The organism is Bariatricus sp. SGI.161, from assembly GCF_050313695.1.
Taxonomy (GTDB): domain Bacteria; phylum Bacillota; class Clostridia; order Lachnospirales; family Lachnospiraceae; genus JAFBIX01.
Window position 1 is genome coordinate 1 of sequence record NZ_JBNPLX010000013.1, and the last position, 57,671, is coordinate 57,671.

At 41.1% G+C, this 57,671-nt stretch carries 48 protein-coding genes (1 of these 48 running past the window's edge); 38 read left to right on the forward strand and 10 right to left on the reverse strand.

The annotated features are described in order from the left end of the window. The first annotated feature begins 104 nt into the window (after nt 1-104). The 5 genes from ACQRBH_RS09145 (at nt 105) to ACQRBH_RS09165 (ending at nt 4,248) form a co-directional block, all read left to right on the forward strand. Entirely contained in the window at nt 105-950 is an 846-nt protein-coding gene (locus ACQRBH_RS09145; RefSeq protein ID WP_427761436.1) for a MerR family transcriptional regulator, read from the forward strand. Between the two features lie 51 nt (nt 951-1,001). Beyond that, nucleotides 1,002-1,502 (forward strand): hypothetical protein, encoded by a 501-nt coding sequence (locus ACQRBH_RS09150; RefSeq protein WP_427742874.1) that lies wholly within the window; start codon nt 1,002-1,004, stop codon nt 1,500-1,502. Nucleotides 1,503-1,571: 69 nt separating this feature from the next. Next, a complete protein-coding gene (locus ACQRBH_RS09155) occupies nt 1,572-1,880 on the forward strand; it encodes a hypothetical protein (protein WP_427742872.1) in 309 nt (102 codons plus the stop codon). 228 nt (nt 1,881-2,108) lie between these two features. Next, nucleotides 2,109-3,089, forward strand: coding sequence for a pyridoxal-phosphate dependent enzyme (locus ACQRBH_RS09160; RefSeq protein ID WP_427742871.1), 981 nt, complete (start codon nt 2,109-2,111; stop codon nt 3,087-3,089). 268 nt (nt 3,090-3,357) lie between these two features. Further along, nucleotides 3,358-4,248 carry a hypothetical protein gene (locus ACQRBH_RS09165; protein ID WP_427761437.1) on the forward strand — a complete coding sequence of 297 codons (891 nt, stop codon included), beginning with the start codon at nt 3,358-3,360 and terminating at the stop codon, nt 4,246-4,248. A gap of 48 nt (nt 4,249-4,296) precedes the next feature. On the opposite strand, the gene ACQRBH_RS09170 is transcribed toward ACQRBH_RS09165, so the two are convergent. Next, the gene (locus tag ACQRBH_RS09170; protein ID WP_427761438.1) at nt 4,297-4,968 is read right to left on the reverse strand and encodes a YkgJ family cysteine cluster protein; all 672 of its coding nucleotides are present in this window, start codon (nt 4,966-4,968) and stop codon (nt 4,297-4,299) included. 90 nt (nt 4,969-5,058) lie between these two features. Between ACQRBH_RS09170 and ACQRBH_RS09175 the strand changes: the two genes are divergently transcribed. The 3 genes from ACQRBH_RS09175 to glf are packed head-to-tail and all read left to right on the forward strand — an operon-like array spanning nt 5,059 to nt 10,589. Next, a complete protein-coding gene (locus ACQRBH_RS09175) occupies nt 5,059-6,219 on the forward strand; it encodes an exonuclease SbcCD subunit D (RefSeq protein ID WP_427742868.1) in 1,161 nt (386 codons plus the stop codon). Continuing rightward, on the forward strand, nt 6,216-9,401 hold the full coding sequence (locus ACQRBH_RS09180; protein ID WP_427761439.1) for an AAA family ATPase: 3,186 nt from the start codon (nt 6,216-6,218) through the stop codon (nt 9,399-9,401). Before ACQRBH_RS09175 ends, ACQRBH_RS09180 begins: the two co-directional genes overlap by 4 nt. Before the next feature lie 54 nt (nt 9,402-9,455). Continuing rightward, complete coding sequence (gene glf, locus ACQRBH_RS09185; protein ID WP_235231733.1) at nt 9,456-10,589, forward strand: UDP-galactopyranose mutase; 1,134 nt, start codon at nt 9,456-9,458, stop codon at nt 10,587-10,589. A 102-nt stretch (nt 10,590-10,691) separates the two neighbouring features. Here glf and ACQRBH_RS09190 read toward each other — a convergent pair whose 3' ends face one another. Beyond that, nucleotides 10,692-12,299, reverse strand: coding sequence for a CTP synthase (locus ACQRBH_RS09190; protein ID WP_427761440.1), 1,608 nt, complete (start codon nt 12,297-12,299; stop codon nt 10,692-10,694). 65 nt (nt 12,300-12,364) lie between these two features. Further along, on the reverse strand, nt 12,365-13,858 hold the full coding sequence (locus tag ACQRBH_RS09195) for a DUF1846 domain-containing protein (RefSeq protein ID WP_427761441.1): 1,494 nt from the start codon (nt 13,856-13,858) through the stop codon (nt 12,365-12,367). Between the two features lie 201 nt (nt 13,859-14,059). On the opposite strand from ACQRBH_RS09195, the gene ftsH reads away from it, so the two are divergent. The 4 genes from ftsH to ACQRBH_RS09215 all read left to right on the forward strand — a co-directional run bounded on the left by ftsH (nt 14,060) and on the right by ACQRBH_RS09215 (nt 19,884). Next, nucleotides 14,060-16,018: an ATP-dependent zinc metalloprotease FtsH gene (gene ftsH, locus ACQRBH_RS09200; RefSeq protein ID WP_427761442.1), complete on the forward strand. Its 1,959-nt coding sequence runs from the start codon at nt 14,060-14,062 to the stop codon at nt 16,016-16,018. A 112-nt stretch (nt 16,019-16,130) separates the two neighbouring features. Beyond that, nucleotides 16,131-17,990 carry an excinuclease ABC subunit UvrC gene (uvrC, locus tag ACQRBH_RS09205; RefSeq protein WP_427761443.1) on the forward strand — a complete coding sequence of 620 codons (1,860 nt, stop codon included), beginning with the start codon at nt 16,131-16,133 and terminating at the stop codon, nt 17,988-17,990. Nucleotides 17,991-18,011: 21 nt separating this feature from the next. Further along, nucleotides 18,012-18,938, forward strand: coding sequence for an HPr(Ser) kinase/phosphatase (hprK, locus tag ACQRBH_RS09210; RefSeq protein WP_235231726.1), 927 nt, complete (start codon nt 18,012-18,014; stop codon nt 18,936-18,938). Nucleotides 18,939-18,951: 13 nt separating this feature from the next. Continuing rightward, a complete protein-coding gene (locus tag ACQRBH_RS09215) occupies nt 18,952-19,884 on the forward strand; it encodes an ROK family glucokinase (RefSeq protein ID WP_347376464.1) in 933 nt (310 codons plus the stop codon). Nucleotides 19,885-19,972: 88 nt separating this feature from the next. On the opposite strand, the gene ACQRBH_RS09220 is transcribed toward ACQRBH_RS09215, so the two are convergent. Next, nucleotides 19,973-22,492 (reverse strand): transglycosylase domain-containing protein, encoded by a 2,520-nt coding sequence (locus tag ACQRBH_RS09220; protein WP_427761444.1) that lies wholly within the window; start codon nt 22,490-22,492, stop codon nt 19,973-19,975. Nucleotides 22,493-22,645: 153 nt separating this feature from the next. Between ACQRBH_RS09220 and ACQRBH_RS09225 the strand changes: the two genes are divergently transcribed. Beyond that, entirely contained in the window at nt 22,646-23,311 is a 666-nt protein-coding gene (locus ACQRBH_RS09225; RefSeq protein WP_427742840.1) for a YigZ family protein, read from the forward strand. 286 nt (nt 23,312-23,597) lie between these two features. Here the strand turns inward: ACQRBH_RS09225 and hpf are convergent, their stop codons facing one another. The 4 genes from hpf to typA form a co-directional block, all read right to left on the reverse strand. Further along, complete coding sequence (gene hpf, locus ACQRBH_RS09230) at nt 23,598-24,134, reverse strand: ribosome hibernation-promoting factor, HPF/YfiA family (protein WP_235231721.1); 537 nt, start codon at nt 24,132-24,134, stop codon at nt 23,598-23,600. A 101-nt stretch (nt 24,135-24,235) separates the two neighbouring features. Further along, on the reverse strand, nt 24,236-24,847 hold the full coding sequence (locus ACQRBH_RS09235) for a transporter (protein ID WP_235231719.1): 612 nt from the start codon (nt 24,845-24,847) through the stop codon (nt 24,236-24,238). Beyond that, a complete protein-coding gene (locus ACQRBH_RS09240; RefSeq protein WP_427761445.1) occupies nt 24,832-25,737 on the reverse strand; it encodes a phosphatase PAP2 family protein in 906 nt (301 codons plus the stop codon). Before ACQRBH_RS09240 ends, ACQRBH_RS09235 begins: the two co-directional genes overlap by 16 nt. Next, entirely contained in the window at nt 25,737-27,560 is a 1,824-nt protein-coding gene (typA, locus tag ACQRBH_RS09245; RefSeq protein WP_427761446.1) for a translational GTPase TypA, read from the reverse strand. The genes ACQRBH_RS09240 and typA overlap by 1 nt, the downstream gene beginning before the upstream one ends. 197 nt (nt 27,561-27,757) lie before the next feature. On the opposite strand from typA, the gene ACQRBH_RS09250 reads away from it, so the two are divergent. From ACQRBH_RS09250 to ACQRBH_RS09300, 11 genes are all read left to right on the forward strand, one after another. After that, a complete protein-coding gene (locus ACQRBH_RS09250) occupies nt 27,758-28,387 on the forward strand; it encodes a single-stranded DNA-binding protein (RefSeq protein ID WP_235231715.1) in 630 nt (209 codons plus the stop codon). 84 nt (nt 28,388-28,471) lie between these two features. Continuing rightward, nucleotides 28,472-29,362 (forward strand): 4-hydroxy-tetrahydrodipicolinate synthase, encoded by an 891-nt coding sequence (gene dapA / locus ACQRBH_RS09255; protein WP_427761447.1) that lies wholly within the window; start codon nt 28,472-28,474, stop codon nt 29,360-29,362. Between the two features lie 16 nt (nt 29,363-29,378). Continuing rightward, entirely contained in the window at nt 29,379-30,137 is a 759-nt protein-coding gene (gene dapB / locus ACQRBH_RS09260) for a 4-hydroxy-tetrahydrodipicolinate reductase (RefSeq protein WP_427761448.1), read from the forward strand. A 92-nt stretch (nt 30,138-30,229) separates the two neighbouring features. Beyond that, a complete protein-coding gene (locus ACQRBH_RS09265; RefSeq protein ID WP_427761449.1) occupies nt 30,230-32,182 on the forward strand; it encodes a fructose-1,6-bisphosphatase in 1,953 nt (650 codons plus the stop codon). Between the two features lie 111 nt (nt 32,183-32,293). Then, on the forward strand, nt 32,294-32,632 hold the full coding sequence (locus ACQRBH_RS09270; protein WP_235231710.1) for a hypothetical protein: 339 nt from the start codon (nt 32,294-32,296) through the stop codon (nt 32,630-32,632). Between the two features lie 138 nt (nt 32,633-32,770). Continuing rightward, nucleotides 32,771-33,583, forward strand: a complete 813-nt coding sequence (gene hisA, locus ACQRBH_RS09275; RefSeq protein WP_427742833.1) for a phosphoribosylformimino-5-aminoimidazole carboxamide ribotide isomerase — start codon at nt 32,771-32,773, stop codon at nt 33,581-33,583. A 101-nt stretch (nt 33,584-33,684) separates the two neighbouring features. Beyond that, nucleotides 33,685-36,252 (forward strand): preprotein translocase subunit SecA, encoded by a 2,568-nt coding sequence (gene secA, locus ACQRBH_RS09280; protein WP_427761450.1) that lies wholly within the window; start codon nt 33,685-33,687, stop codon nt 36,250-36,252. Nucleotides 36,253-36,266: 14 nt separating this feature from the next. Beyond that, nucleotides 36,267-37,371, forward strand: a protein-coding gene (gene prfB, locus ACQRBH_RS09285; RefSeq protein ID WP_420370566.1) for a peptide chain release factor 2 whose coding sequence is annotated in 2 segments (ribosomal slippage) — nt 36,267-36,329 and nt 36,331-37,371 — 1,104 coding nt in all. Because the reading frame shifts where the segments join, the coding sequence is not laid out codon by codon here. 15 nt (nt 37,372-37,386) lie between these two features. Beyond that, nucleotides 37,387-38,610 carry a homoserine dehydrogenase gene (locus tag ACQRBH_RS09290; protein WP_235231705.1) on the forward strand — a complete coding sequence of 408 codons (1,224 nt, stop codon included), beginning with the start codon at nt 37,387-37,389 and terminating at the stop codon, nt 38,608-38,610. 22 nt (nt 38,611-38,632) lie between these two features. Then, nucleotides 38,633-39,844, forward strand: coding sequence for a cofactor-independent phosphoglycerate mutase (locus tag ACQRBH_RS09295; protein WP_235231704.1), 1,212 nt, complete (start codon nt 38,633-38,635; stop codon nt 39,842-39,844). After that, entirely contained in the window at nt 39,838-41,046 is a 1,209-nt protein-coding gene (locus tag ACQRBH_RS09300; RefSeq protein ID WP_235231703.1) for an aspartate kinase, read from the forward strand. The genes ACQRBH_RS09295 and ACQRBH_RS09300 overlap by 7 nt, the downstream gene beginning before the upstream one ends. Here ACQRBH_RS09300 and ACQRBH_RS09305 read toward each other — a convergent pair. Together ACQRBH_RS09305 and ACQRBH_RS09310 are read right to left on the reverse strand one after the other, a co-directional pair. Then, complete coding sequence (locus ACQRBH_RS09305) at nt 41,043-41,447, reverse strand: helix-turn-helix domain-containing protein (RefSeq protein WP_235231701.1); 405 nt, start codon at nt 41,445-41,447, stop codon at nt 41,043-41,045. The genes ACQRBH_RS09300 and ACQRBH_RS09305 overlap by 4 nt on opposite strands. 110 nt (nt 41,448-41,557) lie before the next feature. Continuing rightward, on the reverse strand, nt 41,558-42,001 hold the full coding sequence (locus tag ACQRBH_RS09310; RefSeq protein ID WP_427761451.1) for a CYTH domain-containing protein: 444 nt from the start codon (nt 41,999-42,001) through the stop codon (nt 41,558-41,560). 109 nt (nt 42,002-42,110) lie between these two features. Between ACQRBH_RS09310 and ACQRBH_RS09315 the strand changes: the two genes are divergently transcribed. From ACQRBH_RS09315 to ACQRBH_RS09380, 14 genes are all read left to right on the forward strand, one after another. Beyond that, nucleotides 42,111-42,659 carry a DJ-1 family glyoxalase III gene (locus tag ACQRBH_RS09315; RefSeq protein ID WP_427742827.1) on the forward strand — a complete coding sequence of 183 codons (549 nt, stop codon included), beginning with the start codon at nt 42,111-42,113 and terminating at the stop codon, nt 42,657-42,659. An 11-nt stretch (nt 42,660-42,670) separates the two neighbouring features. After that, complete coding sequence (locus ACQRBH_RS09320; RefSeq protein ID WP_427742826.1) at nt 42,671-43,360, forward strand: hypothetical protein; 690 nt, start codon at nt 42,671-42,673, stop codon at nt 43,358-43,360. A gap of 121 nt (nt 43,361-43,481) precedes the next feature. Then, the gene (gene tig / locus ACQRBH_RS09325) at nt 43,482-44,768 is read left to right on the forward strand and encodes a trigger factor (RefSeq protein ID WP_235231696.1); all 1,287 of its coding nucleotides are present in this window, start codon (nt 43,482-43,484) and stop codon (nt 44,766-44,768) included. A 28-nt stretch (nt 44,769-44,796) separates the two neighbouring features. Beyond that, the gene (clpP, locus tag ACQRBH_RS09330; protein ID WP_235231695.1) at nt 44,797-45,378 is read left to right on the forward strand and encodes an ATP-dependent Clp endopeptidase proteolytic subunit ClpP; all 582 of its coding nucleotides are present in this window, start codon (nt 44,797-44,799) and stop codon (nt 45,376-45,378) included. Nucleotides 45,379-45,411: 33 nt separating this feature from the next. After that, nucleotides 45,412-46,671, forward strand: a complete 1,260-nt coding sequence (clpX, locus tag ACQRBH_RS09335; protein ID WP_427761452.1) for an ATP-dependent Clp protease ATP-binding subunit ClpX — start codon at nt 45,412-45,414, stop codon at nt 46,669-46,671. Nucleotides 46,672-46,750: 79 nt separating this feature from the next. Next, nucleotides 46,751-49,117, forward strand: a complete 2,367-nt coding sequence (gene lon, locus ACQRBH_RS09340) for an endopeptidase La (protein ID WP_427761453.1) — start codon at nt 46,751-46,753, stop codon at nt 49,115-49,117. Nucleotides 49,118-49,128: 11 nt separating this feature from the next. Further along, nucleotides 49,129-49,746, forward strand: coding sequence for a ribosome biogenesis GTP-binding protein YihA/YsxC (yihA, locus tag ACQRBH_RS09345; RefSeq protein WP_427761454.1), 618 nt, complete (start codon nt 49,129-49,131; stop codon nt 49,744-49,746). Then, nucleotides 49,736-50,878, forward strand: coding sequence for a sporulation integral membrane protein YtvI (gene ytvI / locus ACQRBH_RS09350; protein ID WP_427761455.1), 1,143 nt, complete (start codon nt 49,736-49,738; stop codon nt 50,876-50,878). Before yihA ends, ytvI begins: the two co-directional genes overlap by 11 nt. A gap of 38 nt (nt 50,879-50,916) precedes the next feature. After that, nucleotides 50,917-52,458 carry a nitrite/sulfite reductase gene (locus ACQRBH_RS09355; protein WP_427761456.1) on the forward strand — a complete coding sequence of 514 codons (1,542 nt, stop codon included), beginning with the start codon at nt 50,917-50,919 and terminating at the stop codon, nt 52,456-52,458. 113 nt (nt 52,459-52,571) lie between these two features. Beyond that, nucleotides 52,572-52,892, forward strand: coding sequence for a TetR-like C-terminal domain-containing protein (locus ACQRBH_RS09360; RefSeq protein WP_427761457.1), 321 nt, complete (start codon nt 52,572-52,574; stop codon nt 52,890-52,892). 125 nt (nt 52,893-53,017) lie between these two features. Then, nucleotides 53,018-54,142, forward strand: coding sequence for an MMPL family transporter (locus ACQRBH_RS09365; protein ID WP_427761458.1), 1,125 nt, complete (start codon nt 53,018-53,020; stop codon nt 54,140-54,142). 59 nt (nt 54,143-54,201) lie between these two features. Then, a complete protein-coding gene (locus ACQRBH_RS09370; RefSeq protein WP_427761459.1) occupies nt 54,202-54,609 on the forward strand; it encodes an MMPL family transporter in 408 nt (135 codons plus the stop codon). Nucleotides 54,610-54,615: 6 nt separating this feature from the next. Next, on the forward strand, nt 54,616-56,685 hold the full coding sequence (locus tag ACQRBH_RS09375) for a hypothetical protein (protein WP_427761460.1): 2,070 nt from the start codon (nt 54,616-54,618) through the stop codon (nt 56,683-56,685). Between the two features lie 83 nt (nt 56,686-56,768). Beyond that, nucleotides 56,769-57,671: the 5' portion of an acyltransferase family protein gene (locus tag ACQRBH_RS09380; protein WP_427761461.1), read on the forward strand. The gene runs 153 nt beyond the window's last position; only the first 903 of its 1,056 coding nucleotides appear in the window; the start codon lies at nt 56,769-56,771; its stop codon lies off the right edge, out of view.

Consider the following 57,671-nt stretch of genomic DNA (forward strand, 5'->3'; position numbering starts at 1 on the left):
CGAAAATGGGTGTAGGATTATTAGGAATATGATAAGATAAAAACAGAAAACATCTTGACTCTCCAGTAACGTAACGGTTTACGATGAATAGGAAAGGAGGAAGTATGAAAACAGTAAAAGAGGTGTCGGAGCTGACAGGAATCAGTATAAGAACATTACGGTATTATGATGAAATTAATTTACTTAAGCCTGCAAAATTAACAGAAGCAGGATATCGTTTGTATGACGAGAAATCGCTGAAGGAATTACGACAGATTATGTTTTTCAGAGAATTAGAAGTTCCATTATCAGAGATAAAAGCAATTATGGGAAATCCTGATGCTGATAAGCGAAAAATTCTCGAAATGCAAAAATGGATGTTAGAAATGAAGCGTAACCGTCTGAACGGAATAATTGAATTAATTTCTGACGTATTGAAAGGAGAGGAGAAGATGAGCTTTGAAGCATTTAATCATGACGATATTCAAAAAATAGTTCATCATTCATTAGAGGTTATGAGTGAAGAAGATAAAAAGATGATAGTAGAGAAGTATGGAGATATTGATCAGTTCGTACAGACTGTAACAGAAAACTTCAAAGACGAAAAGGTCTGTGAGCAGTTGATTAAAATATATGGAAGTAAAGAAAAAGCGATAGAGGCGAGTCTGCAGTCAACAGGAGATAAAGAGGAATTTACTGAGAAGCAAAATGAAATAGATATGACTTACAGACAATTTGCCCATGCAATGGAAAATTCAGATAACGATATGGCAATGGAAGCGGTAAAAAGATTGGCAGAAAATTATAAAAGTCTTTTTAAAGTAGATAATGCGAGAGCCTTATTGTTGGAAGTTGCAAACGATTACCGAAACAATTCTCAAATGGAAGAAGCCACAGACAAGCAATATGGGAAAGGAATTACAAAGTATATCGGTTCAGCAATTTATCAGTATTATGGCATAAAGGATTAGTGTAAAACAGGATTAGATGATATAATGAGTCTTGATCAGAGGTGATTTAAAATGAGTTATTCTATAGGCGGAGCAGATGGACCGACATCTGTATTTATAGCAGGACAGACGGGAGAAAACTGGATAAATATCTTTGGATTTATCGTTATCATATTAATGTTACTTCCGAATCTTATCTATGCATTTTATTATCGGGGACAGGAAAATAAAGTAGTTAATAAGGGAATGAATCTGATGGAACAGATTGGAAGATATGCATCCATGTTTCTTATGGTGTTTCATATCGGAATTGCGGAATTCGGATTTTGTTCTGTGAATGCTTTTTTGATGTATGGAGTAGGAAATGTAATTTTGCTGATTGCATACTGGGTTGCATGGATGCTGTATTTTATCGAGCCGAAATTGTGGAAGAGTATGGCGCTGGCGATTATTCCCATCGGAATATTTCTGCTAAGCGGCATCGCATTGAGGCATTTCCTTTTAATCATAAGTGGTGTGATATTTGGAATAAGTCACATTTATATTACTTTTAAGAATGCGAGAGATATATGAGAAAAAGTGAAAATAATTTAAGAATGTATTGTAAAAGCTTTTTGTGATACCTGCAGAGATTATCACATCATGGCAGTTCCCAATATCTATCTTACAGAAAATGGTGAGTCTTATGATGCAAGTATATTGATTGATCAGGAAGGTACCATTCTTGGAATCCAGAAAATGGTTCATATTGCTCAGGCAGAAAGGTTCTATGAACAGGATTATTATGCGGCATCTGATACAGGCTTTCAGGTATCTGCAGAAGGCAAGACGATAGTAAAGGCAGATGATACCGAGAAGATACTATATGCAGATATTGATTTGAAAGAATCTGCGATGATACGACAGGCAAAACCATATGTTTCACTCAGGAGAACGGAACTGTATCTGTAAGGTTAATTAATTTCATATTGTAAATATAATTTCTTTACAATGCTAGCAGAATAATATTTTACGGAGGAATTAGATGTGACAAATGAAAAGATTCAATATATGTACTGTATTCAATGTGGAGCAGAGTTACCTGTTGGAGAGTATCCGTTAGGATGTCCCGACTGTTTGAATAAAGGGCATCCGTCTAGTTTGACATTCAAATATAAAGAAAATCTGAAAATACTTCCGATGAAAAAAGGAATGAAAAGGTACATTTCTATGCTTCCGGTTGATGATTTTATCTCTCTGGGGGAAGGTGCAACTCCAGTTGTGGAGATACCACGTCTTGCAGAAGAAATAGGAATTAGAAATCTTTATGTGAAATGTGAGTTTCAGAATCCGACAGGTTCTCATAAGGATAGAATGAATCCTTTGATTGTAACGAGAGCAAAAGAAATGGGGTATTCTAAAATTGTGGCAGCTTCAAGTGGTAACGAAGGAATCTCTCTTGCATGTTATGCTGCGGCAAATGAAATATCATGTAGTATTGTTGTAACGGATGCCATTGCTTCACACTGGAAAAAAGCGATAGAAACGACTGGTGCGGAACTAATTATTGCGAAAGATTCAATGAGTCGGTGGAAATTAATCAGAGAAGAGATGGAGACTGAAAATTGGTTTAGTGCAACTAATGTAAATGTTCCTCCAGTAGGCAGTTGCTGTTTTGGTGTGCAAGGATATAAAACGATATCTTATGAGATATTTGAGGAAATGAAGGATGATATTCCAGAGTATATTTTGATACCTACATCGCGCGGAGATTTGTTGTGGGGAATATATGAGGGATTTCAAGATTTGATTGATGCAGAAAAGATAAAAGAAATGCCACGGTTAGTTGCGGTAGAACCATTTCCTCGTTTAGAAAAAGTTAGGAGTTTGGATGAATGCATTAAACAATTCGAAGGTAATAGCCAAAATACACCATCAATTGGAGGCAATACGGTAACAGTACAATCATATTTGGCATTAAAAAATAGTAATGGATATGCAATCTCTGTTCCAGCGTCTTATGTAGGAATATCGGTGTCTGAGTTGGCGAGAAACGGATTGTATTTAGAAACATCTTCTGCATTGTCTGTTGCGGGGTTAAAAAAACTTGTAAAGGAGAAAAAAATAACAGAAAACTCAAAGGCTTTGCTGATCGCTACTTCGTATGGTTTTAAAAATTGATACACTAAAGAGTAGTGTATAGATGTAATTTTTACTGTCGAAAATAAAATAGTATGAGTTGTTGTATTTCAAAATTCATTATGCTAGAATACACACAGAGCATTTTATTTCTATCAGTCTAAGCGAAACGCGTCTGAAATTCATCTCAATCATCAGAAAATCTTAGAAATCTCAATGCTTGATCACCCACATAACAGCAGAGGATTTCCAGGATGGACCAGGATGCATTGGAAAAGCCTCTGCAAGAATAGAAAAAGGAGGCCTTTTTATGGAACAGACAGGAACAGTTACTTCAAACCGCATCTACAAAGCCCGTATCTTTGAGATGATATTCAGTGACAAAAAAGAATTGCTTGCCTTGTATAATGCAGTCAACAAAACAGATTATGATATCCCTGAATTGTTGGAAATCAACACTTTGCAAAATGCTATTTATATGTCCATGAAGAACGATGTATCTTTTATCATTGATTCCAGACTGTCATTGTATGAACACCAGTCAACTTACAGTCCGAATCTGCCACTTCGGTATTTACTGTATGTATCAGACATCTATGCGAATATTACAAAGAACGAGAATCTGTATGGGCGAAAGGTTATCAATATACCACCGCCTCGATTTTTAATCTTTTATAACGGAAGAGACCCATTTCCAGATCGAATGATTCTGAAGTTGTCAGACATGTACAGCGTTAAGGAAGATGAAATTTCTCTAGAGTTAACGGCGCTTATGTTAAATATCAATCCGGATTATAATCCGGAATTGTTGAATGCATGCAAAACATTAAAGGATTATTCCCTGTATACGGCAAGAGTACGGGAATATGCAGATAGAATGTCACTGGAGGATGCTGTGGAGCGAGCGATAACAGAATGTGTCAAAGAAGGAATTCTGTCAGAATTCCTGTCGAAGAACAGAGCGGAGGCGAAACGAATGAGTATCTACGAATATGATGAAGAGAGACATATGCGTCAGACACGTGCCGAGGGATACGAAGAGGGCGAGGCCGCTGGAATGGCAAAAGGTAAGGTATTAGCAACACAGCGTCTTAACCGACTGAACCAGTTGCTTGCAGAGCAAAATCGTACGGAAGATATTGTAAAAGCAGCAGGCAATGAGGAATATCAAAAGAAGTTGTTGGAAGAGTTTGAATTGTAGATGAAAATGAATGATAAGTTAAAGAAGGGATAGGCGTGAAGCCATGGACTACAGAAATTGATCTGTATATGCCATGGCTTCTTCCAGTCTGGAATAGAATTGTTCATAAAAATCCTGCGATGCTTGAAATGGCAGCAGGAAGAATTGTTTTAACAGATACATACTGATTGTTTTTTGCTCAGAATCGTTTTTGGCAGTTTGAATGCATTTCTGCAGGTCTTTGAGATAATAATGCCAGTCGTTGATATACTTCTCGTAACGGCGGCTGTCTTCTGTGTCGATCCATTTATGGACTTTTACCTTGCTTTTGTTTGGTTTCGGACATTCGTGAACCTGAAGAATGTATTGGAAAGAATGATTCTGGTAAAATCGTCCCAGAGGAAAGATCCGACAGATACCCGGGCGGATGGCGTGGATGCTGCATCGTTGATTCTGGTCAAGGAATGCGCATGCTTTATCATTTCCGCTCATCCTAAGATTGGGAAGGATAATTCCGTCTACAACATTCAACTCCAGAAAGCCATCTAGTAATTCTTCAAATGATTTTTGAAGACCTGTGGTTATGCGGAAGACATCCAATGGATCAAGGATAATGGAAGTTCCCATGTCATGACAGCAGGCGGAACATCCATGACAGCCGCCGCAGTCAGCCTTGACCATGTCGTTGATTCCATAGAGCTTTCCATCAGATATTTCATTTAGATCAATGTTTCTTAACATGGTTATTTCTCCTGATATAATCTCTTCTTGCTAGATAAGAAGATTATAGTGTAAGATGGTTTCAGATGTAAATAGAAAGGATTCGTTTTTATGAAGTTTTTTCATTTGTCTGACTTGCATATTGGCAGGCAGCTTCATCATTATAACTTAAGAGAAGACCAGGAAAGGATTCTGGGCGAAGTCATAGATTATGCAGAGCTGATACATCCGGATTCGATTATTATTGCTGGAGATATCTATGACAAATCGGTTCCTTCAGCGGAAGCGGTCAGTATGTTTGATGAGTTTTTGACGGCTCTTTCTGCTATTGAACCGGCGATTCCAGTGTTGATCATCAGTGGAAATCATGATTCGGCGGAACGTTTACAGTATGCGTCCGGCATATTGAAAAAGCATCAGATTCATCTGGCTGGAATTGCACCGAGGACGCAGGAAGAATATATAGAAAAAGTAACCCTTACGGATGAATATGGGGAAGTGAATTTTTATTTGCTGCCATTTTTAAAGCCTGCATATGTCAGGCGGGTGTTCGATGAAGAAATTCCAGAGACATACTCAGAAGCAGTAAGATGCTTAATTGAGCGAGAGAAGATTGATTTTTGTAATAGAAGAAATGTATTGATCTCCCATCAGTTCTATACGGGAAAAGACAATCCGCAGACTTGTGATTCTGAGACGTTTTCCGTGGGAGGAATTGACAATATAGATATCGGATGTGTGAAGGAGTTTGATTATGTGGCGCTGGGTCATCTCCACGGAGAACAGAATGTGGGAATGTCTCATATTCGTTATTGCGGAACGCTTTTAAAATATTCGGTCAGCGAAAGCAGTCATCACAAATCCCTTTCTGTGGTGACGCTGAAGGAAAAGGGAACATCACCGCAGATTGAGCTTCTGCCGCTTCATCCATTACGAGATGTACAGAAGAAGCGGGGGCAGCTTGAAGAGATCCTGAAGCAGGCAGAAGAGAAGGAAAAGGATGATTACATCAGTATTACCTTGACGGATGAAGTTGAACCATATAAGCCAAAAGAACAATTGGAAAAGGTATTCAGCCATATTCTGGAGGTTCGTGTGGATAACACCAGAACACGGAATAAATTGCAGGAACTGGATGAAGAGCTGACCATCAAAGATCCGTTGGAAAGTTTTGCGGATTTTTATCAGGAAATGCAGGGAAAAGAGATGGGGGAAGAGGAACAGGAGATTATGATGCAGATTCTGGAAGAGGCAAAGGGGGAAAAGCAGTGAAGCCAATTAGGTTAGTGATGTCAGCATTTGGTTCCTATGCAGGAAAAGAGACGATAGACTTTTCGAAAGTCCAGCATGGACTTTTCCTGATTACCGGGGATACTGGCTCAGGAAAGACGACCATATTTGATGCAATTACTTACGCCCTTTATGATCAGACCAGCGGCGGCAGGCGCGATGGTAATATGATGAGAAGTCAATATGCATCCGATGAGACGGACACTTATGTAGAATATACATTCCTCTATCAGGAGAAGACTTACACGATTCGAAGAAATCCAGAGTATACCAGGCTTGGAAAAAGGCGATATGCAGATGGTTCGCCGCGTTATGTAAAGGAATCCCCTAAAGTGGAGTTGATTCTTCCGGATGGGAATGTGTATCGGGGAAAGAAACGCGAGACAGATCAGAAGATTGTGGAGATTATCGGACTGGATTCAGATCAGTTTACACAGATTGCAATGATTGCGCAGGGAGATTTCCTAAAACTCCTTCATGCAGAGTCAAAAGAACGAAAAAAGATATTTTCTAAGATATTCCAGACTCGTCTGTATTATCGGGTTCAAGAGGAATTAAAGAGGAAGGCAAATCAGCTTTATTACCAGCTGGAAGATCATCTTCGGGATATCAGGCAAGAGATGGATCGGGTAGAATATATCGAAGATTTTGAAGAAAATGGGAAATGGGAAGAATGTAAGGCATTGCCTGTCGTTGTGAAAGAAGAAGCTCTGGAAGTGTTAAAGAATCTGATTCAGGCAGGCAGCGCCCTGGAAAAAGCGAAGAAAAAAGAGACAGAAGGACTACAAAGAAAAATAGATGAATTAAATGGCAGAAAGAAGGAAGGGGAGACACTAAGCCAGCTTTACCAGTCCCTGGAACGGATCAAGAATCAGGAACAAGAACTTTTGAATCAAAAGGAAGAGTATCAGGACAGAGAAAGAAGGTTATCCACTGCGAAAAGAGCGGAAAAGGTATATATCGAGGAAAGTCGGCTGATACAGATCACCGAGGCAATTCAGAAGAATAAAAAGACACTTGAGGAGACCGTAGACAGACTTGAGAGTGCAAAAACTCGCTTAGAAGACTGCGTGAAAGATAAAGATAACGCAAAGCAGCAGATGAAGGAACAGGGAGTAATCTGTACGCCGGAAATCGTCCGTATTCAGGATGCACTTCCCTTATATGAAAAGATCGAGCAGTTGCAGACATCTTTTGCTGAAAAGAAAAAGGAAAAAGATCAGAAGGAAAAGGAATTGCATCAATCTGTGCAGACATTAGACGCACTGATGAATCGCAAAGAGACTTTAGTGAAGATTCAAAAAGAATGTGCCGGAAGCAAAGAAAAAATGGAAGGACTTTGCCTGAAAATTGAGCGGCAAAAAACCAGACAAAAGGAATTAGAGTCCCTTGATGGTCTATGCAGAAGTCTTGAAAAGATGAAAAGAGAATGTCAGAAAAAGAAGATTCAGGCGGAACAGGATCACAACCGGTACTTGAAAGAATTGATGAATTATGAACAGAAATATCAGGCGTTTTTGGCGGAACAGGCAGGAATACTGGCGCAGGAATTAGAAGAAGGAGATCCCTGCCCGGTGTGTGGATCCTGTGACCATCCCAAGATCTGCCAATTGTCAGAAGGAGCACCAACCCAGCAGGAAGTAGAAGAAGCGAAGCGAATAAGAAATCAGAAGGAGCAGTCCAGAGACCAGTCAACAAAGGCCTTCCAAGCAGCAGCTGTCCAATATGAGGCGGAACAGAAATCATTTTCCAGAGAATTCCTCCGAGTGATGGAAAGAGAATTTACGCTGGAAGAACTGGCTGAGGGAACAAGAGCAGGTGCGCAGATTCGGGATGAGGCTTTCCAATGCGCAGAAGAGATCTGTAAGCTTCAAGATGCGCTGATTTTGGCACAAAAGGAAAGTGAGCAGTTGGAACAGGCTCAGCGAGAAGAACAACAGATTCTAAAGAAGGTGGAAGAACAAAAGCTCATCCAGGAGAAGGAAAAAGAAAGGCATGCGGAAGTATCGCTAAACCTTAGTCAGCTGGAATCAGAAATTCATTCAAAAAGTGAAGGACTTCCGGCTGCATCGCAGAAGATTGCGAAAGAGCAGTTGAAAAAATTGGAGGACTCTTTACAAAAGGTGAGACAAGCGTTAGAATTAGCAGAACGAAGAGAACAGCAGGCAAAGGAAAGTGTTCAGCAGCTGGAAGGACAGACAGACAGCCTCAAGCAGGCAGTTCAACAGCAAAGGGAAGAAGAAAAATATCAGAATCAGGTATACCATACCATGATACAGCAGCAATGTTTTAAAGATGAAGAAGAGTATCATGCCGGGAAAATGTCTTCGGAAGAAATCCAGGAGTCAGAAAATCTGATTCAGCAGTATCATACAAAGCTGCATCAGATTTCCGGGATGAAAACATCGCTGGAAGAACAAATAGATGGAAAAACAGTAGAAGATCTGGAAGAGATTCAGGTACAAATTCAGTCTGTCAGTCAGGAACAGAAGATTAGACAGGAAGAATATCTTCAGTTATACAGTATCAATAAGAAGAATCGAGAGATTAGAGAGCATCTGAAACGCTATTTTGAAAAAACAGGAAGTCTTCAGAAGCAATACGAAGTAGTAAGCAATCTTAGTAAGACAGCTAACGGAACGTTAAGCGGGGCCGTCAAGATGGATTTTGAGACTTACGTCCAGAGACAATATTTTAAGCAGATCATACATGCCGCGAATAAACGACTGGTTCAGATGACATCCAATGAATTCATCCTGCAGTGCCGGGAAGTGAAAAATCTTGGAAGTCAGGGACAGGCAGGGCTGGATCTGGATGTCTACCATATGGCCAGTGATTCCGTGCGTGATGTAAAGACTCTTTCCGGCGGAGAATCCTTTATGGCATCTCTTGCAATGGCACTTGGCCTTGCAGATATTGTGCAGAATACAGCAGGAGCAATCCATCTGGATACGATGTTTGTTGATGAAGGATTTGGTTCGTTGGATGATGCTGCCAGAGAACAGGCAATCAAGATCCTGTGTGATCTGGCAGATGAAAAGAGACTGGTTGGTATCATCTCGCATGTCAATGAATTAAAGGAACAAATAGATTGCAAGCTATTGGTTAAAAAGACAGAACATGGCAGTCATGCCCGATGGTCTGATGAGACAGACCCGATATAGCTTGAAAGAACCGTAACAGAGAGAAAGTGATAAAGGGAGGACAGGATAAACGATATGAAGTATGATTATTTGATCGTTGGTGCCGGACTATTCGGTTCCATTTTTGCACATGAGGCAAAAAAAGCAGGGAAAAAGGTGGTTGTAATTGACCGCCGTAATCATGTCGGCGGAAATATCTACACCAAAGAAGTAGAAGGAATCCAGGTACATCAGTATGGAGCACATATTTTCCACACTTCAGATAAAGAAGTGTGGGATTATGTCCAGCAATTTGCTGAATTTAACCGTTATACCAATAGCCCTGTGGCAAGATATAAGGATGAGTTATATAATCTGCCTTTTAATATGAATACCTTTAGTAAGATGTGGGGCATTACGACACCGCAGGAGGCGAAAGAGATTATTGACCGTCAGATTGCAGAAGCTGGAATCACAGAGCCCAGGAATCTGGAAGAGCAGGCAATCTCGCTTGTGGGAAGGGACATCTATGAAAAATTAGTCAAAGGATATACAGAGAAGCAGTGGGGTAAACGTGCCGACGAACTTCCAAGCTTCATCATCCGCCGCCTTCCGGTTCGATTCGTATATGATAACAATTATTTCAATGATAAATATCAGGGAATTCCTGTAGGCGGATACACACAGATGATTGAAAAAATGTTAGAAGGAATCGAAGTCCGGCTGGAGACAGATTTCTTCCAGAATCGTAAGGAACTGGAAGCTGAGGCAGAAGAGATTGTCTTTACGGGAATGATTGATGCATATTATGAATATTGTTATGGGGAATTGGAATACCGAAGCTTGAGATTCGAGACAGAAGTACTGGATATGGAGAATTATCAGGGCAATGCAGTTGTCAATTATACAGAATATGAGATTCCTTATACTCGTATCATCGAACACAAACACTTTGAGTATGGATGTCAGGGGGGCTATGGCAATACAGGTATTCCGGCGAATCCAAAGACTGTCATCACCAGAGAATACCCGGCATCCTGGTCCAAAGGTCAGGAGCCATACTATCCAATGAACGACGAGAAAAATAACACCTTATACGAAAAATACAGACAACTTGCGGATAAAGAACCGCATGTCATCTTTGGAGGCCGCCTCGGAATGTACCGCTACTACGATATGCACCAGATTGTATCCGAAGCTCTCAAGTGCGTAAAGGCTCATCTGAATTAAAGACGGAGAAGTGAAAGTCACGGAGAATTCCTCCGGCAAAAAGAAATCCCTGAGACACAAGATGCATTTAACTTGTAGCTCAGGGACTTTGAATTTATATCATTATTTTTTCTGATATTCTAATGCGGCTTCGATAAATCCACGGAACAAAGGATGTGGTCTGTTCGGGCGGGATTTTAATTCTGGATGTGCCTGAGTTGCGATAAACCAAGGATGTTCCGGAATTTCGATCATTTCTACAATTCTTCCATCTGGTGACAGACCGGAGAGCATCATGCCATGTGATGTAAGATCGTCGCGGTAGTCATTGTTTACTTCGTAACGGTGACGGTGGCGTTCACTGATATTTTCTGTTCCATATAATTTGTAAGCCTTAGATCTTTTATCAAGAACACATGGATAAGAGCCAAGTCTTAATGTTCCGCCGATATCTTCAATACCAATCTGATCCGGCATGATGTGGATGACCGGATGTGTGGTATTTGGACTTAATTCTGCACTGTGTGCATCGTTGTAGCCGATGACATCTCGGGCGAATTCTACAATGGCAAGCTGCATTCCAAGGCAAAGACCGAGGAATGGAACATTGTGCGTACGTGCATATTTGATTGCCTCTAATTTGCCGTCGATTCCACGATGTCCAAAACCGCCAGGAACAAGAATTCCGCTGACATCTCCCAGAAGTTCTTCTACGTTATCAGCTGTAACAGTTTCAGAATCTATCCATTTGATATTTACGGTAGCACGACTGAAGATACCACCGTGTTTTAATGCTTCTACAACACTGATGTACGCATCGTGAAGCTGAATATATTTACCGACTAAAGCTACAGTGACTTCGGTGTTTGGATTCTTCAGATATTCTACCATCTCAGCCCAGTCTTTTAAGTCTGGTTCCGGACAGTCAAGGTGCAGACATTCACAGACAACGCCTGCGAGATTCTCTTCTTCCATAGCCAGAGGAGCCTCATACAGATACTCTACATCCAGATTCTGCAATACGTGATTGGATGGTACATTACAGAACAAGGCAATCTTATCTTTGATGCCGACATCCAGAGGATGCTCGGAACGGCATACCAGAATATCCGGTTGAATTCCCATTCCTTGAAGATCCTTTACACTTGCCTGAGTCGGCTTGGTCTTCATTTCCTGGGAAGCACGCAGGTAAGGAATCAGGGTAACATGGATTAAGATAACATTTTCATGACCCTTTTCATGCTGGAACTGGCGGATTGCTTCCAGGAACGGCTGACTTTCGATGTCACCGACGGTTCCGCCTACTTCGATAATGGCAATTTCTGTATTTTCTGTTGCAGGATTGCGGTAAAAACGATTTTTGATCTCGTTTGTTATATGAGGAATTACCTGGACGGTTCCTCCTCCAAAGTCTCCACGGCGTTCTTTTTGAAGAACGGACCAGTAGATTTTTCCGGTTGTAACATTTGAATTCTTACTCAGACTTTCGTCAATGAATCTTTCATAATGGCCCAGATCAAGATCGGTCTCAGCTCCATCGTCGGTTACGAACACTTCACCGTGCTGTACCGGATTCATAGTACCCGGGTCAATATTAATATAAGGATCGAATTTCTGCATGGTCACAGTGTAACCACGTGCTTTTAACAGTCGGCCAAGAGATGCGGCTGTAATTCCTTTACCAAGTCCTGATACAACACCACCTGTAACAAATACGTATTTTACTGCCATAATTTCCTCCTTAAAGTTCAATCTGTCATGTCTCTCATTCATTATATTAAAAAAATACTTTAAGATTATACACCCTTTTCGTTGAAAAATACAGAGTTTTTTTCATACTTTGCTTCAAAAGTGGCCTGTATGGATAATTTTTTGAATTGCTTCATATCTACAGAGCTGACCATGACAGAAGTATGTGCCTGGCATCCTCTTAATTCCGGCAGCTGATCGAGTGCCAACTGTGCAACCGGGTCGGTGGCTGCACTTACAGACAAGGCAATCAGTACTTCGTCGGTATGGAGTCGTGGATTTTTGCTGCCCTGATACAAAGTCTTTAATTTTTGAATCGGTTCAATTGCTGCAGGAGAGATCACATGACGTTTATGATCAATTCCTGCCAGCTCTTTTAATGCGTTCAGAAGAAGAGCAGCAGAAGCCCCCAGTAGATTAGAAGTCTTTCCGGTGACCATACGTCCATCATGGAGCTGAAGAGCGGCAGCAGGCGCGTCCGTTGCCTGAGCAAGCTCCAGGGCAGCATCAACGACTGGACGGTCGTGAACCGTTATTCCGGCCTGGTTCATGAGCATCTCGATCTTGCAGACTTCTTCTTCTGAACAGGATCCCATGAGAAGACGCTGCAGAGATGCATAGTATCTGCGGATGATTTCCTGGCGGGAAGCCTCTCGACAGACCTCATCATCACAGATACAGTTTCCAGCCATATTTACTCCCATATCAGTAGGAGATTTATAAGGGCTTTCCCCGTAAATGCGTTGGAACATGGCGTTTAATACCGGGAAGATCTCAACATCCCGGTTATAATTTACAGTAGTCTTTCCATATGCTTCCAAATGGAACGGGTCAATCATGTTAATATCATTCAGATCAGCAGTCGCAGCCTCATAGGCCAGATTGACCGGATGTTTTAATGGAATATTCCAGATCGGAAATGTCTCATATTTGGCATAACCGGCAGAGATGCCGCGCTGATGTTCATGGTATAGCTGAGAAAGGCATACTGCCATTTTTCCACTTCCGGGACCTGGTGCTGTAACAACGACCAGTGGACGGGAAGTCTCGATATAGTCATTTTTGCCATATCCGTTATCACTTACAATATAAGGTACATTGGACGGATAGCCAGGAATGATATAGTGGCGGTATACTTTTATGCCAAGTTTTTCCAGACGGTTCTTAAATAAAGTAGCACTTTCCTGACCGCTAAACTTGGTGATTACAACGCTGCCGACATAGAGGCCATGTTCTTGATAGACAGCCATCAAACGAAGTACATCGGAATCATAAGTGATGCCGAGATCGCCGCGAATCTTATTTTTTTCGATATCCTCTGCACTGATTACGATTACGATCTCTGCCTGGTCAGAAAGCTGCTTTAACATGCGCAGTTTACTGTCCGGCTGAAAACCCGGCAATACACGAGAAGCATGGTAATCATCGAATAATTTGCCACCGAATTCAAGATAAAGTTTATTGTCAAATTGATTAATTCGCTCCCGGATATGGGCAGACTGCATTTGAAGATATTTTTCATTGTCAAATCCAATTTTCATTGTGTTCATTCCCCTTAGTCTTTCTATATAGAATTATACTTTCGATTGCCATGTATCTGGAAAAAAACTGCCAGTTACGCATAAGCATTATTAATAAAAGTATACTACATCATATGGAGAGTTTACAATCTTTTCATAATGTTTTTATTGATTTCTAGGGAGGCTGTCCTTATAATGAAAGAGAAGCACAGGAGGAGAAATATGGACAACCAGAATAATAAAAACAAAAATAATCCTAATAATAATAAAGACAATAAGCAGGGATTTTCTTTTATTATATTAGTAACATTAATAACAATGATTCTAGTTATGGCACTGTTCCAGTTTCAGGGAACAGGAGAAGGAAATGAGATTACTTATGATGAATTCATCAAGATGGTAGATGACGGGAAAGTCGATGAAGTACAGATTCAGAGCGACCGGATCGTGATCAAAGAGAAAAAAGAGGATGGACAGAAAGTTGCAAAAGAATATTATACCGGTATTGTCAATGATGATAAGCTTGCAGATAAGCTGACAGAAGCGGATGTAAAGTTCAGTCAGGAGATACCGGATACGACATCTATGGTAGTGGCGCAGACTCTGGCGACGTTCTTACCCATTATCATTTTTGTCGGTCTGATCGTATGGATGACCCGAAAGATGTCAAAAGGTGGCGGAATGATGGGTATTGGCAAGAGTAATGCCAAGATGTATGTGGAGAAGTCTACAGGTGTTACTTTCAAAGATGTTGCCGGTCAGGATGAAGCAAAGGAGTCTTTGCAGGAAGTCGTTGATTTCCTTCATAATCCGGGTAAATATACAAGCGTTGGTGCCAAGCTTCCAAAAGGAGCACTCCTTGTAGGACCTCCGGGAACTGGTAAGACACTTCTTGCCAAGGCAGTTGCAGGAGAAGCAAAAGTACCATTTTTCTCATTGAGTGGTTCTGCGTTTGTCGAGATGTATGTAGGTGTAGGAGCATCCCGTGTGCGTGACCTGTTCAAGCAGGCACAGCAGATGGCTCCATGTATTATCTTTATCGATGAGATTGATGCCATTGGTAAGAGTCGTGACAATCAGCTTGGAAGCAATGATGAGCGTGAACAGACGTTAAATCAGCTTTTGGCAGAGATGGATGGATTTGAGAGTAACAAGGGATTGGTGCTTCTTGCAGCAACGAACCGCCCGGAGATTCTGGATCCGGCACTTTTGAGACCGGGACGTTTTGACCGTCGTATCATTGTGGAAAAGCCTGATTTAAAAGGAAGAGTTGATGTTCTGAAGGTACATTCGAAGGATGTGCGGATGGATGAAACGGTAGATCTGGAAGCAATTGCGCTGGCAACATCCGGTGCTGTGGGCTCAGATCTTGCCAATATGATCAATGAAGCAGCAATTAACGCCGTTAAGAATGGACGAAATGCAGTGTCTCAGTCAGATCTGTTCGAAGCTGTGGAAGTGGTACTGGTCGGAAAAGAGAAGAAAGACCGTATCATGAGCCAGGAAGAAAGAAGAATCGTATCTTATCATGAAGTAGGACACGCACTGGTCAGTGCACTCCAGAAAGATTCCGAACCGGTGCAGAAGATCACGATCGTTCCCCGTACAATGGGAGCCCTCGGTTATGTCATGCAGACACCGGAGGAAGAGAAGTTTCTGAATACGAAGAAGGAATTACAGGCAATGTTAGTCGGAATGTTGGCAGGACGTGCGGCGGAAGAGGTCGTGTTTGATACCGTTACGACTGGTGCAGCCAATGATATTGAGAAAGCGACCAGTATCGCAAGAGCCATGATTACGCAGTATGGTATGAGCGAAAAATTCGGCTTGATCGGGTTGGAATCTATTCAGAATCGTTATCTGGACGGCCGTCCGGTAAGCAATTGCGGACAGGAGACAGCTTCAGAGATTGATCAGGAAGTTATGAAGATGTTAAAGGAAGCTTACGAAGAGGCTAAGAGACTGTTGAGTGAGCATAGGAATTCCCTGGATAAGATTGCAGCATTCCTGATTGAGAAGGAGACGATTACCGGAAAAGAGTTTATGGAAATATTCCATGAAGTAGAAGGAATCGATCCGAATGCTCCTAAGAAAGAAGAACAGAGAATCGGTATGAATCCGGTGGAAAGAGAAGATATTCAGACAGAAGCTGTTGAAGTTACAGACAGCATAGAAGAATAGGTAGAAATAAAGACGTGTACAGATAAAAGTTCTTTGTAATCAATTCTCAGACTTGATTGCAAAGAACTTTTTCTTATGTAATAATGAAGTGAAAGAAATGGGGGGAGAGCCTATGTTTGATATTCAGGAAGAATTAAAAAAGCTGCCTGGGAAACCAGGCGTTTATATTATGCATGATGAGAAAGATGACATCATATACGTTGGGAAAGCGATCAGTCTCAAGAATCGTGTGAGGCAGTATTTTCAGAGCAGCCGGAATAAGGGTGCCAAGATTGAGCAGATGGTGACCCATATCACTCGATTTGAATATATTGTGACGGATTCTGAACTGGAAGCATTAGTACTGGAATGCAATCTGATTAAGGAGCATCGACCGAAATATAACACGATGTTGATGGATGACAAAACGTACCCATTTATTAAAGTAACTGTAGATGAGCCTTATCCCAGGGTGATGATGGCAAGACGCATGGTGAAGGATAAGGCAAAGTATTTTGGACCATATACCAGCGCCGGTGCTGTAAAGGATACAATTGAACTGATTCGTAAGCTTTATCACATACGAAGTTGTAACCGGAAGCTGCCTAAGGATATTGGGAAAGAACGTCCTTGCTTAAATTATCATATCCATCAGTGTAAGGCACCCTGTCAGGGGTATATATCACAGGAAGAGTATCGTGAATCTATCCATGAAGTGGTTCATTTTCTGAACGGAAATTATGACGTAATCTTAAAAGAGTTGGAAGAAAAGATGCAGGCGGCATCAGAAGCGTTAGAATTTGAGAAGGCGATTGAATATCGTGAACTACTCTCTAGCGTGCAGAAGATTGCTCAAAAACAGAAGATTACAGATACAGCAGGAGATGACAGAGATATTCTGGCGGTGGCAGTAGAAGAAGATGATGCAGTTGTACAGGTATTTTTCATACGGGGAGGCAGATTGATCGGAAGAGATCATTTTTATTTAAAAATAGCGAAAGGAGAGACAGAAAAAGAGATTCTGTCCAGCTTTGTGAAGCAGTTTTATGCCGGGACACCGTATATCCCGTCGGAACTGATGCTTCCAGAGGAGATTGAGGACGCAGAAGTTATTGAGGAGTGGCTTGCAAAGAAAAGAGGACATAAAGTTCATCTGAGAGTACCGAAAAAAGGAACGAAAGAAAAACTGGTAGAGCTCGCCAGAAAAAATGCGGCTCTTGTTCTGAGTACAGATAAAGAACGGTTGAAACGGGAAGAAGGACGAACCATCGGCGCTGTAAAAGAATTGGAAAATCTTCTTGGGTTAAAAGGAGTAGTACGGATGGAAGCATATGATATTTCCAATACCAGTGGTTTCGCATCCGTCGGCTCCATGATTGTGTATGAAAAAGGAAAGCCGAAACGTAATGACTACCGTAAATTTAAGATCAAAGGCGTGCAGGGAGCGGATGACTACGCCAGTATGGAAGAAGTTCTGACCAGAAGATTTGAACATGGAATGCGAGAAAAAGAAGAAGGAAAAGATATGGGTGGATTTACCTCTTTTCCTGATCTGATTCTTATGGATGGCGGAAAAGGGCAGGTAAATGTGGCGTTAAAAGTGTTGGATAAACTTCATCTGAATATTCCAGTCTGTGGAATGGTCAAGGATGACAATCACCGTACAAGAGGACTGTATTATCAAAATAAAGAAATTGCTATTGATAAGAATTCTGAGAGCTTCAAATTAATTACCAGAATTCAAGATGAGGCACACAGGTTCGCCATTACTTTCCATCGTAAATTGAGAAGTCAGGGACAGGTACATTCGATTTTGGATGACATTAAGGGAGTAGGGCCGGCTCGTAGAAAGGACTTGATGAAACATTTCGAGAGTATTGATGCAATAAGAAATGCTACAGTGGAACAATTGAAAGAACTCCCTTCTATGAATGAAAAATCAGCACAGGATGTCTATAACTTTTTTCACGAATATGATATAATAAAAAAATAATAATGCGTGGAGGAGAATAATATGGCTAGTAAAGTAGAATTAAAAAAGGTCGTAGAGAAAATGGACCTTAAGAATCTTACGCCAGACGTTGATGTTGAACATATTGCGATCGAGGTTCCGGATATTAATCGACCGGCTCTGCAACTTACAGGATATTTTGAACATTTTGACTCAGACCGTGTTCAATTGATTGGATATGTAGAGTATACTTTTTTGGAGAAGATGGAAGAGGAAAAACGCAAAGAGATTTATGAACAGTTTTTGTCTTATCAGCTTCCATGCGTCATCTTTTCGAGAAATCTGCAGCCTGAACCCATGTTTTTAGAGATGGCGAATCAATCACAGGTTCCGGTATTCGTAACAGAAAAGAAGACTTCTGAGTTTACTGCAGAGATTATTCGTTGGCTGAATGTGGAATTGGCTCCATGTATTTCCATTCACGGAGTGTTGGTAGATGTATATGGCGTTGGTGTCCTGATTATGGGAGAAAGTGGCATTGGCAAGAGTGAAGCAGCGCTTGAGTTGATTAAGCGTGGGCATCGTCTGGTCAGTGATGATGTGGTAGAGCTTCGCAAAGTCAGCGATGTGACTTTGGTCGGGTCAGCACCGGATATTACAAGACATTTTATTGAATTGCGTGGTATCGGTATTGTAGATGTTAAGACTTTATTTGGTGTACAGAGTGTAAGAGAGACTAAGAATATCGATCTTGTTATTACACTGGAGGATTGGAATAAAGAGAAACAATATGATCGTCTTGGCCTTGAGGAAGAGTACACAGAATTCCTTGGCAATAAGGTTTTATGTCATCAGATTCCAATTCGTCCGGGACGTAATCTTGCTATCATTGTTGAGACGGCCGCAATCAATCACAGACAGAAGAAGATGGGTTATAATGCGGCTCAGGAATTATATAAACGTGTACAAGAGAATTTAATAAAAAAATAGGAGGATATGGGAGATGAAATATTGTTTTGGAGTTGATATAGGGGGTACAACTGTAAAAATTGGACTTTTTAAAACAGATGGAGAACTTGTGGATAAATGGGAGATTAAGACTCGTACAGAGAATAAAGGAGAAGCAATTCTTCCGGACATAGCAGAATCTCTCAAGAAAAAGATGGAAGAAAAAGGAATTGAGGCTTCACAGATGAGTGGTATCGGAATAGGAGTACCGGCACCAGTGGATGATAATGGTGTTGTGCAGAATACAGCGAATCTCGGATGGGGCTATAAAGAAGTGAACCGTGAGATGGAAGAGTTGACCGGTCTTAAGGTTGCAGCAGGAAACGACGCGAACGTAGCTGCTCTTGGTGAGATGTGGCTGGGAGCTGGAAAAGGTCAGAAGAATATGATCATGGTTACACTGGGAACCGGTGTCGGCGGCGGAGTCATCGTCAATGGTCATCCGCTGGTAGGTGCTCATGGTGCAGGCGGAGAGATTGGTCATCTTTGTGTGAATTATGAAGAGACTGAACATTGTGGATGTGGAAAAACAGGTTGTCTGGAACAATATGCATCTGCTACAGGAATTGCAAGACTTGCGAAAAAACGTCTGGCAGCTGATGATGCAGCATCTTCTCTTAGAGATAAGAAAGAGATCAGCGCAAAGACAGTGTTCGATGCTCTGAAGGATGGAGATAAGGTCGCAGAAGAAATCGTAGAAGAGTTTGGTGTATACCTTGGACATGCAATGGCTAATCTTGCAGCAGTAGTAGATCCATCTGTAATCGTTATCGGTGGAGGTGTTTCTAAGGCTGGTGAGATTCTTCTTGACTATGTAGAGAAAAACTTCCAGGAAAAAGCATTCTTTGCTAATAAGAATACGGAGTTCGTTCTTGCAACACTCGGAAATGATGCAGGAATCTGTGGGGCAGCAAAGTTAATTCTTTAACGACAGTAGATGATATTTAATATGATATGAATTAAAACAGCAGAATCAAGATTTTGATTCTGCTGTTTTATAATTTCAGAATTATCGCCTATTGGAGAGGAGCTTCACCACCACCAGTGTCTCCGCCGCCACCGCCTGGATCGGTCGGAGTTGTTGGGGTGTCACCACCGCCACCGCCTGGGTCGGTTGGAGTTGTCGGAGTCGTTCCTGGATCTGTCTCGGTATTGTCACCATTCTCTTCGGTTCCCTCTTCTTTCGGTTCTTCCGCTACATGGCCTGGACAGCTTTCCGTTGGCAGTGTATCCGTTGCAAAGTACTCAGTGATACCAGGACAATTTCCGGATACTGCTAATAGACCGGAGATAGAACATATGGTTTTCTGTTGAACGGAAGCAGGCATTGTAAATTCTTTAGTCTCTAGATTTGCATGAACTCTACTCATAATGCTTTTCCAGATTCGGAAACGGAAATTTGTATCATAACTACATTCCTTATTATCGTCATAACCACCCCATACAGCGCAAGTATAATATGGGGTAAATCCACAGAACCATAAGTCCTTGTTAGAGGTTGTAGTACCTGTTTTTCCTGCAACTGGCATGTTTGGTAACTGGCAGGCAGTACCGGTACCGGAATTAACTACATCCTGCATAGCACTGGTCAAAAGTGCGGCGGTACTGTCTTTGATTACTGTACGAGTTTCGCCGGTTCCTTCCAGCAGTACGTTACCATCGTGATCAAGAATCTTAGTATATAAAGTAGGTGTATGATAGACACCGCCATTGGCAATTGTAGCATATGCGGCACACATTTCATAATTGTAGACACCTTCTGTAAGACCGCCAAGTGCAAGTGTCTGTGTAATGTCGCTGTAGATATCGCCATTGATTTCCTTGCTCTTTACCAGAGTAGAAATACCGAATTTTTCACAATATTCAAATCCAAGTTCCTGTGTGATCTCATCACTAAGCTTAACTGCGCATACGTTGATAGACCATGTAATAGCCTTGCGGATCGTTGTGTCTCCACCGTAACGCCCATTGGCATTTCTAAGCACCTGGCCGCCTTTTAAAGTATAAGGCTCATCTTTGATAACGGTAGCTAACGTCTTGCCGCAAGAATCTAAAGCAGGAGCATAAGCAGCAAGTATCTTAAAACAAGAACCAGGCTGACGTTTGGAACCTTTGTAAGCACGATTCAAGCCCAGGCTGGTTGATTTCTCACCGCGGCCTCCGACCATAGCTTTGATCTGTCCGGTAGACTGATCAATAATAGTAACAGAAGCCTGAGGCTGAGGAGAAATATTAACGACTTCATCGTAAGTATCGCCTTCCTGAGCAATGGTTGACTTCCATTCTTCAATCATAGCACGTGCTTCTTCTTCACTGGAATAGAGAAGTCCCTGTTCTTTTCCGTACGTATTCTTCACATATTGTTTGATATGACCGGAACTGTAGTTTTCCACACTTCCATCAGCTCTGGTAACAGTAAGTGCATAATCCAGTCCATATTCTTTTAGTCCGGGATAGTTTGCATCATTATTCATTTCCTCATCACAGATCTGTTGGATTTCTCTGTTCTGAGTAGAGTAGATGCTGAGACCTCCGCTGTATACAGCGTTGTAAGCCTGTGTTTCTGTATATCCAAGCTGTGTTTTTAAATCGTCAATCACTTGTTCTGTCAGGGCGTCTACAAAATAGCTATATGGATTTTCGTCCTGAGCAGCGCTATTTACCGTCTGGATTCGGGAATAGACATCATCTGCTTTAGCTTCATCATAAGCAGCCTGATCTATATATCCTTGCTCCAACATATTCTTCAGTACTTTATCTCTACGCTTTGAATTATCTTCTGGGTTTGTAATTGGGTTGTAGCCAGTAGGATTCTGAGTGATACCGGCAATTACGGCACATTCCGATAAGGTTAATTCGCTGACATCTTTATTGAAATATCGCTTGGCAGCAGCCTGTACACCCAGACAGTTCTGACCAAGGTTGATTGTGTTCAGGTAGCTTTCCATGATGGTATCTTTGTCCATCTGCTTTTCAATCTGTAATGCCAGATACTGTTCCTGGATCTTACGCTGCAGCTTGTCATAGAATGTCTGCTCGTCCATGAAATTAGTAAATACATTATTTTTTATCAGCTGCTGTGTAATGGTACTTGCACCCTGGGAAAAATCACCGGAAGTAATTCCAATTACTGCAGCACGGGCAATACCTTGAAGGTCAATACCATTGTGCTCATAAAAACGTTCATCTTCGATTGCAACAAAGGCATGCTGCAGATCGACAGGTATTTCATCAATAGATTCGTATACACGGTTTGAACCGGAAGATACGAAACGTTCGATCTCTGTTGTACCGTCATCCGCATACACGAAGGTAGTGAATCCTTTCGGTTTTACATCTTCGGGTGAGACTTGGGGGGTATCATCAATGATCTTTTTGACAAATACGCCAACTCCAATGACCCCGACGACCGATACGACTACCAGGCAGAGAAGAAATGCTTTAAAAAGCCGTACGCCTATTCTTTTCCCCTGCATGGTAGATTTGGACGTTATCTTTTTTTGCTTTTGCGAAGCTTTTTTCTTACCATAATTCATGCATTTAGGCCTCCTTCATACCCCGTTATTATACCAAATAACCAATCGTTAATAAAGAAAAAAATGAAAAGTTCATATTTCAGTAGGAAAATCTTAAGAAATTAGGTATAGTAATAGATGAGGATTATGTATTAGGTGTGAAAGGAAGACGATATGTTATCAGAATATAAGGCGGTATATCAAGGCGGAGAGGGAGAAATCGTGGAGAAAAAATCACGGTTTATTGCGACGGTAATTCCGGCTGGATCAGAAGAAGAAGTATTGGCATTTATTGAATCAATCAGAAAAAAATACTGGGATGCCAGACATCATTGCTTTGCTTATGTGATCGGAGAACGCAATGAACTTCAGCGGTGCAGTGATGACGGAGAGCCCAGCGGTACGGCGGGGAAACCCATGTTGGAGGTTCTGCTTGGAGAGGAGATTCATAATGTCGCCGTGGTAGTAACGAGGTATTTTGGAGGGACATTACTGGGAACCGGAGGGCTGGTCCGTGCATATTCAGCTGCAACCAAACAAGGCTTAGCCTCATCTGTGATTATAACCAAAATTCTGGGAGTTAAACTTTGTATTTCAACAGATTATACTGGATTAGGGAAAATTCAATATATTTTAGGGCAGAGAGGGCTTCAGATTCTGGATTCGGTATATACAGATAAAGTGGAATTAGAAGCGTTGATTCCGGAAAATGAGCTTGTGGCAGTGAAGGCGGAGATTACAGAAGGAACTAATGGACAGGCCGTGATGCAAGAGGGAGAGTTTTGTTATTTTGCCAATATAGATGGGACTGTGCAAGTCCTGGAAATCCTGGAAAAATGAGAGGAACGCAATAAACCGAGATGCCACTGCGTTGCATCTCAGTCATGGCTGTCGCCATGAAAAGAGAGCAAAATGAGAGGAACGCAATAAACCGAGATGCCACTGCGTTGCATCTCAGTCATGGCTGTCGCCATGAAAAGAGAGCAAAGTGAGGAGAACGCAATAAACCGAGATGCCACTGCGTTGCATCTCAGTCATGGCTGTCGCCATGAAAAAATACAAAAAAAGGTACCAGAACATAAATGCTCTGGTACCTTTTTCTGTATTTTGTTTATTGCTTGTAGCTTTATGAAAATTCTGGTTCGATTAAGCCGTAGGTTCCATTTTTTCTTTTGTAGACTACGTTGACTTCATCTGTTTCTGCATTGCAGAATACGTAGAAGTCATGTCCGAGAAGTTCCATCTGTACACATGCATCTTCTGGATACATTGGTTTGAATCCAAACTTTTTCGTACGTACGATCTTAATCTCGTTTTCATCCTCTGCAGTGTCTTCTGCGTCAATAAATTCCTGTTTGAAATTGCCGCCTTCCTGATGTCTTGCAATCAATTTGTTTTTATATTTGCGAAGCTGGCGTTCGATGACCTCCTCTACCAGATCAATAGAAACATACATATCATTGCTTTCCTGCTCAGAACGGATAATGTCACCCTTTACAGGGATGGTTACCTCGATTTTCTGACGCTCTTTCTGGATGCTCAATGTTACGTGAATCTCCGTGTCAGAAGTAAAATACCTCTCTAGTTTACCTAATTTGCTTTCAACGGATTCTCTTAAACCAGGTGTTACATCGATGTTTTTCCCAATAATGATAAACTTCATGCTGTCCAACTCCTTTTCGACATAATTTCAGAAGATTAGTCTGACAATTTACGGCAAGACAAGTAATCTATCTGATATATGTAGTATAACACGTTTGAAGACTAATGTATAGCACGTATTACTTCAATTCTTGAAATTTTTCCATCATGTACTTTGGCAATACGAAGACCGACATTTGCAAAATAGACACATGCTCCGACATGACATCCTGTCTCGGTCTCCTCTAGCTTCTGCATGGTCACATCGAGCAAGGTCTCATGTTCCTTATAAGGGATGTGGATATTTAAGAGCTTATTAATAGAGGATACTTTTGTGCTTGCCCGAAAAATGGTGGCCTCAGATATATCAAATTCACAGAAAAGGAACTTTCGTGTGGCAAACAATACTGCAATTGCACATACACCAATCAGGCTTCCCCAGATGGAAGAGTGATCAATGATAATCTGACGGGCAATTGCGAAAAGCAATACTTCAAATACAGTGTTGGGAGTATGATAGTACATCATTCGAATCAGCTCAACACCGATGATAAGGTTGAAGCAGGTTTCAAGAAGATCGTCATAGTTCGGCCAGATACTGAGATCAGGAATATTACCTAAGGAAGCAGCCATTCGGATACATAAAAGAACGATTCCGATGGCCAGCATAATGGAAATAAAGAATTCCAGGATTTCAGTTATTCGTTTCAAAAAATTAGCTATATATTGCTGCATACATTTCTCCTTAATATTTTACTGAATATAAATGGATAGATAACAAGTACCCATAAAACCAGTATAAAATATTCTGCCATTTTTGCCAAGATGGAACTTCCAAAGATCATGGAAAAGCCCTCTTTAATCAAAAGTGCAATGATCAGTCCAATGATTAGCTTCAGAATCTGTGTGACGATATTTCCGGTATGTGTATCGAAATTCATTTTTGTCCGTTCAATGTACCAGCCAATGGCGAATCCAAGGCCTGCACCGGCGGCTTTACAGCAGTCTGTGGCGTATTTTGTCTCAATTGTTCCATTGCTTTTCAGGACAAGAGCATAGGCAGCCACGGCAAATGACAAAAGTGCCAGAATGCTGGCAATCTGTTTCAGATAACGTGAATCATCCAGTAAAAATGTCTGAAGTTTCCAGATAACTAGAGATACCAGAATAGAAATCAGCATGGATACCAATACATCCTTTGGTGTGTGGCATCCCAGATACATTCTGGAAAAACCGATAGACAAAAAGGCAAGGATGCAGAGAATTTTGCACCAAATATTTTGAGCCTTTAAAGCCAGTGGAAAAAACAGACAGGTGGCTCCTTGTGTGTGACCGCTTGGAAAAGAATATCCGGTCGCGCCTGGGACGGCGCTCTTTACAGCTGTAAAATCTGGATCCAGAATCCAGGGCCTTGGGATACGGAAAGTGATTTTCAGGGATTGAACACACAAGCCGGCAGTAAAATACGTAAATCCCAGGAGATAAGCAAAGCGCTTATCCGCGCACCAGTAAAGTACGCAGATAACCGCTATGATAATCAGTTCCTGGCCAAAATAAGTGATTAGTTGCATCAATTTATCTAAGAAAGGAGTGCGAATTCCTTCCAACAGCCATAAAAATGTCATTATTTATTTCCTCGTTTTCTCATCTTAGGATCTAAGATTTTTTTGCGGATTCTAAGGGTTTTTGGAGTTACTTCCAGTAATTCATCGGTATCAATAAAGTCAAGTGCTTCTTCCAGACTGAGGATTTTTGGCGGTGTCAGGCGAAGGGCTTCGTCTGCACTGGAAGAACGAGTGTTGGTAAGATGTTTGGTCTTACATACATTGACTTCGATATCATCGGTCTTTGCATTTTCTCCGATAACCATACCGGAATATACTTTTTCTCCAGGTCCGATAAAAAGGACACCACGTTCCTGAGCACTGAATAATCCATAAGTGACAGATTCTCCGGTCTCATAAGCAATCAGAGAACCTTGTTTACGATACTGAATATCACCTTTATATGGAGCATATCCATCAAAAGCTGTATTCATAATACCATTTCCTTTGGTATCTGTTAAAAATTCACCGCGGTAACCAATCAATCCACGGGCTGGAATTCGGAATTCCAGACGGGTATAACCACCATTGGAGGTTCCCATATTCTGCAATTCACCTTTTCTTTGACTGAGTTTATCGATGACAGTACCGGTGAATTCATCTGGGACATCAATGTAAGCTGCCTCCATAGGTTCTAGTAATTTACCGTTCTCATCTTTTTTATACAGAACCTCAGCCTTGCTGACTGCAAATTCGTATCCTTCACGGCGCATATTTTCGATTAATACAGACAGATGCAGCTCGCCACGTCCAGATACTTTAAAGCTGTCGGTGTTGTCCATTTCTTCAACTCGAAGGCTGACATCTGTGTTTAATTCTCGGAACAGACGGTCACGTAAGTGGCGGGAAGTCACATATTTTCCTTCCAGACCTGCAAATGGACTGTCATTTACAATAAATTGCATTGCGATTGTAGGTTCTGAAATCTTCTGAAAAGGAATTGCTTTTGGATTTTCAGGAGAACAGATCGTATCTCCGATAGAAATGTCGGAGATTCCAGAAATAGCAACAATAGATCCAATCGTAGCCTCCTTTACCTCTACTTTATTCAGACCGTCAAATTCATATAGTTTGCTGATACGGACTTTTTCCTGACGTTCTGGATCATGTTCATTTACAACAATGGCATCCATACCAACTCTGATCGTACCGTTATCTACTTTTCCGACGCCGATACGACCTACATATTCGTTATAATCAATGGTGCTGATCAGTACTTGTGTGTCTGCATCAGGATCTCCTTCCGGTGCAGGAATGTAACTTAAAATGGTCTCGAAGAGAGGCTTCATGTCACGCTCTTCATCGGTCAGATCCAATACAGCAACACCTGCTTTAGCAGATGCATAGACGAAAGGACAGTCAAGTTGTTCATCAGAAGCATCAAGATCCATGAATAATTCTAAGACCTCGTCAATAACTTCATCGGGTCTTGCTTCTGGACGGTCAATCTTGTTGATACAAACGATTACTGGCAGATCTAATTCCAGAGCCTTGCGCAGTACGAATTTGGTCTGCGGCATGGCACCTTCAAAAGCATCAACTACCAGAACAACACCATTTACCATTTTTAAGACACGTTCTACTTCGCCGCCGAAGTCAGCATGTCCAGGGGTGTCAATGATGTTGATTTTTGTGTTTTTATAATATACGGCAGTGTTCTTGGAAAGAATCGTAATTCCACGTTCTCTTTCAATATCGTTAGAGTCCATGACGCGCTCTTCTACTTCCTGGTTTTCTCGGAATACACCGCTTTGTTTTAAAAGTTCATCTACTAATGTTGTTTTACCATGGTCGACATGGGCGATAATGGCTATATTACGTACATCTTCACGTTTTGTATTCATACCAATCTTCCTTTTCTCTACCTATTAATATATGCAACTTTATTAGTTTATCACATTTCGAAAAATTTACAAGTATTTTAGTTCTAAAATAGTAACTCCCTTCATAGACTATGTAATGACCCTGCAAAACTATGGGAATTTTCGCAGGATGCTTGACAACTCAAAATACGATTCAGAGGAAGGGAGATTGTAAAATTATGTCAGATAAGATTATTGAAAACAACCAGGTAACGATTATGGGAGAGATTGCATCACCTTTTACATTCAGCCATGAGGTGTACGGAGAGGGCTTTTATATGGTGGATGTTAATGTAAAACGTCTCAGTAATTCGGAAGACCGGATTCCGCTTATGATCTCAGAACGCCTGATTGATGTGACGCAGGATTATACGGGAGAATTCATTATGGTTAGTGGACAGTTCCGCTCTTATAACAGACATGATGAACAAAAGAACCGTCTGGTTCTGTCGGTGTTTGTAAGAGAAGCAGAATTTATTGATGAGGAACTGGATGGAGCAAAGACGAATAATATTTTTCTGGATGGCTATATCTGTAAATTGCCAGTGTATCGAAAGACACCACTTGGAAGAGAGATTGCAGACCTGTTGCTGGCTGTCAACCGGCCATATGGCAAATCAGATTACATACCATGCATTTGTTGGGGAAGAAATGCAAGATTTGCTTCGGCTTTTGAAGTTGGTGAGCATGTTCAGATTATTGGACGGATTCAGAGTAGGGAATATATTAAGAAACTGACGGAGACAGAGACTGAGAAAAGAACGGCATATGAAGTATCTGTCAGCAAGCTGGAATGTCTGGAAGATTAAGAATCCGGCAGAGACTTTCATTGACATCATATTTGATTGATGGTAGAATTTCAATAGATTATTATGAAAGTCAGGAGGATTACTATGTCTATTTTTACAGGTGCCGGCGTGGCAATCGTCACACCATTTAATGAAGATGAAAGTATTAATTATGATAAACTGGATGAATTAATTGATTATCACTGCGCGAATGGAACAGACAGCATTGTTATCTGCGGAACGACCGGAGAGTCTGCTACTATGACAGAAGAGGAACATGCAGAGTGTGTCAGATTCACGATTGAAAGAGCAAAAGGAAGAATTCCGGTGATTGCGGGAACAGGTTCTAACTGCACAAGAACAGCAATTGAATTGTCTAAGGATGCGGCAGAACATGGAGCAGATGGTCTTTTGCTTGTAACACCTTATTACAATAAGGCAACTCAGGCAGGATTGATTGCTCACTATACGGCTGTGGCAAAAGAGGTAAAAACTCCGATTATCATGTATAGTGTTGCCAGCAGAACTGGTTGTAATATTGAACCGGCAACGGTGGCAGAACTCGTAAAAAATGTTGACAATATCGTAGGAGTAAAAGAAGCTTCCGGTAATATATCACAGGTGGCAAAGATCATGTCTCTGACAGATGGCAACATTGATCTGTATTCTGGAAATGATGACCAGATCGTACCGTTACTTTCTCTTGGGGCAAAAGGTGTCATTTCTGTTCTCTCTAATGTTGCACCACAGGAGACACATGATATCTGTGCAAAGTTCTTTGAAGGGGATGTGGCAGGAAGCGCAGCACTTCAGTTAAAGGCAATTCCGTTGATTGAACAGTTATTCTGTGAAGTAAATCCGATTCCGGTTAAAAAAGCAATGGCATTGATGGGTAAGGATTGTGGACCGCTTCGTATGCCATTGACAGAACTGACTCCAGAGCATGAGAAGGCTTTGGCACAGGCGATGCAGGATTTTGGAATTCAATTGGCATAAGGCAGGAGGACTGAAGATGATACGCGCAATTATGCATGGATGCAATGGCAGAATGGGGCAGGTGATCACGGGCCTTGTCAAAGCAGATGAAGCAATAGAATTTGTGGCAGGAATTGATACATATACCGGTCTTGCTAATGATTATCCGGTATTTGACAGCATTGAAAAATGTGATGTAAAAGCAGATGTTGTCATTGATTTTTCCAATGCAGCAGCTGCAGATGAGCTTCTTGATTATTGTGTGAAGAAGCAGATACCGGTAGTTTTATGTACGACCGGACTGTCTGAGGAACAGCTTGCAAAAGTAGAAGAAGCGTCCAAAAAGGTTGCAGTTTTGAAGTCGGCGAATATGTCGCTGGGGATCAATCTGCTTATGAAACTTTTAAAAGATGCAACGAAAGTACTGGCACCGGCAGGATTTGATATTGAACTGGTGGAAAAGCATCATAACCAGAAACTGGATGCACCGAGTGGAACCGCACTTGCACTGGCTGATTCTATTAATGAATCAATGAATAATGAATATACTTATGTGTATGACAGAAGTCAGGTGCGCAAGAAGCGTGATCAGAAAGAGATAGGGATCTCGGCTGTTCGTGGCGGAACAATTGTCGGGGATCATGAAGTGATCTACGCAGGGGCTGATGAAGTTATCGAATTCAAACATACTGCTTATTCAAAAGCTGTGTTTGGAAAAGGTGCAGTTGAAGCAGCCAAATTCCTTGCTGGAAAACCAGCTGGAAGATACGATATGTCCGATGTAATTCAGTTCTAGAGGAACTGTATTATAAATTTACTGGGAACGGGTAACCCACATGGAGAGGTTTTGGTTTTCTAGCGAGCGAAGCGAGCAAAATGGAGGATTTTATGAAAGAGTTAGAGGTACGTTATTTAGAAAGACTTTCTCAACTTTATCCAACCATCGCTAAAGCGTCGACAGAGATTATTAACTTACAGGCGATTCTGAATTTGCCGAAAGGCACAGAGCATTTTCTTACGGATATTCATGGGGAATATGAGGCATTTTCTCATGTATTGAAGAATGGCTCTGGTTCCGTGCGCCGTAAAATCGACGATGTATTCGGGAATACTATGAGTAGCAGGGATAAACAGACCCTTGCTACTCTTATTTATTATCCGAAAGAAAAGATGGATCGGATCAAGAAGGAAGAAGAGAACATGGAAGACTGGTATAAGATTACTCTGTATCGGTTGATTGAGATCTGCAAATGTGCGGCAAGTAAATATACCCGGTCAAAAGTCAGAAAAGCATTGCCGGCAGATTTTGCTTATGTAATTGAAGAATTGATTACGGAAAAGGCGGATATCAGCGATAAGGAATCTTATTACAATGCAATCGTAAGTACGATTATCAGAATAGGAAGAGCAGAAGAATTTATTATTGCTTTGAGCGAACTGATTCAGCGGTTAACGGTGGATCATCTGCATATTGTTGGGGATATTTTCGACAGAGGTCCAGGACCACATATTATCATGGATAAATTAATGGAGTATCACTCTATTGATATTCAATGGGGAAATCATGATGTATTGTGGATGGGAGCTGCAGCAGGACAGAGAGGCTGTATTGCCAATGTGATCCGTATCTGTGCGAGATATGGAAATCTGGACATTCTGGAAGATGCATATGGAATCAATCTGCTTCCGCTTGCAACCTTTGCACTGAATGTATATAAGGATGATCCGTGCGAATGTTTCCAGCTGAAGGCTGATTCCGGACATACACCAGGAGAGAAACTGATGAATATCAAGATGCATAAGGCAATTTCAATCATTCAGTTCAAAGTGGAAGGACAGATTATCAAGAAGAATCCGGGATTTAAGATGGAACAGAGAAATCTTTTGCATCATATTGATTATGAAGCTGGAACGATTGAATTGGATGGTAAGACATATGAACTTCTGGACAAGAATTTCCCGACGATTGATCCGAAGAAACCTTATGCGCTGACGAAAGAAGAAGAAGATATTATGGAAAGACTGGAGCGGGCTTTCCTGAATTGTGAAAAGTTACAGCGCCATATGAGGTTCCTGTTGAATAAAGGTGGATTATATAAAGTATATAATAACAATCTTCTGTATCATGGATGTGTTCCTCTGAATGAAGATGGCAGCTTGAAAAATGTTCGTATCTATGGGCATTCCTATAAAGGAAAAGGTTTGTATGAGGTTCTGGAAAGCTATGTCCGCAAAGGATTCTATGCGCTGGATGGCAAAGAAAAGGAACGCGGTAAGGATATGATGTGGTATATCTGGCTGAGTGAAAATTCTCCGTTATTCGGCAAGGATAAGATGGCAACCTTTGAACGATATTTCCTTGCGGAAAAAGAGACACATAAAGAGAAGAAGAATCCATATTATTGTCTGTTAGAGAATGAAAAAGTTGTGGATAGGATCATGGATGAATTCGGACTCCAGAATGAATGCAGACATATTATTAACGGACATGTGCCGGTGAAGACGAAGAATGGAGAGAGTCCGATCAAATGTGGCGGTAAAGTGCTGGTCATTGACGGAGGATTTTCCAGGGCATACCAAAAAGAAACCGGAATTGCCGGATATACACTGATCTATAATTCTTATGGTCTGATTCTTGCGGCTCATGAGCCGTTCGAGTCAACCGAGGCGGCAATTGAAAAGGAAAGTGATATTCATTCAGACAGTATTGTCGTAAAAAGAGTATTGGAACGGAAACTGGTAGGGGATACAGATGTCGGAAAAGATCTGAAGGAACAGATTGAAGATCTGGAGTGTCTGTTGGAAGCTTATCGAAGTGGTAAAATTGCAGAACGTTTATAATGTAAAAATATCCCAGTCACAAACAAGTATAGAATTCTATGATTTGCAAATATTACTAGCAACAAGTAATACTTGATTATAGATGAATATACATGAAAGGGAGATTAAGACATGAAACAGTTCAAAAAATTAGTATTGATTCTTATGTGCACTGGAGTGATGATGGGAATAACTGCATGTGGCAGCAATGGAAACGCAGATGATAATGCGGCAAATAACAACGCAGCGACAGATCAGAACAATACGACCAACGGTGCAACAGATGGTACCACGTATGATAACAATAATAATGGAGTTGCCGATGAGATTGGTGATGATATCCGTGACGGTGTAGATGATGTGGGAGATGCGCTGAATGGAAATGGAACCAACGAAAACGGAAACAATACGAATGACAATGTCAATAACACAAACGACAATGTCAATAATAATACAACAGAAAAGCGATAGTGTATTCAATCAGCAGGACATGTAATGTGCCCTGCTGATTTGCTAAAATCAGAGATTTTATGATCATATATAGTTTTTTTTGCTTTAGTGTGATAAAATATCACGATAAGAATGATATTTGCGAGGAGATACATAAGTATGAGATTCAGACCATGTATTGACATACACAATGGAAAAGTAAAACAGATCGTAGGCGGTAGCCTGACGGATGAAAACGATCAGGCGGTTGAGAATTTTTCCGCTGTTCAGGATGCGGATTATTTTGCACGTTTGTACCGAAAGGATGGATTAAAAGGTGGACATGTGATTCTTCTGAATCCGCCGTCTTCCCAATACTATGAACAGACAAAAGTACAGGCTCTGAAGGCATTGGAGGCATATCCTGGAGGACTTCAGATTGGCGGAGGCATTACTTCTGAGAATGCAGAAGAATATATCGGTGCAGGTGCAAGTCATGTCATTGTGACTTCTTATGTATTCCAGGATGGAATCATCCGATGGGACCGAATGGATAGCTTACGCAGAACTGTCGGAAAAGAGCATGTTGTCATTGATCTGAGTTGCCGGAAAAGGGACGGGGAATATTATATAGTGACAAACCGATGGCAGACATTTACACAGGTAAAACTGGATCCGGAAGTGTTATATAGAATCGCAGAATATTGTGATGAATTTCTGGTACATGGAGTAGACGTAGAAGGAAAAGCTTCCGGCGTGGAAGAGGAACTGATTGCGATCTTATGCAGCCAAGATCAGATCCCCATCACATATGCAGGTGGAATCGGAAGCCTGGAGGATCTGAAGCATTTTCAGACGATTTCCCAGGGGAAACTGGACTTTACCATTGGAAGCGCGTTGGATCTGTTTGGAGGGAAGATCCCTTATCAGACGTTGAAGCACTTTAGCTGTCAGGCATCCGAAGAGAGTTGCGGGAAAATTAACAGTTTGTAAATACTTTATGAATTTGTTGAATTGAAATATAGATAGTGTTAGAATGAGGGATAGAGTGGTCATATTATGACCAAATGAATGACAAGGAGCATTAAGTCAATATGGGTTTAATACAGAAAATTTTCGGAACACATAGTGAAAATGAGTTAAAGAGAATCTATCCAATTGTGGATGCAATCGAGGCGCTGGAGCCAGAGATGCAGAAGCTTTCGGACAACGAATTAAAAGATAAGACCAGAGAATTTAAAGAAAGGCTTGCAGGCGGAAAGACATTGGATGATATCCTTCCGGAAGCGTTTGCAGTCGTAAGAGAAGCTGCTTACCGTTCTCTTGGTATGAAGCATTACCGCGTACAGTTGATCGGAGGTATTATTCTTCATCAGGGACGTATCGCGGAGATGAAGACCGGTGAAGGAAAGACTCTGGTATCGACATTGCCGGCATATCTGAATGCGTTGACCGGCGAAGGTGTAAATATTGTCACTGTCAACGATTATCTGGCAAAGCGTGATGCGGAATGGATGGGAAAAGTACATGAATTTCTTGGCCTTACCGTAGGTGTTGTATTGAATGGCATGGATAATGATGAACGCCGTGCTGCTTATAATTGCGATATCACATATGTCACGAACAATGAGCTTGGTTTTGATTATCTGAGAGATAATATGGTCATTTACAAGGAACAACTGGTACAGAGGGGATTGAAGTATGCCATTATCGATGAAGTAGACTCTGTGTTGATCGATGAAGCCAGGACTCCGTTGATCATATCAGGACAGAGTGGAAAATCTACTAGGCTCTATGATGCATGTGATATTCTGGCACGTCAGCTGGAACGTGGCGAGGCAAGCGGAGAGTTCACCAAGATGAATGCCATCATGGGAGAAGATATTGAAGAAACAGGCGATTTTATCGTTAATGAAAAGGAGAAGAATATCAACCTGACAGAAGATGGTGTGAAGAAGGTTGAGCAGTTCTTCCATATTGATAACCTTGCTGATCCGGAAAATCTTGAGATTCAGCACAATATTATTCTTGCACTTCGCGCTCATAACCTGATGTTCAGAGATAAGGATTATGTAGTAAAAGATGACGAAGTTCTGATCGTAGATGAGTTTACCGGACGTATAATGCCGGGACGTCGTTATTCCGACGGACTTCATCAGGCGATTGAAGCAAAAGAACATGTAAAAGTAAGAAGAGAAAGCAAGACTCTGGCGACCATTACTTTCCAGAATCTGTTTAATAAATTCGCCAAGAAGGCAGGTATGACTGGTACTGCTCTGACAGAAGAACAGGAATTCCGTCAGATCTATGGCATGGATGTTATTGAGATTCCAACCAATGTTCCGGTTATTCGAAAAGACCTTGAAGATGCGGTATATAAGACACAAAAAGAAAAATTTAAGGCAGTATGTGATGCCATTGAAGAGGCACATGCAAGGCATCAGCCTGTACTGGTAGGTACCATTACGATTGAGAATTCTGAATTATTGAGTGGCATGTTAAAAAGACGTGGCATTAAACATAACGTGTTGAATGCGAAGTTCCATGAGATGGAAGCTGAGATCGTTGCCCAGGCAGGTGTCCATGATGCTGTAACGATTGCAACTAACATGGCAGGTCGTGGTACAGATATTAAACTGGATGAAGAAGCAAGAGAAGCTGGAGGATTGAAGATTATTGGTACGGAACGTCATGAATCCAGACGAATTGACAATCAGCTGCGCGGACGTTCCGGACGTCAGGGAGATCCGGGAGAGTCCCGTTTCTATATTTCGCTGGAAGATGATCTGATGCGTCTGTTCGGATCTGAAAGATTGATGAGTGTATTTACCACCCTGGGAGTAGAAGAAGGAGAACAGATTGAGCATAAGATGCTGTCCAGTGCAATTGAAAAAGCACAGCAGAAGATAGAAAGCAATAACTTTGGGATTCGTAAGAATCTGTTAGAATATGATCAGGTCATGAATGAGCAGAGAGAGATCATCTATGAAGAGAGACGACGTGTTCTGGATGGTGAGAACATGCGTGATTCTATCTTCCATATGATCAATGATTATGTGGAGAATATTGTAGATATGGTCATCAGTGCTGATCAGGATTATGATGAGTGGAATCTTGCAGAGTTAAATCTTACCATTCATAATACGATCCCGATGGCGCCTGTTACAGAAGAAGATGTCAAAGACATAAGCCAGAAAGAGTTGAAGCATCTTTTGAAAGAGCGTGCTACAAAGGCATATGAAGCCAAGGAATCTGAATTCCCGGAACCAGAGCATATTCGTGAAATCGAACGTGTTATTCTGCTTAAAGTCATAGATGCAAAATGGATGGATCATATTGACGATATGGATCAGCTGCGTCAAGGAATCGGCCTTCAGGCCTATGGACAGAGAGATCCAAAAGTAGAATATAAGATGATTGGGTACGACATGTTCGATCATATGACAAAGAGTATCACGGAAGATACGATTCGCGCGCTGTTCCATGTGAAGATTGAACAGAAGGTAGAGAGAGAACAGGTAGCGAAGGTAACTGGAACCAATAAGGATGAAAGTACTGTTCGTGCTCCTAAGAAGCGTGCAGAGAAGAAAGTATATCCGAATGATCCATGTCCATGCGGAAGTGGAAAGAAGTACAAGCAGTGTTGTGGACGTAAAAAATAGAAAGAGGTGAAAAAGTGGTTGAATTAGATCAGTTTAAAGTTGTTATGAATGCCTATGAAGAGCCTCTTGCCGAGATGAGGGATTCACTTTGACCTGGAAGGCAAGGAAAGACGGATAGAAGAACTGGAACGAAAGATAGAAGAACCTGGGTTCTGGGATAATCCAGAAGAGTCTCAGCGATTTATGAAAGAACTGAAAAGTCTTCAGGATATGGTAAAGATCATTCACGAATTATATGCTTCTTATGATGATATCAATCTGTTGATTGAGATGGCATATGAAGAAAACGATCCTTCGATGCCAAAAGAGATTGAAAAAGAGATTCAGGAGTTTGAAGAAGCGTTCGAATCGTTACGGATTCAGACATTGTTGTCTGGTGAGTATGATTCCTGTAATGCAATTTTTACGATTCATGCAGGTGCCGGAGGAACGGAATCCTGCGACTGGGCCAGCATGCTCTATCGAATGTACAGCCGCTGGGCAGAACGAAAAGGATTTACGATTCAGGTGTTGGATTATCTGGATGGAGATATTACAGGAATTAAGACGGTTACATTCGAGGTGAATGGTGAAAATGCTTACGGGTATCTAAAGTCGGAAAAAGGCGTTCACAGACTTGTGAGAATATCGCCATTCAATGCGGCTGGAAAAAGACAGACATCCTTTGCATCCTGTGATGTAGTGCCAGACATTGAAGATGAGATAGATATTGAGATTGCCGATGATGATCTGAAGATAGATACCTATCGTGCCAGCGGAGCGGGTGGGCAGCATGTCAACAAGACGTCTTCTGCGATTCGAATCACGCATCTTCCCACAGGGATTGTGGTACAATGCCAGAATGAACGTTCTCAGCATTTTAATAAAGAAAAAGCAATGCAGATGCTGAAGGTAAAACTTCAGCTCATGAAAGAGCAGGAACAGGCAGAAAAAGTATCAGATATCCGAGGTGAAGTAAAAGAAATTGGATTTGGCAATCAGATTCGTTCTTATGTTATGCAGCCATACACATTGGTGAAAGATCACAGAACGAATGTGGAGAGCAGCAATGTGAATGCGGTATTAGATGGCAATATTGATATATTCATAAATGCATATCTGAAAGAAACTGTAAGATAATTGAGGGAGGAACATATGGTAAATATAGCGGTTATGGGTTATGGAACGGTTGGTTCAGGAGTGGTAGAGGTTGTCAATACCAATGGAGCACGTATCAACCAGAGAATAGGTGATGAATTAAATATTAAATATGTACTTGACTTGAGAGATTTCCCGGGAGATCCTGTTCAAGATAAGATTATTCATGATTTTGAGACTATCGTGAATGATGATGAGATTAAGATTGTTGTAGAAGTTATGGGAGGAATTGAACCAGCCTATACTTTTGTGAAAAGATGTCTGCAGGCAGGAAAGAGTGTAGCGACTTCCAATAAAGCACTGGTAGCGAAGCATGGTGCGGAGCTGTTGTCAATTGCGAAAGAACATAACATTAATTTCTTGTTTGAGGCAAGTGTCGGAGGTGGAATTCCAATCATCCGTCCATTGAATTCGTCTCTGACAGCTGATGAGATTGAAGAGATTACTGGAATTCTGAATGGAACAACAAATTATATGTTGACGAAGATGTTCTATGAGGGGGCTGATTACGATACAGTATTAAAAGAAGCACAGGCAAATGGATATGCAGAACGTAATCCTGAGGCTGATGTGGAAGGATATGATGCGTGTCGTAAGATTGCAATCTTATCTTCTTTGATCTCTGGACAGCAGGTGGATTTTGAAGATATCTATTGTGAGGGAATTACAGAAATTACTGTGGAAGATATGAAATATGCAAAAGCGATGGGAACAACCATCAAACTGCTTGCATCCAGCAAGCGCTATGCTGGAAACCGTCTTCATGCGATTGTTGCACCTTGCATGTTATATCCAGAGCACCCACTTTACAATGTAAATGGAGTCTTTAATTCAATCTTTGTGCATGGCAATGTCCTTGGTGATGCAATGTTCTATGGAAGTGGCGCAGGAAAGCTTCCGACAGCAAGTGCGGTAGTGGCAGACGTTGTGGATGCAGCAAAGCATCTGAATCGCAACATCATGACGATGTGGAAGCAGGAAAAACTGCATTTGGAAGATAAGGCTGATGCAAAACGTCGTTTCTTTATCCGTATGAAAGGAAATGCTGATGAGATGTTGCCAAAGCTTCAGGATTCGTTTGGTGATGTGGAGATCGTTAAAGCAGAAGGGCTGGAAGGCGAATTTGGCTTCACGACGCCGGTGATGATGGAAGGAGATTACGACACCAGAGCAAATATCTACAAAGATCAGATATTACATATGATACGTATTGAAGACTAGAAGGAATGGGAGAGAGATCATTATGAAATACGTGGTAGTACTTAGTGATGGGATGGCCGGGAGACCATTGGAGGAGTTGGATGGCAGGACGACATTAGAGGCTGCCAATACACCGACAATGGATGCCTTGTCACCAGTTTCTGAACTGGGGATGGCATCTATGGTTCCGGAAGGAATGGCACCGGGAAGTGATACCGCTAATCTGGCAGTTATGGGATATGATCCGAAGATTTATTATACGGGGCGTTCTCCGTTGGAAGCACTTAGTATTGGCGTGGATATGGAAGATACAGATGTATCATTCCGCTGCAATATAGTGACTCTGTCAGAAGAGGATTGCGCTTATGAGGACCGTACGATTATCGATCACAGTTCGGATGAGATCAGTACAGAAGATGCAGCGATTCTTGTTGAAGCACTGAAAGAAGGTCTGAAAAAGGAAGGATATGAATTCTATGTAGGAACCAGTTACCGTCATCTTCTGATCTGGAAGAATGGTAAAGTGGTTGAACTTACACCTCCTCATGATATTCTGACGAAACGAATTGGAGACTATCTGCCGGAAGATGAAGTCCTTCGGGATATGATGAAGAAAAGCTATGATATTCTGGAAAATCATCCGTTGAACATAGAACGCAGAAAGAATGGATTGCATCCGGCCAATTCTGCATGGTTCTGGGGCGCTGGAAAGAAACCGGCATTGACGTCATTTGAGGAGCGCACAGGCAAGAAAGGTGTTATGATCTCTGCTGTCGATCTTCTGAAAGGGATTGCGGTAGGAGCCGGCATGGACCGTATCATTGTAGAAGGTGCCAATGGCGGACTTCATACTAATTATGAAGGAAAGGCACAGGCAGCTGTGAAAGCATTGACAAAAGATGGGTATGATTTCGCTTATATTCATGTAGAAGCTCCAGATGAGATGGGACATCAGGGAAGTATTCCGGATAAAATAACAGCAATTGAGAATGTCGATAAAAAGGTATTGAATATTGTGGTGGATGGATTAAAACAGGCACAGGAAGATTTTAGAATTCTGCTTTTGCCGGATCATCCAACCCCAATTGAAGTTCGTACACATACGGGAGAGCCAATCCCATATCTATTGTATGATAGTACCAGTTCACAGGCAGGACTTCCGACATATAATGAGAAGACTGCAGTTTCAACGGGGAGAAACTGGGAAGACGGCTACCAGTTAATTGGACACTTGTTACAGGAGGAATTATGCTGATTGTAAAGAAATTTGGCGGCAGTTCTGTGGCCAACAAGGAACGTATCTTCAATGTTGCAAAACGTTGCATTGAAGATTATAAAGATGGAAACGATATAGTGGTTGTACTTTCTGCTATGGGGGATACAACAGATGAATTGCTGGAATTGGCAAATACGATTAATCCAAAGGCGAAGAAAAGAGAACTGGATATGCTCCTTACGACAGGTGAGCAGGTGTCGGTATCATTGATGGCTATGGCAATGCAGTCACTGGATGTACCAGCAGTTTCATTGAATGCTTTTCAAGTAAGAATGCATTCTACTTCTCGTTATGGCAATGCACGTTTTAAACGTGTAGAGACCGAGCGGATTCTTCATGAACTTGATTCCAGAAAGATTGTTATTGTCACTGGTTTTCAGGGTGTGAATAAATATGATGATATTACAACCTTGGGAAGAGGTGGGTCAGACACAACAGCAGTGGCGTTGGCGGCAGCTCTTCATGCGGATAAATGCGAGATATATACGGATGTGGATGGTGTCTATACTGCTGATCCAAGGGTGGTGAAGAATGCCAGAAAGATTGACGAGATTACATATGATGAGATGTTGGAGCTGGCAAGTCTCGGTGCAAAGGTACTTCACAACCGTTCGGTAGAAATGGCGAAAAAATACAATGTTGAGTTAGTAGTACGATCTAGTTTGAATCGCTCGGAAGGAACCGTGGTCAAGGAGGGAAAAGGTATGGAAAAATTGTTAGTAACAGGTGTGGCAGCCGATAAGAATACAGCCAGAATCTCTGTGATTGGAGTACAGGATAAGCCGGGAATCGCATTTGCTATCTTTGACACACTTGCAGGAAACAACATTAATGTGGATATCATCCTTCAGTCTGTCGGAAGAGAAGGTACCAAGGATATCTCCTTCACGGTAGCATCCGACGACTTGGAAGAAGCAATTAAGGTGTTAGGAGAGAATAAAGAAAGACTTACAATTCAGGATATCACATGGAATGAAGATGTCGCAAAATTGTCAGTCGTAGGAGCTGGAATGATGAGTAATCCAGGAGTTGCGGCAAAGATGTTCGAATCTCTCTATAATTCCAGAGTAAATATTAATATGATATCTACCTCTGAAATTCGCATTACAGTGCTGGTTCCAAAGAAAGATATTGATAAAGCAATGAATGCAGTACATGATGGATTTGCACTGTCTGATTAAACAGAATTTTTGGAATTAGAGTGAAGAAAACCGGTAATGATCTGTTTATTCTCTTTAGAAAGTGTGCGGAACTGGGTGATAAGATCCAGTTCTTCATCTGTGAGATAGATGGTATTGCCGGTTTTTTTATCTTTGACAAAAGTATAAGGAACTACAGTTTCTGATACTTTGTCAGAATAGATCGTCGTGTCCTGAAGGTTGCCGAGAACGAGATCGTTCAGGTTAACCTGATAGAAAGTCGTAAGCTGCAGAAGAGAATCCAAGTCAGGTGTGCGCTTACTGGTTTCATAGTTTGAGTAGGCCTGTCTGGATATATTCAGAATCTGACTCAGAGTAGTCTGAGTCAGGTTGTGCTTTTTTCGTAGATATTTTAAGTTATTGGCTAACTGTATATTAGGCATAATGTCAACTCCTACAAGGCATTTCTCTTGTTAGTATAGCAATTTGGCCAATAAATAGATATCTATGCATCGAATCGTTTCAAAATAAAATAAAGCAACAAACCGTTGCTTTATAATTTACTGAGAGTACTGTTGTGATACTTACCGGAAAAAGTAACATCATCCCCGAACCAGGACGGCGGGACAAAAGCAAGAGCTGCTTCTTCCGATGAAAATTCTACTTCGACAAGAATAAGAGGCGCGAGATCGCCTTCAAAAATATCCAGTTCTGCAGTAAGATCATTGGTCAAGGGAATCATATAACGTTTCTTTTGAATCAGACGCCCATCAATCTTAGTGAGAAGATGTTCATAAGCTTCCTGTGTCAATGGAAGATTGTATTCCATTCGTGTCATAAATCCCTTGGATTTATAAGTAAGCTCATATTTTTCATTGTCACGTCGGATGCGTACAACGGGATCGGTATTGAGATAGCCTTGTTCAATGATTCGGCATGGATAGCCGCTCAGAGATTCAGGCAGTTGCTGTACGAGATATTTACGTTCTATTTCCAATGTTTCGGACCTCCTGTCTATGAATCAAAAAAAGTATTATAGGTATCATAATATAGTTTACACCAAAAGTAAACGGTGTTAGAATCAAATGTTAAGGAGGATGATAGTGATGAAAAAAGTAAGTGTAATTTTAGCTGATGGATTTGAAGAAGTTGAAGCACTGACAGTGGTTGATTTACTTAGAAGAGCAAAAATTTATGTGGATACTGTTTCCACTACAGAAGAATATACGGTTCATGGAGCACATGGAATCAATGTCCAGACAGAGGATCTGTTTGAAGAGGTTAATTTTGTGGAATCTGATATGATTGTTCTGCCGGGAGGAATGCCGGGGACCACAAATTTGAATGAGCATGAAGGTGTCCGTAGAGTTGTAAAAGATTTTTATAACGAGGGAAAATATGTTGGAGCAATCTGTGCAGCACCAACGGTACTTGGCAATCTGGGTTTACTGAAAGGAAAGCGTGTCAGCTGTTATCCATCTGTTGAAAAGGAGATTCAGGGTGCAGTTATGACTGGAGCGAATGTAACGGTAGATGGCAATATTATTACCAGCCGGGGAGTTGGAACGGCGATAGACTTTGCGCTGAAATTGATTGAAGTTCTGTCAGGACCAGAAAAGGCAGCTGAGATTGCAGATGCAATCATATATTATTAAGAGAAGCGACTATGAAAATGGTGATGAATAAGCGAAAAAAGTGGGGAAAACTGTGCGTGTTGATCGTGGTGTTAATGTTAACAGCGACAGGATGTGGAAAAAAGTTTGATGCAGCCGGATATGTACAGGCAGTTCTTGATCTGACCTTTCAGGGAGATATTACACAGGCGAAGAAGTATTCAAAAGATGCAACGGAAGAATCCTTGATGCAGATGTACCGTGATTCGATTGATCAGTTTGTTTCCAGTAACATTACGAATGAGATTGAGATGAGCGACACGAAGACATCACAGTTTGCAGAACTGGTATCTAAGATATTCATGACTATGCGTTATAACGTGAGAGAAGCCAAGAAGACAGGTAAAGGAGAATATGAAGTAACGGTTGAGATTCAGCCGTCTGATGTATTCGTAGATTTTCAGCAGCTTTTGACGGAAGATTCGTTAAAAATCGCTCAGAAGATAAAAAATGGAGAGTATGAAGGCACATCGGAGGAAGAGACTACTCAACAGATATTAAATGATATCGTGAATCATGCCTATGAACTTTTGGAAGTCGCTTATATGGACAGCCAATATGGGGAAAAGAAAAGTGTAGTTCTTCATGTAAAACAGGATAAAGACAAGGAATATTACATTGATGAGGATGATATGGACCAATTAATCCGAAAAATACTTCGGTTAGATGAAATTCAAGGCTAGATATTTCAGAAGCTTTGTGTTATACTTCTTTGGTGAATGTAATGTAGTATAGTCTGCCCATCTTCCCGACTACCGAAAGATAGGCAACCCGAAAGAGTATAGAAACAGGAGGAAATAGTAAATGAGTTTACAGGTAGAAAAATTAGAAAAAAACATGGCAAAACTTACCATTGAAGTTTCTGCCGATGATTTAGAGAAAGCGCTTCAGAGTGCCTATATGAAGCAGAAAAACAAGATCTCTCTTCCAGGATTCCGTAAAGGAAAAGTACCACGTCAGATGATTGAAAAAATGTACGGCGCAGAGATCTTTTACGATGATGCAGCAAATGCTCTGATTCCAAAGGCATACGCAGATGCATATGATGAATGTGAACTTGAGATCGTATCCAGACCAGAGATCGATGTTGTTCAGATCGAAAAAGGAAAGCCATTTATCTTTACAGCAGAAGTTGCAACAAAGCCAGAGGTTACTCTTGGTGAGTACAAAGGACTTGAAGTAGATAAGATCTCTACACGTGTCACACAGAAGGAAGTAGATGCAAAGGTTCAGGAAGAAGCTGAGAAGAACGCAAGAACAATTACAGTAGAGGACCGTCCGGTTCAGGATGGAGATGAAGTAATCCTTGATTTTGAAGGATTTGTTGATGGCGTTGCTTTCGAAGGCGGTAAAGGAGAGAACTATCCGCTGACAATTGGTTCCGGATCATTTATCCCAGGCTTCGAAGAGCAATTGGTTGGCGCTGAAGCTGAAAAAGAAGTAGAAGTCAATGTAACATTCCCAGAAGATTATCATGCAGAAGATCTGAAAGGAAAAGCAGCTGTATTCAAATGCACAATCCATGAGATCAAGGCAAAAGAACTTCCGGAGATTGATGATGAATTCGCAGCAGAAGTTTCAGAATTTGACACATTAGAAGAATACAAAGCTGATATTAAGGCAAAGATTAAAGAACAGAAAGCTTCTGAAGGCAAGACAAAGCAGGAAGATCAGGTTGTTGAGCAGGCTGTTAAGAATGCAGAGTATGAGATTCCAAAGGCTATGATCGAGACTCAGGCTTTACAGATGGTAGAAGACTTCGGTCAGAGAATCCAGTCTCAGGGACTTACTATGGAACAGTACTTCCAGTTTACAGGAATGACTGCTGATAAGATGTTAGAAGAGATGAGACCTCAGGCAATCAAACGTATCGAGACACGTCTTGTATTAGAGGCAATTGCAAAAGCTGAGAATATTGAGATCAGTGATGAAAAGTTAGATGAAGAGCTGGCTAAGATGGCAGAAGCTTATAAGATGGAAGTTGATAAGCTCAAAGAGTTCATGAGCGACAATGAAAAGAAACAGATGAAAGAAGATATGGCAGTTCAGGAGGCTGTTACCTTCTTGGTAGAGAATGCTGTTGAAAAATAAGAATATGTAGTCAGGAGGAGGCATATACATGAGTTTAGTACCTTATGTCATTGAACAGACAAGCCGCGGGGAACGCTCCTACGACATCTATTCAAGATTATTGAAAGATAGAATTATTTTCCTGGGAGAAGAAGTGACAGATGCATCTGCGAGTGTGATCGTAGCTCAGCTGTTATTCCTGGAAGCAGAGGATCCTGAGAAGGATATCCATCTGTATATTAACAGCCCGGGAGGTTCTGTGACAGCCGGTATGGCGATCTATGATACCATGCAGTATATCAAATGTGACATAGAGACTATCTGTATCGGTATGGCTGCAAGTATGGGATCTTTCTTGCTGGCAGGGGGAACGAAGGGCAAGAGACTGGCTCTTCCAAATGCAGAGATTATGATTCACCAGCCATCAGGCGGTGCACAGGGGCAGGCAACTGAGATTAAGATTGCGGCAGAACATATTTTGAAGATCCGTCAGAAATTAAATCAGATATTAGCAGAAAATACAGGACAGCCGTTAGATGTGATCAGCGCTGATACAGAGCGTGACAACTTCATGTCTGCGGAAGAAGCAAAAGCATATGGCTTGATCGATGAGGTAATCACGAGACGCTAGTGCAAGGCATCTGTCCTTAGACGAGGTGAGAGTGTGGTAGGAAAGAACGATGATCAGGTGAGATGCTCCTTCTGTAATAAGACGCAGAATCAGGTAAGAAAATTGATCGCAGGTCCTAATGGGGCATATATCTGTGATGAGTGTGTGGACGTCTGCTCTGAGATTATAGAAGAAGAATTCGAATACGACAATGGAAGAAGATGGAATCCATTTGCGGATATTAATCTGTTAAAGCCGGAAGAGATCAAGGAATTTCTGGATGAGTATGTAATTGGTCAGGATGAGGCAAAGAAAGTCTTATCAGTTGCTGTATACAATCATTATAAGAGGATCATGGCAGGAAAAGATCTGGGAGTGGAATTGAGCAAGAGTAATATTCTTATGCTTGGTCCTACCGGATGTGGTAAGACATTGCTCGCACAATCTCTTGCGAAGATTTTGGGTGTTCCATTTGCTATTGCGGATGCGACTGCTCTGACGGAAGCCGGATATGTAGGGGAAGATGTGGAGAATATTCTCCTGAAGCTGATCCAGGCTGCCGATGGGGATATTGAGCGTGCTGAATATGGTATCATTTACATTGATGAAATTGATAAGATTACGCGTAAATCAGAAAATCCATCTATCACAAGAGATGTTTCTGGAGAAGGTGTTCAGCAGGCATTGCTTAAGATTGTGGAAGGAACTGTTGCGAATGTTCCGCCACAGGGAGGAAGAAAACATCCTCATCAGGAATTGATTCAGATCGATACTACCAACATCCTGTTTATTTGTGGCGGTGCGTTTGAAGGAATTGATAAGATTATTGAAAAACGTATTGATCAGAAATCCATTGGATTTAATGTTGAGATTGTAGAAAAGCATGAGAATGATGTTGACCGGTTACTGCAGCAGGTGCTGCCGCAGGATCTTGTAAAATACGGCCTGATCCCAGAATTGGTAGGGCGTGTTCCGGTTACGGTATCTTTGGAAATGTTAGACAGAGAAGCTTTAATTCGGATTCTGACAGAACCAAAGAATGCAATTGTAAAACAATATCAGAAAATGTTGGAGTTAGATGGCGTTGAATTGATTTTTGATGACGAAGCACTTGAGGCAGTTGCTGAAACTTCGCTTAAGAGAAAAACTGGCGCCAGAGGTTTGCGTGCGATTATGGAGAATATCATGATGGATATCATGTATCAGGCTCCATCAGATGAGACGTTAAAGTCATGCCGTATTACAGAAGACGTCGTAAAAGGAATCGGAGAACCGGAGTGTGTTCACACATCCGTAAGATTTGAAAGTGCATAATAACAAAAGGCGGGTGCAAATAGTTCAGTTGTGCCCGCTTGTTTTTAATCTATAAGTACTGTGATTAGGAGAAATATTTATGAACAGAGAGACAATGAGTCTGCCAATGGTAGCTTTGAGAGGAGTTGCTGTATTACCGGAAATGGTGCGCCATTTTGATGTCAGCCGTGAAAAATCGCTCAAGGCTATTGAAGAAGCTATGGAAGGGAATCAAAAGATATTCTTGTCAGCCCAGAAGGATATTGAGGCAGAAGACCCGAAAATGGCAGATGTATATCAGGTTGGATGCGTTGCAACCATCCGTCAGATTGTAAAATTACCGAAGAAAATAAACAGAGTCCTGGTGTCTGGGGATACCAGAGCATGTATAAATACGATAGAATTTGAAGAACCTTATCTTAGAGCCAATGTTACTATAATGCCAGATGAGGATACTTCTGTAGAAGATATAGGAGCGGAAGAACATCCGTTAAATATGGAAGCCATGCTTCGGGGAATGAAGGATTTTTTTAAAGAGTACCTTTTGAAGAATCCAAAATTATCAAAAGAGTTGGCGCTTCAGATTGAAAATATAAATGAATTGTCAAGATTAGTAAATGTTATTGCAGCAAATGTTCCCTTCTCTTATCTGGATGCCCAGCAATTGCTGGAGGAAACGAATCTGATGAGAAGATATGAATTGCTTGCCTATAAGTTAGTTAATGAGATTCAGATTTTGAATGTAAAAGATGAGATTCAGGCAAAGGTAAAAGAAAGAGTAGATAAAAATCAGAGAGAATACATTCTCCGCGAAGAGTTAAAACTGATCCGTGAAGAATTGGGAGATGACAATACGTTGTCAGATGCAGAAGAATTCCAACAGAAAACGGATGAACTTCAGGCGCCGGAAGAAGTGAAGGAAAAGCTTAATAAAGAAATTAAAAGATTTAAAAATTCCATGGGTAATCCCGCAGAAATCGGAGTTACACGTACTTATATTGAGACGGTTCTGGAGATGCCATGGGATAAGATGTGTGAAGAACATCAGGATATTGCCTTTGCGAAGCAAGTATTGGAAGAAGATCATTATGGATTAGAGAAAGTAAAAGAACGAGTGCTGGAATTTCTGGCAGTTCGTGCGCTTACAAAGAAAGGTGAGACGCCAATTCTGTGCCTGGTGGGACCTCCGGGAACTGGAAAAACATCGATAGCGAAATCATTAGCCAGGGCATTGAAGAAGCCTTATGTGCGCATTTCTCTTGGTGGTGTACGTGATGAAGCTGAGATTCGTGGACATCGTAAGACTTATGTAGGAGCAATGCCAGGAAGAATTGCTAATGGATTAAAACAAGCAGGCGTGAAGAATCCATTGATGTTATTGGATGAGATTGACAAGGTCAGCAATGATTATAAAGGAGATACTTTCTCTGCGTTATTAGAAGTATTGGACAGTGAGCAGAACCATAAGTTCCGTGATCATTATCTGGAGGTTCCGGTAGATTTGTCAGAGGTACTGTTTGTAACGACTGCGAATACTTTACAGACAATTCCAAGACCGCTTCTGGATCGTATGGAAGTGATTGAGGTCAGCAGTTACACGGAGAATGAAAAGATGCATATTGCCATGGAGCACCTGATTCCCAAGCAGATGGAAAAGCATGGCCTTACATCGGAACAATTGACCATCAGTAAGAAAGCGTTGTGGAAGATTGCGCGAAATTATACGAAAGAGGCTGGAGTCAGACAACTGGAGAGAAAGATTGGAGATATCTGCCGGAAAGCAGCAAGAGAGATTCTGGAGACAAAGAAGAACGCGGTTCATGTAACGGAGCGCAATCTTCATACATATCTTGGCAAGGAGCTTTATATCTATCAGATGAAGAACGATTCCGATGAAGTGGGAATCGTCCGTGGACTTGCATGGACCAGTGTGGGTGGAGATACCCTTCAGATAGAAGTAAATGTCATGCCAGGAGAGGGAGAGATCTTACTGACAGGTCAGCTGGGAGATGTTATGAAGGAATCAGCCAGAACAGGAATCAGCTATATCCGTTCAGTCAGTAAAGAATATAAGATTCCAGAAGATTTCTTCAAATCTCACGATGTACATATCCACATTCCGGAAGGCGCTGTGCCAAAGGATGGTCCTTCTGCCGGAATTACTATGGCAACGGCTATGATGTCGGCAATTACGGGAAGAAAGGTAAGAGCAGATCTCGCTATGACGGGTGAGATTACTTTAAGAGGACGCGTCCTTCCAATCGGTGGATTAAAAGAGAAACTTCTGGCGGCTAAAAATGCTGGGATTCAGACGGTCATTGTGCCAAAAGAAAATGAAATTGATGTAGAAGAACCTTCATCGGAGATTACGAAAGGATTGGAGATCATTCCGGTATCTCATATGGAGGAAGTGTTGAAAATTGCTTTTGTAAAGCAAAGAAGGGCTGCGAAACCTAAGAACAAATAAGGGGAAAAATTATGATAATCAGAAATGTTAATTTGGAAACGGTATGCGGAATAACCAGTAAGTTGCCAGAGAATACATTGCCGGAAATTGCATTTGCGGGAAAATCTAACGTAGGGAAATCTTCGCTGATTAATGCTTTGATCAACCGTAAGTCATATGCACGTATCTCGGCAACACCAGGAAAAACGCAGACGATTAATTTCTATAATATCAATGAAGAAATGTATCTGGTAGACCTCCCAGGATATGGTTATGCGAAAGTATCGGAGCAGGAAAAAGTAAAATGGGGCCAATTGATTGAACGATATCTTCATGGTTCTAAGCAGCTTCAGGCAGTGTTCCTTTTGATCGACATTCGCCATGATCCATCTGCTAATGATAAGATGATGTACGACTGGATCGTAGCGCAGAGATATTATCCGATCATTATTGCAACAAAGCTGGATAAGATTAAGAGAAGTCAGATTGATAAGCAGATAAAAGCGATTAAAACAGGTCTGAATCTGGTTCCGGGAACGAAGATCATACCATTTTCTTCCGTTACTAAGCAGGGAAAAGATGACATCTGGGATCTGGTTGAAAGTGAGTACCTGACCCAAAAAGAGGTGGAAGAGACGGATGGAAACTAATTTTAGAGAGAAGCTTAACGACGACCGTCCTTACTGGAAGGTCATAGTAAGTCTTGCTTTTAGCCTGGTTGGAACATTATTGTTTCTCTATCTGGGTTATAAGTTGATTGGATTTTTTATGCCGTTTGTAATTGGATGGTTTATAGCGTATATCGCAAGTCCGGTAGTAAATTGGCTGGAAAAACGAGTGAAAATCGTAAAAAAATTAGGTTCCGCGATTATGATTGTTGGTGTTTTGGCTGCGGTCTGCTTTATCATATATCTTATGATCAGCACATTGTGGAAAGAGATTTCCTTTTTAATTCAAGATATGCCTGGAATGTACCGGGATCTGGAGTCTGGATTGACTCAGATAGGAAGCAGTATGGAAGGGGTCTTTGGAAAGCTCCCGGTGGAAGTACAGGAAGGATGGCATACTATGGTTGCCAATTTTGACAAGATGATGGGAGAACTGATGAGTAGAATCAGTGAACCTACTGTGTCAGCCGCCGGAAGATTCGCCAAGAGTATTCCATCTGTTCTGGTTGCAACAATTGTTACTTTTATCTCTGCATACTTTTTTATTGCTGAACGGGAAGATGTTATCCGATGGTCTAAAAAAGTAGCACCAGATGCACTGGTGAGCCGTATGACAATGGTAATGGATAATCTGAAATTTGCCATTGGCGGATATTTAAAAGCCCAGTTGAAGATCATGGTTGTTGTATACGTAATCTTAGTTGTCGGATTTATGATATTGAATATTCATTTTTCGTTCCTTTTAGGACTCTTAATTGCACTATTAGATTTCCTTCCATTTTTTGGCACTGGAACAGCGCTGATTCCATGGGCAATATATCAATTCTTTATGGGGAATTACAAATTAGTAGTGGGATTGGTTATTTTATATGCTGTTACCCAGTTGGTGAGACAGTTGATTCAGCCAAAATTAGTAGGAGACAGCATGGGATTACGTCCATTACTCACATTGTTCCTTTTGTATACCGGATACAAGATTGGAGGTGTGTTTGGTATGATTTTCGCAGTTCCGATTGGAATGATCGCGATAAATCTATACAAGGCAGGAGCATTTGATTATATTTTGGATGATATAAAAATATTAGCAGAGGGAATATTAAGTTTAAGAAATTAGGGAACGCTGACAAAATACACAAAAAAGGAGAGAGTATTATGGAAAAATTGCTAAAAGAGTTTCGTGAGGATCTTGCGGAATTTCGAGAGATGACAGATAAGTTTTATTCAAAAGAAGTTAATATGAAAGAGTACAAAGGATTTTCCGGCGGATTTGGAAGTTATGCTCAGAAGGGTGGACAGGCAAGTATGTTGAGATTGCGTCTGCCTGGTGGAAGACTGACAAAGGAGAAATTAAAATTTGTAGTTGATTCCATTGAAGAATATGGCGTGGAAAAAGCGCATTTTACAACTTGCCAGACGATTCAGTTCCATAATCTGGATGGAAAAGCGGCTTGTGATATCATGGAAAAAGCATTGGATGTAGGAATTGTCACCAGAGGCGGTGGCGGAGATTTTCCAAGAAATACTATGGTGTCCCCTTTGTCAGGAGTAGAAGAAGGAGAGTACTTTGATGTACTTCCATATGCGGAAGCTGTATCTGATTATTTGCTTGGTTTTATTAAAACCGTTAAAATGCCTAGAAAACTGAAAGTAGGATTTTCTAACTCTCCGGCAAATGTAACACATGCTACATTCAGAGATCTGGGATTTGTGGCAACTGCCAACGGGACATTTGATGTATACAGTGCCGGCGGTCTTGGAAATAACCCTCGTATGGGTGTAAAAGTAGCAGAAGATGTGCAGCCGTCACAAGTGTTGTATTATGTAAAGGCAATGGTAGAGACATTCCTGGCATATGGCAATTATGAGAACCGGGCGAAGGCAAGAACCCGTTATATGCAGGAGTCATTAGGAGTTGAGGGATACAAGAAAGCATATCTTGAAAAATTAGAATCTGTAAAGGCAAATGAAAATTTAGATATTGATGTGAAAGCAACTCCAGTTATGAAAGTATCTGACGGAACAAAAGTAACAGGAAAACGTGTAATCGCCCAGAAACAGGAGGGTCTGTATGCGGTTGCTTATCATCCACTTGGCGGAGTACCTGCAGTTTCTAAATTTGCAGAGCTTTATGATGTGATTAAAGATATGGAAGCAGTAGAAATCCGCATTGCACCAGATGAGACTATTTATGTCGTTAATCTGAATGGTGATGAAGCACAGAAAGTTCTGAAAGTAACGGACGATGGTGCACAGAATCTCTTTGAGACATCCGTTTCTTGTATTGGAGCGACTATTTGTCAGATTGGGCTGCGCGATTCACAGGGAGCATTGGCTGAGATCATTCATGAAGTAAGAAAATATGATTTTTCAGATGGGGTATTGCCACGAATTCATATTTCAGGCTGTACTTCTTCCTGTGGAACTCATCAGATTGGAACATTGGGATTCCATGGTGGAGCAAAAAGGGTAAATGATGTTGTAGAACCTGCATTTACTTTCCATGTAAATGGTTCTGATCAGCAGGGAGAGGAACGTTTCGGAGAACAGTGGGGCATGATGCTGCAGAAAGATATGCCGGCGTTCTTCGTTGAACTTGGAAAAACAATTCAGGCAGAAAACAAGACATTCGAGACCTGGTATGCAGAAGAACCTGAAAAATTAAAAACAATTGCAGAAAAGTATTTATTACATTAACGCGATGAACGGGGGCGGAGGAATTTTCGAATTCCTCCGCTTTCTTTTATCTTTTTATACTTTTGGGGGATTAAAATTTTTGAAAATCTAAAATAAGCATAAAGAGGATCTGTATGAAGAATGAGGAAATGTCTTTAAGAACAAAGCAGGCATATGACAAGATGAAAAGCTTTTTCTACACAGATTTTATAGATATTATGCGCCGTACGCTTGATGACGGCGAAAAAGAGATGCAGATATCTGTTGATTCTGAGTTTAAAGACTTCGTTGCTGAGTTTTTCACAGAAGCGCTGACAGGTATGTTGATCAGTTGGATTAAAAATAAGAATAAGCAGGATAAAGAAGAAGTCATCCAGAACGTTCTTCAGATCTGTAAGGTATCTATCCCTCAGGTGTTGAGGGAAAAAGCAAAAAGTGAGGAGAATAGAGCGTAATTTATTGGACAATCTTGCCTTAATTGACTAATATCAGATAATTGTATGGTAAATGACTGTTTTACTTATCAGACATTTGTTATAAAGTAGCAATGGTATAAATATGAGGCAGGAGGTATAGAAGTTTGCGAAAATTTTATAGCAGAGTCGTAAGAAATACCAAAAAGATAATCGTATTCTTTCTTGCTTTAGCAGTCGTGGGCGCTATATTACAGAATTTTGTTGCAGTTAATTATGATATGAAAGATTATCTGCCGGAAGGAAGTCCTTCTACTGTTGCAATTGATACGATGAATGAGGAGTTTGAGGGAGGTATCCCGAATGCTCGTGTTATGGTAAAAGATGTCAGTATCTCGGAGGCATTGGATTATAAAGAGCGTCTGAAAGAGTGTGATGGAGTTACAGATGTCATGTGGCTGGATGATTCTATTAACATTTATCAGCCAATTGAAGAAGCTGATCCAGATGTGGTGGAGAGCTTCTATAAAGATCAGACCGCGCTTTTTACAGTGACGATAGATGAGAACAAGAAGATAGAGACGGTAGATGCAATCCGAGAGATTATCGGAGAGAACAATGCCATGACAGGAGATGCAGTGTCTACAGCAGTGGCAACAACAAGTACGGTGAATGAGATTCGAATCATTACGATTCTTGCTGTAACAATTGTATTGGCAGTACTGATGCTGACAACAACATCCTGGGTGGAACCATTGATTATTCTGATTGGACTGGGTGTCGCGATTATGATCAATAGTGGATCTAACCTCATCTTCGGAGAGATTTCTTTTGTGACAAATGCAGCAGGTGCAGTACTGCAGCTGGCAGTATCTCTGGATTATTCTGTATTCTTGATGCATCGTTACGAAGAATGTCTGATTGAAACTCGGGACAAAAATGGAGCGATGGTTGACGCATTGTGCAAATCTACATCATCGATTTTATCCAGTGGTCTGACAACCGTTATTGGATTCCTTGCATTAATCTTCATGAGATTCAGAATTGGCCCAGATCTTGGAGTTGCTCTTGCCAAAGGTGTTGGAATCAGTTTGATCACGGTCTTTGTCTTCATGCCGGCACTGATTCTGAAACTGTATCCGCTGGTTCAGAAGACACATCATAAGAGACTTCTTCCTGGCTTTCAGCGACTGGGTCGCTTTGTCAGACGAATCATGGTACCAATGGCTTGTCTCTTTGCCGTTATTGCAGTTCCGGCGTTCCTGGCATCTAACAGTAATTCTTATCCTTAAAATCCATTTCCTTACCGATAATTCTGGTACTTGCTATTGAGACAGCAATCTAGATTAATATGGCAATTCCATATTTCTTCGATGCTACGATATTCTATATCGCATACCTGATTGTATCGTCGATTCAGCTGGGTGCTACGGTAGACTATGCAATATTATTTACGGATCGTTATACGGAATATCGAGCAACAATGAATAAAAAGCAGGCGGTGGCGGAGACGATATCAATGGTCGCCATCTCACTGTTAACGTCAGGAACAGTCCTGACCGCTGTAGGATTTTTATTGTCGAAATTCTCCACACATGGAATTCTCTCCCAACTTGGTCTGTTTATCGGAAGAGGTGCACTGCTGTCAACCATTATTGTATTCTTTGTGCTTCCGGGATTGTTATATATATTTGATGGAGTCATTCGACGCACAACAAGGGGAGTTCATTTTTATTCTACAGAAAAAAGAAAGGGGTAATTTATTATGAAGCTAACAAAAAAGATTCTTCCGCCACTGTTAACAGGTACTCTGGTAATCACATCTGTAATTCCTGCTTATGCAGCTGATGGATCATCTGAAAAAGAAGAAGTTATCTATATAAATCTGACGGAAGAAGGTTCTGTCAAAGATGTGTATGCTGTTAACATATTTGGAGAAGGCGATATCACGGATTATGGCGATTATTTTTCAGTCAGATTATTAAATACTTCAGATGAGATTCAGCAGAATGGAGATGAGATTACATTTACCTCTTCCAAAGACAGAGTCTATTATCAGGGAACAATGAATAATACAGAGATTCCATGGGATATCTCGATTGAATATTATCTGGATGGAAAGAAATATTCTGCAGAAGATATGCTTGGGAAAAGTGGTGCTTTAAAGATCCGGTTTCAAGTAACAAAAAATGAAAAGGTATCGGGCAACTTTTTTGATAAATATGCTTTGCAGGCTGCATTTACATTGGATACAGAGAAATGTACAGATATTGTGGCAGAGAATGCAACACTTGCGAATGTAGGAAGTGACAAACAGATATCTTATACAATGCTTCCTGGAGAAGGAATTGATGCGACGATTACGGCAAATGTCGAAGATTTTGAGATGGGTGCTGTATCCATCAATGGAGTGCCACTTTCTCTGGATGTGGAAGTAGATGATGAAGAGATGATGGATCAGATTACAGAACTTCTGGATGCTATTGAGACATTAGATGACGGAGCAGGGGAGTTAAAGGATGGGACCGATAAGCTACAGGATGCAGCACAAAATGATCTGCAGTCGGGTGTAAATACTCTGATGGACGGGGCAGGACAGCTCAATAGCGGAGCTGGCACTCTGGCAACTGGGGGGACGGCTCTTCAATCTGGAGCTGGAAGCCTGGCACAGGGGGCAGCAGAGTTGTATCATGGAGCTGATGCATTAAACACAGGTGTGAATCAGGTTGGAGACGGACTGAATGTACTAAGTGCTAAGTCTTTAGATCTTACGAGCGGCTCTACTCAGGTAAAAGATGGAATTGATCAGCTGAATCAAGGAATTATAACTCTTCAGAATAGTGTAAATTATACTGCTTATAAAGAGACTATGAAGGCAAATGGTCTGGATATTGACTGGCTGAAAGAACAGAATCAGGCAGCAAGTGATAGTCTTAAGAATCTGCAGCAGCCATTAACAGAAGCCTCATCAACATTAGCGAGTGCAGTGGCTGATCTGGAGCAGAGGATTGCAGATATTGATGCAGTTATCAGCAGTATGCCATCATGGGCTGATACAAGTGTACTTCAGGCAACAAGACGGCAATTGGTCAATGTTAAGAATCAGATCAGTGGCGTAAATGAGAAAATTAATGGCGTGAATGGAACCATCGGAGATATGAGCAATCTATATCTTGCCAATAATGCAGCTATTGGTGGAATGGAAGCTTATCTGAATGGTGTAAATAGCGGAATCAGTGGGGAAAATGGTCTTGCGCAAGGTGCTGCTTCCTTGCAGTCGAATTATACCGTTCTGGATCATGGAATTCAGGAATATACTGCAGGTGTAGATCAAATTGCAACAAATTATTCGGAAGTGTCAAAGGGAACTGCAGATCTTTTGGAAGGAAGCAAAACTCTGAAAAATGGTACAGAGCAATTGTATGGAAAGACCGGAGAACTACTTTCGGGTATTGTGAGTATCTACAATGCGACTGGAACTTTAAAAGACGGAAGTGGAAAACTGAACGAAGGCGTTGCTGATCTTCTGGTCGGAATTGCTGATCTCTATGATGGTACTGCAGAATTAAAAGATGGCACCATTCAGCTTCGGGAAGAGACTGATGGTATGGATGAGGAGATTTCTGATAAGATTGATGATATGTTAGAGAGTATTACAGGAGGGGATTCTGAGGTAGTATCGTTTGTATCTGAAAAGAATACGAATGTGGATTCTGTCCAGTTCGTTATTCAGACAGATACAATTGAAGAAAAGGATGATTCTGAAGTGGAGGAGGAGACAGAAGAAGATCTTACATTCTTGCAGAAAATTCTGAAGTTATTTGGTGTAGAGTAAGTAAAAAGAAGGACAATGATTGCGATGTACTTTCTTTTTGTCTTTTGATATAATGTTTCTAACAATTATATGGAGAGATAAGAATGAAGAATAAGAGATTAGATCAATTACAATTTTTAAGATTTATAGGATTTTGTTTTATTTTTTTGTTTCATGCACTTGGAACGAATCTTGAACCATATTTCTATTCAGTAAATTCTGCTTATGCAATGGTAAGTTTCTTCTTCATATTGTCGGGATTTGGCTCGGGTTATTCATCTGCGGACCGATATGAGAAGCCTACGGTAAAAGCTATGTTACTCCATCAATGGAAAAAAATAAAAAAAATATATCCGGTTTTGTTCTTGTCTGTTATTTACTGTATATTACAGACGGATTTGCCTTCTATAATTAATAATGGAGATATGAACGCATTAAAGGAGAGTAGCTGGACGTTGATGAAATGCTTACTTATGATCCAGGCATGGTGGAATCCATATCTTCACTATAATGGTGTTACCTGGTTCATATCGGCTATTATGTTTTTATATCTATTTGACCTTCCTGTGCGTTATCTGCTTGATAAATTACATAAAAATAAAAGAGAAAAGGCAATACTTACCGGCGTTAGCGTATGTCTGGCCATTTTTATCTTTCTTGTAGCGGTGTTGGTCAGAAATCGGGAAGATTTTGGATATTGCATCTATGCATTTCCTCCATCCAGACTGGCAGAATACTTGCTGGGAATGTGTGTGGGAAGGATGATGTATCGAGTAAATGATGAGAGAAAATCAATCGGAAATATTACATTATTCTCCTTCTTAGAAGGAGGAGCTCTGGTACTTTGGGTTGCATTATTCTTCTTACCGTTGCCAGTCAACTCATTCAGTATGCAGGTATATTGGCTGATTCCCAATATTCTGGTATTAATTATTATGGGACTCGGGAAAGGAGTTTTTTCCAATCTATTTAAAATGAAACCATTTCAATTTGCCGGCAATATTAGT

Bases quoted from the DNA above. Each gene is read 5' to 3' on its own strand.
- ACQRBH_RS09370 (WP_427761459.1), top strand. From the start codon at position 54,202: ATGGCAATTCCATATTTCTTCGATGCTACGATATTCTATATCGCATAC.
- ftsH (WP_427761442.1), top strand. From the start codon at position 14,060: ATGGACAACCAGAATAATAAAAACAAAAATAATCCTAATAATAATAAA.
- ACQRBH_RS09170 (WP_427761438.1), bottom strand. From the start codon at position 4,968: ATGTTAAGAAACATTGATCTAAATGAAATATCTGATGGAAAGCTCTAT.
- ACQRBH_RS09215 (WP_347376464.1), top strand. From the start codon at position 18,952: ATGAAATATTGTTTTGGAGTTGATATAGGGGGTACAACTGTAAAAATT.
- ACQRBH_RS09360 (WP_427761457.1), top strand. From the start codon at position 52,572: ATGAAGAATGAGGAAATGTCTTTAAGAACAAAGCAGGCATATGACAAG.
- ACQRBH_RS09305 (WP_235231701.1), bottom strand. From the start codon at position 41,447: ATGCCTAATATACAGTTAGCCAATAACTTAAAATATCTACGAAAAAAG.
- ACQRBH_RS09295 (WP_235231704.1), top strand. From the start codon at position 38,633: ATGAAATACGTGGTAGTACTTAGTGATGGGATGGCCGGGAGACCATTG.
- ACQRBH_RS09235 (WP_235231719.1), bottom strand. From the start codon at position 24,847: ATGCAGCAATATATAGCTAATTTTTTGAAACGAATAACTGAAATCCTG.
- ytvI (WP_427761455.1), top strand. From the start codon at position 49,736: ATGGAAACTAATTTTAGAGAGAAGCTTAACGACGACCGTCCTTACTGG.
- ACQRBH_RS09145 (WP_427761436.1), top strand. From the start codon at position 105: ATGAAAACAGTAAAAGAGGTGTCGGAGCTGACAGGAATCAGTATAAGA.
- hprK (WP_235231726.1), top strand. From the start codon at position 18,012: ATGGCTAGTAAAGTAGAATTAAAAAAGGTCGTAGAGAAAATGGACCTT.
- ACQRBH_RS09250 (WP_235231715.1), top strand. From the start codon at position 27,758: ATGTCAGATAAGATTATTGAAAACAACCAGGTAACGATTATGGGAGAG.
- ACQRBH_RS09165 (WP_427761437.1), top strand. From the start codon at position 3,358: ATGGAACAGACAGGAACAGTTACTTCAAACCGCATCTACAAAGCCCGT.
- ACQRBH_RS09315 (WP_427742827.1), top strand. From the start codon at position 42,111: ATGAAAAAAGTAAGTGTAATTTTAGCTGATGGATTTGAAGAAGTTGAA.
- yihA (WP_427761454.1), top strand. From the start codon at position 49,129: ATGATAATCAGAAATGTTAATTTGGAAACGGTATGCGGAATAACCAGT.
- ACQRBH_RS09355 (WP_427761456.1), top strand. From the start codon at position 50,917: ATGGAAAAATTGCTAAAAGAGTTTCGTGAGGATCTTGCGGAATTTCGA.
- ACQRBH_RS09290 (WP_235231705.1), top strand. From the start codon at position 37,387: ATGGTAAATATAGCGGTTATGGGTTATGGAACGGTTGGTTCAGGAGTG.
- dapB (WP_427761448.1), top strand. From the start codon at position 29,379: ATGATACGCGCAATTATGCATGGATGCAATGGCAGAATGGGGCAGGTG.
- ACQRBH_RS09190 (WP_427761440.1), bottom strand. From the start codon at position 12,299: ATGGCAGTAAAATACGTATTTGTTACAGGTGGTGTTGTATCAGGACTT.
- ACQRBH_RS09240 (WP_427761445.1), bottom strand. From the start codon at position 25,737: ATGACATTTTTATGGCTGTTGGAAGGAATTCGCACTCCTTTCTTAGAT.
- dapA (WP_427761447.1), top strand. From the start codon at position 28,472: ATGTCTATTTTTACAGGTGCCGGCGTGGCAATCGTCACACCATTTAAT.
- ACQRBH_RS09220 (WP_427761444.1), bottom strand. From the start codon at position 22,492: ATGAATTATGGTAAGAAAAAAGCTTCGCAAAAGCAAAAAAAGATAACG.
- hpf (WP_235231721.1), bottom strand. From the start codon at position 24,134: ATGAAGTTTATCATTATTGGGAAAAACATCGATGTAACACCTGGTTTA.
- ACQRBH_RS09160 (WP_427742871.1), top strand. From the start codon at position 2,109: ATGAAAAAAGGAATGAAAAGGTACATTTCTATGCTTCCGGTTGATGAT.
- glf (WP_235231733.1), top strand. From the start codon at position 9,456: ATGAAGTATGATTATTTGATCGTTGGTGCCGGACTATTCGGTTCCATT.
- ACQRBH_RS09375 (WP_427761460.1), top strand. From the start codon at position 54,616: ATGAAGCTAACAAAAAAGATTCTTCCGCCACTGTTAACAGGTACTCTG.
- hisA (WP_427742833.1), top strand. From the start codon at position 32,771: ATGAGATTCAGACCATGTATTGACATACACAATGGAAAAGTAAAACAG.
- ACQRBH_RS09300 (WP_235231703.1), top strand. From the start codon at position 39,838: ATGCTGATTGTAAAGAAATTTGGCGGCAGTTCTGTGGCCAACAAGGAA.
- ACQRBH_RS09265 (WP_427761449.1), top strand. From the start codon at position 30,230: ATGAAAGAGTTAGAGGTACGTTATTTAGAAAGACTTTCTCAACTTTAT.
- tig (WP_235231696.1), top strand. From the start codon at position 43,482: ATGAGTTTACAGGTAGAAAAATTAGAAAAAAACATGGCAAAACTTACC.
- secA (WP_427761450.1), top strand. From the start codon at position 33,685: ATGGGTTTAATACAGAAAATTTTCGGAACACATAGTGAAAATGAGTTA.
- uvrC (WP_427761443.1), top strand. From the start codon at position 16,131: ATGTTTGATATTCAGGAAGAATTAAAAAAGCTGCCTGGGAAACCAGGC.
- lon (WP_427761453.1), top strand. From the start codon at position 46,751: ATGAACAGAGAGACAATGAGTCTGCCAATGGTAGCTTTGAGAGGAGTT.
- ACQRBH_RS09270 (WP_235231710.1), top strand. From the start codon at position 32,294: ATGAAACAGTTCAAAAAATTAGTATTGATTCTTATGTGCACTGGAGTG.
- ACQRBH_RS09225 (WP_427742840.1), top strand. From the start codon at position 22,646: ATGTTATCAGAATATAAGGCGGTATATCAAGGCGGAGAGGGAGAAATC.
- ACQRBH_RS09195 (WP_427761441.1), bottom strand. From the start codon at position 13,858: ATGAAAATTGGATTTGACAATGAAAAATATCTTCAAATGCAGTCTGCC.
- ACQRBH_RS09320 (WP_427742826.1), top strand. From the start codon at position 42,671: ATGAAAATGGTGATGAATAAGCGAAAAAAGTGGGGAAAACTGTGCGTG.
- clpP (WP_235231695.1), top strand. From the start codon at position 44,797: ATGAGTTTAGTACCTTATGTCATTGAACAGACAAGCCGCGGGGAACGC.
- ACQRBH_RS09150 (WP_427742874.1), top strand. From the start codon at position 1,002: ATGAGTTATTCTATAGGCGGAGCAGATGGACCGACATCTGTATTTATA.
- ACQRBH_RS09155 (WP_427742872.1), top strand. From the start codon at position 1,572: ATGGCAGTTCCCAATATCTATCTTACAGAAAATGGTGAGTCTTATGAT.
- typA (WP_427761446.1), bottom strand. From the start codon at position 27,560: ATGAATACAAAACGTGAAGATGTACGTAATATAGCCATTATCGCCCAT.
- ACQRBH_RS09175 (WP_427742868.1), top strand. From the start codon at position 5,059: ATGAAGTTTTTTCATTTGTCTGACTTGCATATTGGCAGGCAGCTTCAT.